The organism is Rossellomorea orangium (genome assembly GCF_019334305.1).
Lineage (GTDB): Bacteria > Bacillota > Bacilli > Bacillales > Bacillaceae_B > Rossellomorea.
The window spans coordinates 115,343-171,567 of record NZ_JAHWGH010000012.1; the positions used below are offsets into that span (position 1 = coordinate 115,343).

Genomic DNA, 56,225 nt, shown 5'->3' on the forward strand with positions numbered 1-56,225 from the left:
ATCAGAAATCATTGGATCAAAAAGTCGTTCAAAATTCTGTCAATCAAGAAATTAAAGAGATTGTCTTTTCCTTGCCAACAAAATACAAGGAAATCATCTATCTCTATTATTATCTCTCATTAACCATTGATGAAATATCGGAGGTTACTGGTGTGAATGCAAATACGGTAAAAACCAGGCTGAGGAGAGGGAAAAAGGTTTTAAAACCTATGATGGAGGAGGCAGAAATCTATGGATCCCATTAACATTAGGAAGGCAATTAAGCTAACCCAAGATTCGCTTCAATTTACAAAACAGGATCGCGAAGAAGTGTTTAAGAAGATACATGAAAGAAATCAAATAAAGGCTACCGGAACTGTAGGGGTAATGAATAAGAAACACTTATTTCCAGCAGTGGCAACTCTTATATTGGTATCGCTATTCCTTCTTGTGTTTATTCCTTCATTGACAGGCGATCACAGAGATAATCAGATGTTAAGTCTTTCTAATGCCGATGAAAAAGAGGAGGATCAGGTGACTTCAATATTGGTGATGGTAGCCAATGAAGACAATCGTACGGACATCAACCTTCTCTTTACTGTTAACAAGAGAGCCCAAAAGGTAAATGTCATTCTGCTTCCTCCCAGCCTTAAGGTTCCCATCTTGAATGCAGATAAAGAAATCTTGACTGAGGATAAACTGACTCATGCTTTTGCTTATGTTGGTCGTCCAGCTGCAGTAAATAATACCGTGGAAAAGGCATTGGACATGCCAATTGATTATTACTTTATGTGGGAAAGGGAAGAAGTTGAAGAATTTCTCAATTCGATGGAAGACATTCAGATAAACGTAAAAGAGAATATAGAAATGGAGTCAGCTAAAGGAAGCAAATATACTTACTCTAAGGGAATGGAAAATGTCAGCGGTGAAGAAATGGCTAGAATCTTATCAATCGACGGTGAACACCAACTACCACCTTATTTTATGAATAGACTTTTTTCACACATGCTGAATTATTTAAATTCAAGTGATTTCAAATCTTTCAGCCAACAAGGAATAAGCAATGTTTCACCTGAAGAAATGAAGAGAGTATTCAATGAAATGGATTCTTTGGATATTAACAACATTCCTCTGGAAGGATTTTTGCATCCTATTATAACTGATGGATTATTCTATGTTGAATTGGATGAAACCTTTAAAGCGCGGTTATCAAAACAATTGTTCGAGTTTAAGTAAAGTGCAGGATGATGGGTAAATGCACAGAATTTTGAACGTTCTTGGGATAAAGCGGTGGCACCCTTTTACATGGTGATGCCTTTATGAGCAGGGATTTAAATAGAACTCAGAGAGGTTGAATATATAAGAATGAAATAGTTGAAAGGAAAATGTATAGAAGGAAAAGAAAAAAGAGAAAAATCATATTATTATTCTTTTTTATATTTTTTCTTGTTTTTTTACTAGGTGCTTCTTATGTATATTTTCAGTATCAAGCTGGACTTGAAAAGTCAGCCAACGATTCAGTTATTCTTGATCAGAAGGTTGAATTTAATGGAGCAGATCCTAATAAGGGAATAACGAATGTTTTGTTACTTGGAACGGATGCAAGGGGAAAGGAAATATCAAGAACTGACACCATAATGGTTGCTCAATATAATTCGGATAACAATGAAGTGAAAATTTTATCTATTATGAGAGACTCCTATGTTAATATACCTGGTCATGGCTCACAGAAAATCAATGCTGCATATGCAATTGGAGGACCAGAACTATTGAGAAAAACATTAAAAGAAAATTTTGATATTGATATTCAATATTACTCCTTAGTAGACTTTAAAGGTTTTTCCAGTATTATCGATGAAGTATTTCCAGATGGTGTCGAAGTGGACATTGAAAAAGAAATGGTCAAAGGGATTAATCCTCCACTCCATCCTGGAATGCAAAAACTTGATGGAGATCAGTTGCTTAGTTATGTCAGATTCCGTAAAGATAGTGAAAGTGATTTCGGTAGAGTACGTAGACAGCAAGAAGTTCTTAAGTTACTAACAGATGAGATGACTGATTTAAATGGAGTTATGAAAATCCCAAAAACATTAGGAATAATTAAGCCTTTTATTAGAACGAATATTAAGACACCTCAAGTACTATCCATAGCTACTTCAGTATTAGGAGATAATAAAAGCATTGAATCAATGAGAATACCATTAGATCATACATATACCGACGAGTATTATGATGGTGTCGGATTAGTACTTGACTTAGATGTTAGTGAAAATAAGAAGGCTATCAAAGATTTTTTATCTGAGTAATAATGGGGCTGGGATATCTTTAAGGATTTTAGTAGTAAAATAGTAGAGATTTCACTTAACTTTAATAAAATTTCATCAAATAATAAAACTTCCCTGACGCTAGCTGTCAGGGAAGTTTTATTATAATAGCAATATCAATGGTGATTGGAGTGGTCTTGGATGCAAACACAAAAAGCTTATTTATATGTATTTGATACAATGTCAGACTGGGAATATGGATATGTAATGGCTGAACTAAACTCAGGAAGATATTTCAAAAAAGATGCAGCGCCTATAAAAGTCATGACAGTAGGGGCTACTAAAGAAATGATTACGACGATGGGAGGACTGAGCATAAAACCGGATATGTCCCTTGATGAATGTACTCTTGAGAGGGAAGATCTTTTTATCTTACCAGGGGGGACTACTTGGAGCGAAGACATTCATCAACCGATCTTGGAAAGAGTTGGCCAAGCTTTAGAGCATGGCACGATCGTGGCTGCTATTTGTGGTGCAGTTGAGGCCCTTGCGAATATGGGATACTTAGATACTCGAAAGCATACAAGTAATAACTTTGAATATACGAAAATGGTATGTCCTCACTATAAAGGAGAAGCGTTCTATGAGTCGGGACCAGCGATAGCAGATGGTAATTTAATTACGGCATCAGGGATAGCTCCTCTGGAATTTGCAAGGGAGGTACTGAAAAAAATGGACGTGTTTACACCAGATACATTAGATTCATGGTATCACCTGAATAAGACCCATCAACCCCAATACTTCTTCCAGTTAATGAATTCAATAAATAAATGATGGGACTGAAATGCTCGATTTCTCTATTTTAAATTTGTAGAGAAGTTGGGCTTTTTTATGTGGAACTTTATATATCCGAATTTCCCAATTGGGAAGGTGAATGCAGAAGAGGAGGTAGGTGTGGATAAAGGATTCGGTCACCTTATAGATCGTCACTCTCTTATTTCATAAAAACAGAATATAGTTAAGGATCGGTTCTCCAAACTATTGAAGGGATTTTCAGCTCTTTGTTGAACTATGTAAAGAAATGAATTGTAGCGGATATGATGATGAATTTGGCTATTTAAGAGAATTGTGACTAAACTTAAATGTGGAGGAGATTGTCATGGATGATGCGTCAAATAACACGAGGATAGATACTGCTTCAAGAATGATTACAGTATCACCACAAACCATCTATCGTTCTTTCTTGAATTCGGAGGACCTCGTTTCCTGGCTTCCGCCAAAAGGGATGTCAGGTGAAATTGAAATGTTTGATCCTCGTGAAGGCGGAAGTTATAAATTAACGCTGATGTATGAAACAGAGCATTCAAATCCTGGTAAAACGACCGAAGAAACGGATGTTGTCCAAGGGACGTTTATGGAGTTAGTTCCAGATAAAAGAATTGTGATATCCGTAAAATTCATTTCCAATGACCCTGCGTTCTCGGGGGAGATGATACAGAAATGGCTCCTGGAACCCAATTCGGGAGGTACAAAAGTGACCATCATTTGTGAAAATGTCCCTGAAGGAATTAAGAAGGAAGATCATGACATCGGTTTAAGATCTACATTAGAAAATCTCGCTTTGTATACCGAATGATGTTTCCTTTACATTAAAAGATTTCCTCACTCTCAAACCATTCAAACTCAATCTGAGATGAAGCAGGTGAGCGGCTACATAGAAAGAACATGGCGTTCGTTCCTGGTTCTATAATTAGTCGACCGTCAACTCTAAACCCCAGCTCTGTTCTTAGGGGACTTAGCGCTCTTGTACCGACAATCTTACCTCCTGAAAATGAGCCTGAAACACTAGGGTTATAGAAAATTTGCCCCACAGGTTTATGCTTGGAGGCCAGTTTTAGAACACTTACGTCTGATGATAGAGTTGGGGTTCCGGGAGGGTCAGCATTCACAACAAAGTCTGCCGTCACTAGTTTAGTTGAAAAGTTTGTCAAAGCAAAAAAAGAGACATATAAATTCACATTAGAATGGAGCGGATTCACAAGCTGTGCCCAAGCATGTTTACTAGCACTTGTACTTAATACCCCGGAAGTACCAGCAAACAGCTTTCCTTTCGTACTTTGATAGGCTGGGTTTATTATGTCCACTGTTGGTTTTATTTCCATGGAAAGTTTTCCTCCTGATAAGTCTATTTTTAAAATATATATACTTTAGGATAGTCATTATGATTTTAGACCAAGTAAAAGTTTAGAATGATTGAAAATAAAACGTGATTTGTCACTCTGCACAGACTTTTGAGGGACGGACCTTCTGCTTTAAAAAAGCAGAGGTCCGTCCCTCTCTTTAGGTACAGACGCCTAAAAATGTAAGTGGACAAGAGAGAAATGAGGGGTGTGAAAAGCTTAACAAAGTATATTGTGTCTTTACGATTTAAAACATACAATTCACACTGTCTTAACATGTGGCCTTTACTATTGATGAAGCAAAACAAAAAGCGACATGGAAGTTCTTGACCTGCCGTCACCTGAGGTTCAAGCGGAATGGCATGTGAAAACGGTATACTTCTCCATTAACCCGGCAGCCTATGATCAAAATATCGTGAAAGATGAGTGGGGAAAGTTCAGGCAGCAAAGGAAACGGACCCTTCAATAGAAGTAGCCAACAAAAAGCAAGGGAACTAGTATAACCTGTTTGGAATACGTATACTAATAGTACAACGATGGAAGCCCTTGAAGGTAATGCTTCAAGGGCGTTTCTATTCTAACAACGAGAAGAAAAGAGGAAAGAGAATGGAATTATTTGCTCATCGTGGAGTGAGTGGAGAGGCTCCAGAGAACACGCTCGCTGCATTTAAAGCAGCCGCAGAGTCGGGTGCACATGGTATCGAATTGGATGTCCAACTCACAAAAGACGGTCAGATCGTTGTCATTCATGACGAAACCATCGACCGTACCACCAATGGAACAGGCTACGTGAAGGATTTGACATGGGAACAGCTCAGAACCTATGATGCCGGGAGTTGGTTTCACCCCTCTTTTAAAGGAGAGTCCATCCCTTCACTAGAAGAGGTCCTCGATGTGGTGACCGCTCACCATGACTCGATGATCATCAATATTGAATTGAAAAACGATCTAATCGACTATCCGCAGTTGGAAGAAAAGGTCCTGGAGCTGCTCAAAGAAAAAGGGATGAAAGAACAGACGATTATTTCTTCATTCAATTCTGCGAGTTTGAAAAAGGTTAGAGAGCTTGATCCTGATATTGAGACAGGTTTCCTTTTTGAAGGGATTCCAGCGAATATTCTGGATCGGATTAAGCCCTTGCAGGTTAATGCACTTCACTGTGATCTGTCATTTGCTCAATCTCCAACTGGGCGAAACGTGATGGACATGGGGATGCCTCTGCGCGTATTTACGATTAATACAGTGGAAGAATTCCAGTTAGTGAAAAAAGCGGGTGTTGAGGTTGTGATGTCTGATTATCCGGGGTTATTTTTGGATTATCTATAGAAGCAAAGTGAGAACTGTCTAAATGGTTTCATTTAAGGTGCTCGTGCAAAAGAATAGTGTCACTCTTATTGACACCCAAACTGACTGGCAGCAATAAAAATTAAAGAGATTCGTCGATTGACGAGTCTCTTTGTTTTGTAATACTAATTATTAGCGGCATACCCTTCTTCCATTAAAGCCCCCTATAACGGAACAAGGGGAGCTATCCATTAACCTGGAATTACTCCCCTTATTTATGAGAAAACTTATACGTTAATACTTAAAAGACAAAACAAGAAAAGATTAAAATCCTCCAAATCCACTACTTTGAGATTTCACACGTTCCAATTCCTGCAACTGTTCATCTTTGCTCCCCTGAAGGGTCCTTCTTCCTAAAGCTCCAAATAAACCGATGGCTACAACAACAAAAAGTCCAATTCCTAAATAAATTCCCATTGTTCATCCTCCCATTATTCAAATGATGTTGCTGTTTCAATTAACTCTTCCTTCGTAATTTCATCACCATTTGCCATTAAGTGATACGTCAGGTCTCCATCTTTCCAATGAAGACTCAATGAACCATTTTCAGTTTTTCCAAAAGTACCTTCATTATTACCAATCTCCACTTGCTGCTCATTATCAGTGCCTGAAAAGTGAACTTCGCCACTATTGGTTTTCAAATCCATCAATTGACCATCCACTCCGTCGAATTGGAAAGTCTGCATTACCTCTCTTTGCTCTCCTGGAGTAGGTGTAAAAGTTGCTTCTTTCACTTCGAAAGGCATTTTCGTAGGCAGTTCTGATTGAAATGCCTCCTCTTTAAGGTCTTCTTTTAAATTGGAGTTATCAAAGTCTTCGAGACTGCTGGAAGTCCCACTGTTCCCACAAGCTCCTAAGAACAATATGACGAATAACACGAATAATCTTTTCATAAACTCCCTCCTAACTAATTATATATACGATGGAGCAGTAGGAAAAGTTTCAATTTTCAGTAAAATCATCATTCAATTAACCTGCCCATTGTTTGAAGAAGGGCAATAGCTGAGGTCACAGCCTGATTTTTAGTTGTTGCCCCCGTTACTTAAAGAAGGCTAAAGGATTTTCATTTGAGACATTCCTCATCAAAATGGAGGAAATTAGGTAACAGACAAGAGGATAGTAAACTAAAGGTAGGGTATCAGGGAAAATAAATGGCTTAACTCCAATATATTTTATTAAGGGTAAACTAATTAAAAAGGCTAATAGCATTAGATGAGTTTTACGAAACACTACTGCGACCAAAGCTATGCAACTTGGTATATAAAGAAAAATAACGTACTTCAATCTTAATATCCATATCCAATCGTCAATAGTATCTCCAGTTGATTTTGGTATATAGTCTTTCCATATATATAGCCCCATTAAAGAACCGACTATCCCTATGATAAATGCAAACAAATACCTATTCTCTTTCAATGAGACAACCCCCTTCTTAGTAAAACTGTATTCACTACTAAGAAGAGAAATAACAATTATTTAAGTATCCCACTTATTCAAGTATCCTGCCCATTAATGAAAAAGGCGATAGCCTTAATAGGATCATCTGGTCTTTAGTTAGGTCCCTTAAAAAGTTGCTCATTAATGACGCTGATTGAATAGATGTTTTCTTCCAATAAGTTAGTAAGTATTTGTTTTAATACATGCGGTTCTCGTAATTCCTCATTTTCAAATGCTAAAAGGTCTTTCATTTTTATCCATTTACTATCAGTTATTTCTTCATCTTCGAGAGATAATGTACCTCCAGTAACCTCACCAATAAAATGAAACAAAATGACTTGATGATTCGTATTACTGATAAAATTATATACTCCAGTCGTGCCAATCAGTTTTACATCTAACCCCGTTTCCTCTTTTACTTCCCTCTGAGCTGAATAAAGAATGTCTTCACCATACTCTATATGACCACTCGGAAAGTTCCACTTAAGGACCGCAGTGGGTTTATTCTCTTTTATCATTAACACTTTATCATTACTAAGGATTGATACACTTGCTATTAATACAATTCCATCCTGAGACATCCATTTCTCCTCAATTCTATTAGAAAATTACATTTAATGGCCACATCCCTTTTTTTACCAAATGTTTCTTATCAAGCGAAAAATCATTTTTGGTATAAACAATAAGATGTTGAAAACCACTTCAGATATAGACTCTATTAGGGTATCTTTAAAAAATTCTTTTCTATTTTGTTTTTTATTTTTCATCTTCTAGCTCCCAAGTAATGAATTAAATGATCATTTCAAATATTTTTTGATAACCAAAAGGTAAAATAGCAGCAATCATCATACCTACTCCAATAAATGAAACAGTTAATATGGAAAATTTCAAAGTCGAAATTTCCTTTCTTGTATAAGCGATCGTTAAGACTCTAATCATCGAAAAAACAGTAATGAAAATCAGTACCGCCGAAAAAATACTTGTTAGAATGACCGGCAGCTTAAAATAGCCCCTTAATTTTTCTTCTTTTCAATCATTGATAATATCAAATAAATGACACTTCCACATGCGAACATCAAAAGAAAAGTGTTTGTGATAAGGTTAAAGTCAAGCTCATGAATGACTTGTTCTACTTCTCCGTTACCACTGACCGTAATATATTTCCATCCATCATATTCGAGCGTAAAGAAAGAGAGAATCAAGCCTACTATAATTCCACCGACAATTGAAATCCAGCCTTTTTTCATTGCTTCACCCCTTAACGTAAGTATAAAGGAACAAAGGGGGAAATATTAGTAAATTCTGTAATATTCGTTGATATCTATTCACATCTGGATAAAATCCCCCCCTCGAACACGTCCATTCCATCCATTAAAAAGAGAACAAAACAAATGAAACTATTGCAACCGGTTACAAAAATGTGTTATCTTGTGTGTAACCGGTTACACACTAACTAACCAAAACGAACAGGAAGTGACGCACGTGGCAACAATCAAGGATGTGGCGAGTGAAGCGGGGGTGTCGGTGGCGACGGTCTCCCGGGTGCTGAATGATAACGGCTATGTAGGAGCCGAGACGAGGAAGAAGGTAATGACGGCGATTGAGAAGCTGAATTACAGTCCGAACGAGGTGGCACGCTCCCTTTATAAACGGGAGTCGAGACTTATCGGACTGCTGCTTCCGGATATCACCAACCCGTACTTCCCGCAGCTGGCGAGAGGGGTCGAGGATGAAGTGAGCGAGGCGGGGTTCAGGCTCCTCCTCGGAAACAGTGACGAGAACATTCAGAAGGAACTGGATTATATCCAGACCTTCGTTCAGAACAATGTCGTTGGCATGATTTCTGCGACCAATCATGTGGAGCATGACCAGCTGTATAGTGAATTGAATCTCCCACTCGTCCTCCTTGACCGGACCACGGACAACTATCCGGCTGTCTATGCGGATGGTCGCAAAGGGGGGCGCCTGGCGGCAAAGACCTTATTTGAAAAAGGGGCGAAGCGGATCACCGTCATGAAGGGACCGGCACAAGTGAAGCCGGCACAGGACCGATTCCGGGGAGCCGTCGAGTACTTAAGCGGGACAGACGTCGACTTCACGGTGATGTCCACGACCTCGTTCTCCTTTGAAGACGCAAAGGGCTGGGCAGAGGAACTGTTCGCGACCTATCCTGATACGGACGGGGTCATCGCAAGCAATGATATCGTCGGGATCGCGATTCTCCATGAGGCCTTGAGGCTCGGGAAGAAGATACCTGAAGACGTACAGATCATCGGCTACGATGACATCCCTCAGAGCAGCCTTTCCTATCCGGCGCTCTCCACGATCAGGCAGCCGGCTTACGAAATGGGCAGGCAGGCCGCGGCACTTCTGATTAAACTGATAAAAAAAGAAAAAGACATCGATACAAGTGTTCAGCTTCCGGTTGAACTCATACAGCGAAACACAACACGAAAGGGATGAAGGAAGATGAAAAAAGCGAAGATTGCCGTAATCGGCAGTTCATCCATGGATCTAGTGGTCACATCAGCGAAGCGGCCCGGTGCAGGGGAAACGGTACTCGGCGACAGCTTTGACACGGTACCCGGTGGAAAAGGCGCCAACCAGGCCGTAGCAGCAGCAAGGCTTGGGGCGGACGTGTACATGATTGGATGCGTAGGCGAAGATCCTTACGGCCAAGAGATTTTGGAAAACTTTAAGAGTAATGGTGTTCATACCGACTATGTGGAACCGGTTACAGGTCAGAAATCCGGAACCGCTCATATCATCCTCGCTGAAGGGGACAACAGCATCGTCGTCGTTAAAGGGGCAAATGATCTTGTGACACCTGAGTACGTGGAAAAAGCAGCCGATTTTCTCAAAACATGCGATCTCATCATGATCCAGCAGGAAATCCCAGAGGAAACCGTTGAGTACGTAACAGACCTGTGCAACAAGATTGAAGTACCACTGCTGCTTAACCCGGCACCGGCACGAAAGATTTCACAGAATGTCATCGTTGGCGCGAGCTACCTGACACCGAATGAACATGAAGCAGATGTGCTCTTTAATGGAATGAAACCGTCAGAAGCACTGAAACAATATCCTGACAAAGTCATCATTACCGAAGGAGCAGCGGGAGTTCGCTATCATAATGGAACAAAGGAAGTCCTCGTTCCTTCCTTCAAAGTAGAAGTCGTTGATACGACTGGGGCAGGCGATACGTTCAATGCCGCATTCGGAACGGCTGTTGCTGAAGGACAGTCAATGGAAGAAAGCCTTCGATTCGCAAACCGCGCCGCATCCCTTTCCGTGACCGGATTCGGGGCACAGGGCGGAATGCCGACAAGAGACGAAGTGGAAAGGAAGCTGGCAGAATGAAACGACATGGCATCTTGAACAGTCACATTGCAAAAATATTAGCCGATCTCGGCCACACGGATACGATCGTCGTGGCCGATGCCGGTCTCCCGATTCCGTCAGACGTCGTGAAAATCGACCTGGCATTGAAACCGGGAGAGCCGTCCTTCCTTGACGTGGTCGAACTGTTAAAGGAAGAAATGGTTGTCGAAACCGTCACGCTTGCAGAAGAAGTAGAAACGAATGCGGGGGTTCATGAACAGATGACCTCATGGTTCGACGGGATCCAGTATGTATCCCATGAAGATTTCAAAAAAGAAACCCATAAGGCGAAGGCCGTCATCCGTACGGGGGAAGTCACACCGTATGCGAATTGTATCCTTCACGCGGGAGTCATTTTTTAAAACAAAGGGGGTAGTAGCATGCAGATCAGCATGAAGAATATCCATAAAGCATTTGGCACCAACCAGGTTCTAGAAGGAGTGGACATCGAGATTGGGGAAGGCGAAGTCCATGCCCTGATGGGAGAAAACGGTGCCGGAAAGTCGACTCTGATGAACATCCTGACGGGTCTTCACAAGAAGGATCAGGGTACGATCACCATCGACGGGAAGGACATGACGTTTGATAATCCGAAGCAGGCCGAGGAATTCGGTGTTGCCTTCATCCATCAGGAGTTGAACGTCTGGCCGGAGATGACCGTCCTTGAGAATCTTTTCATCAATAAGGAACCGGTTACACAATTCGGTCTCATTAATACGAGAAAAATGAAAGCGGTTGCGGATGAGCAGTTTAAGAAACTGAACATTTCCATCCCTCTCACCAAAGAAGCAGGACAGTGCTCGGTCGGGCAGCAGCAGATGATTGAAATCGCCAAAGCCCTCATGACGGATGCGAAAGTCATCATCATGGACGAGCCGACAGCGGCCTTGACGGACCGGGAAATCGAGACGCTCTTCACCGTCATCCGTTCTCTAAAAAAAGCCGGCGTGTCGATCGTGTACATCTCCCACCGGATGGAAGAGATCTTCACGATTTGTGACACGATCACAGTCATGCGGGACGGACGCACGGTGGATACGACCCCGATCCCCGAGACGAACTTCGATGAGGTCGTTAAGAAAATGGTCGGACGTGAATTGACCGATCGTTTTCCAAAACGCCAACCAAAACCAGGCGAAACGATGCTTGAAGTGAGGAACCTGACGAAAAAGGGACTGTTTGAAAAGGTAAGCTTCGAAGTACGTTCGGGAGAAATCGTTGGTGTATCAGGATTGATGGGGGCAGGACGAACGGAAATTATGCGAACCATTTTCGGACTCGACGGACGATATGAAGGCGAAATCCTCGTGAACGGGAAACCGGTCACGATTAAAACACCCGATCAAGCGGTGAAGCTCGGTCTTGGATTCATCACCGAGGATCGGAAGGATGAAGGACTCGTCCTCGACTTTTCCCTGAAGGATAATATCGCCCTTCCAAGCCTCTACAGCTTCACGAAGAAAGGTTTGATCAATGATAAAAGCGAACAGGACTTTGTGGAAATGCTCATCAAACGGCTGACGATCAAGACGGAATCAGCCCGGACTCACGCAAAGAACCTTTCGGGTGGGAACCAGCAGAAGGTGGTCATCGCTAAATGGATCGGCATCGGTCCGAAAGTGCTCATCCTCGACGAACCGACAAGGGGAGTCGATGTTGGAGCAAAACGGGAAATCTATCAACTGATGAACGAGCTCACCGACCGGGGCGTCGCGATCGTGATGGTATCATCCGAGCTGCCAGAAGTACTCGGGATGAGCGACCGCATCCTCGTCGTCCATGAAGGGACCATCGCAGGAGAGCTATCAAAAGAAGACGCTACACAGGAAAAAATCATGACATTGGCGACAGGAGGTCACGCACATGAATAACGCACTCAAAACGAATCACGTCGGCAATCTGATGCAAAAGCTCGGTCCACTTCTCGGACTGTTTGTGCTGATTGCGACCGTATCCATCATCAACCCTAGTTTTCTAGAACCCTTGAACTTATTGAATCTATTACGACAGGTCGCGATCAACGCCCTGATTGCCTACGGGATGACCTTCGTCATTTTGACCGGAGGAATTGATTTATCCGTCGGCTCGATCCTCGCCTTATCCAGTGCCCTCATGGCCGGGATGATGGTATCGGGTATCGACCCAATTCTTGCGATCCTGATTGGCTGTATCCTCGGAGCCGTGATGGGAATGGTCAACGGACTACTCATCACAAAAGGAAAAATGGCACCATTCATCGCAACACTCGCAACGATGACCATGTTCCGCGGGTTGACGCTTGTATACACAGACGGTAACCCAATTACGGGACTTGGCGACAGCTATGCATTCCAACTGTTCGGAAGAGGATACTTCCTTGGAATCCCGGTACCTGCAGTCACAATGATCCTGACGTTCGCGATCCTGTGGGTCATCCTTCACAAAACACCGTTCGGCCGAAAAACGTATGCCATCGGTGGGAATGAAAAAGCAGCCCTGATCTCAGGGATCAAAGTACCGCGCATCAAAGTGATGATCTACTCCCTGGCCGGCTTACTGGCAGCACTCGCAGGAGCGATCCTGACGTCACGCCTGAATTCAGCTCAGCCGACAGCCGGTACATCCTATGAACTTGATGCTATCGCCGCCGTCGTCCTAGGCGGGACAAGCCTTTCAGGCGGACGCGGACTGATCGTCGGAACACTGATCGGTGCACTCATCATCGGAACATTAAACAACGGTCTGAACCTGCTCGGCGTCTCATCCTTCTTCCAAATGGTCGTAAAGGGTGTCGTCATCATCATCGCCGTTCTCATCGACCGAAAGAAAGCAGCATAGGAGGGATACTATGAAAAAAGCATGGTTACTACTAATCAGTCTATCACTCCTATTCCTAGGCGCCTGCTCCTTGCAGCCGCCGGAATGGGCGAAACCAAATAAAAGCTCAAACCCTGAAGACATCAAAATCGGACTATCCGTTTCAACCCTGAATAACCCATTCTTCGTCTCCATGAAAAATGGGGTAGAAGACGAAGCCAAGAAACAAGGCATGGAAGTCGTCGTCGTCGATGCACAAAACGATGCGGCAAAACAGATCAATGACGTAGAAGACCTCATCCAGCAGGGCGTCAACGTCTTACTCATCAACCCGACGGATTCAGCGGCCATCTCCACTGCCGTCCAATCCGCCAACAGCCTGGGAATCCCCGTCGTCACCCTTGACCGCTCAGCGGAAAAAGGAGACGTCGCCACACTCGTCAGCTCCGATAACGAAAAGGGTGGCGAGATGGCAGGAGAATACCTTGTCAAACAGCTCGGTGAAGGAGCAAAGGTTGCAGAACTCGAAGGTGTACCTGGAGCATCCGCCACCCGTGAGCGTGGAGCAGGATTCCACAACATCGCGGATGAAAAGCTCGATGTCGTGGCCAAGCAGACAGCAAACTTCGATCGTACAGAAGGTTTGAATACGATGGAGAACCTGATCCAGGGGAATCCAGATATCAAAGCAGTCTTCGCTCATAATGACGAAATGGCATTGGGAGCACTGCAGGCAATTCAGAGTTCAGGTCGTGACGTTCTAGTCGTTGGATTTGATGGAAATGAAGATGCGATGACTAGCATTCGAAATGGTAACCTGTCTGCGACTGTTGCTCAGCAGCCTGAGAAGATTGGTTCGTTGGCCGTTCAGGCTGGGGCTGATGTGTTGTCAGGGAAGAAGGTAGACAAGAAAATTCCAGTTCCGTTGAAGTTGGTGACGGAGGAGAATATAGAAGACTCTTCAGAATAACTTGTGGTGGTAAACCTCATTCGTGCATTTGGGCGAATGAGGTTTTTTTCTTTGTTGATAAAACTAGTGGAGAAAAGAATTTAGCTTTTCTTGTTTGCGTTTGCCTCAAAGGAGTTGCGGATATGAACCTGTTTATCAAATGATTAATCCAAGGGTAAAAATTATCTTTAAGATTTTTAAGATAACAAACTTGCTCTTCATTTTCTCCTCCACTTCTAGCGTTTAGCCTTGCTCTACTTAATAACAACATATTTTAATAAGAAAGTTGATCTAAGGGGTATCCTTTCCCAGCCAATCTCACTATATAAGGGTTGAATACATATTGAAACAGGAGTGAATCAAATGGATAGATGGAGAAATTTAAACCAATGGATGTTCGATTTGGATACATTTAATCACCTGTATATTTGGATTCTGTTGAATGCCATGTATGAGGGCCTAGTTCAGTTAGGGTGTATGGTGATTGATGGAAGGCCGTATATTCGGTCGATTGGGAAGTTTCGAGAGGACCTGCTTTATAAAGTGAGATTGTGGCCATTTTGTAAGTGGTTGGAATCTGGGAAGTATAAGTATGGGAGAATCTATACGTTTAAGCCGATGAATGATCTGGCTTGCGGGGATTATTTCTATTGGATCGGTATGTCTGTAAGAAAGAGTGGTGATGATTCTGGGATTGACCGGCTTGGTAATAAAGCTGATTCCGGAATGTCTTCGTGCGGCGAAAAGCATGTGAATCAGGTACGGAAATAACCTGCAAACAGACTTAAGATCTTAGAGAAAGAATAGATTTTAGAGAACAACAACATCAACACCACCGCCATTAGAGACGCTAAGGATGTAGATAGGGGAAGGCGCAGATTTGATATTTCATTGGCATGATAAGTGTAATCATGATGTTTGAGTAGTTTAATCGGAGGACCTCTGGTTCGAGCACTTAGAAGGGAGTATTTTCTACTAGGTGTAGAGGAGAATCGAGACCAATATCATCATTTGGGGGCAGACCTTAGATACCGATAGCATTCAATGTACCCAGGACATGATCTTAATATTTCTCAACATTTGATCGAGCCCGTCTTCCTCTCACTACCTGTAAGCCCGGCAACTTGAACAAGGTTTTATTTCTTGAAATTTACTAATTTACTAATAAAAACTATTTTTATGGTAAAATATAACTAAAATGTTCTGAGGGTGTTATATCATGAAAAAACCATTTTATATGACTCAAATTGCTTTATCAAAAAAAGTAGGGTGGTCAGAGGCCAATGGTAGATGGTGGATAAAATATTTTTCAGAGTTTATTCCAGTGAAGAAAGATGGCAGAAAGAAGTTTTTTAGTGATGAGTCATTTGATGTTTTATCTAAAATAAAATTCTTAAGCGAAAAGGGTCTTACAAAGAACGAAATTTTGGAGGTATTTAAAAAGAGTGGCATTCCAAAAACAGAACAAGAAACCACTGATTTAATAACAAACAATATATCTGTTAAGTATCATGACAAGGAAATTGCTAATTCTCTTCCTGCTCATAAGGAACTTTTAATTCCCTTATTAAATGTTCTTAGGGATAAAAAACCTTATACCACGACCATGATAAACGACGGGGTTATTGATCAACTTGGATTATCAGAGGAGCAATTAAACATCACCTATTCCGATGGTAAAGAGTTTATTTTTGCTCATAGAATGAGGTCAGCAAGATACTCACTCAAGAAAGAAGATTATATTGAAGAGGTAAGTAAATATACATATCAAATCACAGAAGAAGGTTTAGAACTTCTCCATGATAATTCTAAAGAAAAAGAAGATGAAATTGAGGAGCTTGAAAAAGTTGTTGACCCTTTTGAAACCATTCAGGATAAAGTCGAAGAAATTGAGTCTGATTTAATTAAAGATTTAATCGAACACCTTAAACAAGCCCATTGGCGTAGGTTAGAAACGATTGTCGTAGAGCTATTAACTTCTATGGGATATGGTGATGGAGAAGTTACTAAAAGGACTAATGATGGTGGTTTAGACGGCATTATCAAAGAAGACAAATTAGGCCTGGACAATATTTATGTTCAAGCAAAACGGTGGGAAAATACAGTAGGAAGTCCAGAAGTGATGGGATTCTCAGGGGCATTAGACGCTAAAGGTGCTAAAAAAGGAATTTTTATCACAACATCTAACTTTTCAAAGGCAGCAGAAGAATATGTTGAAAGATTGGTAGATGTTAAAAAAATTGTTCTGATTGATGGTAAGAAATTAGCTAAGTTGATGATAGAAAATAATATTGGGGTTAGTAACAAGAAAAAGTTTGTTGTGAAAGAAGTTGATTTTTCTTATTTTGAAGGAGAATAGAACTTTAATACCTAACCATTTAATATTGGTGTCTGACCCTCTGTATGGTGAAGCATTAATGTACTGGGGGTCAGACCCCAATTTTTAAGGGAATGTAAGATATTTTACAATTCTTGTAGTATTATCTTTATGAAATGATATAAAGGGAGTAATTTAATATGGGAAAAGAACTGAACTCTAAAAAATGGAATGACAAAATCAAAATTCAAAATATACTGTATGATTTTCAAATTGATGCATTAAATTTAGCAACTAGATATTTAAATAGTCCCACTACTGATCATGCATTAATTAAAATGCCTACTGGCACTGGGAAAACTGTATTAATTGGACTATTAAGTCATTTTTACAGTGGGGTAAAGAATATTTTAATAATAACTCCATCTCGAGCTGTTAAAAAACACCTTTTGTTTGAAATAGAAAAGAATATTATAGAAAAATTTAATCTAACTAATCTAAATATAAAAGGTGTAAAAGAATTACTACCAAGCAAATTTGAAAGTTCCTTACAAAATGATCCGAGTGTATATATATCTACTGTGAAGGGTTTATCAGATATAAAATCTAACAAAAAAGATTATCAAAAACTCAAGGGAAAGATTGACTTAATTATTTTTGACGAAGGCCATAGGGAACCAGCAGAAGAGTGGCAATTAGCAATAAGGAATTTAGAAAAAAAAGTTATACTCTTTACTGCTACTCCAATCAGGAATGATAACAAGAAATTTAAATTTAATAAAGACTTTGTATTCAACTTCCCTTTTGAGTTAGCGGTTGAAAATAATTACGTTAGAAATGTAAAGTTTAACTTACTTGAAAGTAAGGATGTTAAATCATTTATGGAAGAAATAATCACTAAATTTGAAAAATTTGAAGATGAATATAAAATAATTTTAAGGTTCAATAATACAGAAGAAATTGGACAAGCTCTTCAAGTTTTAAGAAATAGTGGTAAAAGAGCTATTGCTATACATGACACTTTCAATAGTGCAGATACTTATAGTGATATGGTCAAAAATGTGCCTAGTGATATTAAGTCGAAAGCAGTAAGTTATTGGTTGCATCAAAATAAAATGTTAGAAGGACTTGATGATAATAAATTTGTAGCCGTTGCTATTTATGGAACTTTTACAGACGTAAGATCATTAGTACAACAAGTCGGTAGAATTATTAGGCATAGCAACTTTGGCAAAGATTCTATATATCAAGAATTTGGAGAAGTTTACTATAAAAATTCAGAGCAGGATCAGGAAAAGTTGTGGGAGGAATATATTTTTTACGAAAAAAAACTTTTTTTAAACAAAGATTTAATCTTCTTTAATTTTGAGGATTATATGCAAAAAATTATTAATGGACATCCTGACATTTTACATAATGAGAAGCGGTTTCTAAAAAAAATTCAACACCGAAGCAAGAAAGAGGATATTCTTTATAAATACAAACTTCCATTAAGGACAAATATTTATTTTTATAATCAAAACTATGATTTTGATGAAATAGTTAAGAAAGTAGAAGAATTTTTTGCTTTGGAGGATTATTATATAATTAGCAAGGTTATAGAGGAAAAAGAATCCTTTTTCTTTGCATTTTATACTTCATACAAAAACTCACCTTACTTGGTTAACGAGTCATTTCTTGAAGTTAAAACAGGAATATTACTGTTAAAGGTGATTAACGATATATTATTTGTGTTTGATTCGAACAATATTATACCAAACTTTATTAAAGATAATTTTAATACATTGGAATCCACACAATTACAAAAATTATTTAATGAAAAGAGTAAATTTTCGCAAATCTCTATTACGAATGGTAGCATTTCAAAAAATGAAGTAAATAGAAGTGTATTTTTTGCAGATAATTTAAAAAACACTGCACCTCAAGTTACTGATAAATATAGGTTCGCTACTACCGCTAATGGCACAATAATAAATATGGAAGATAAGGTTAGTAAGAGGTATATAGGCTTTAGAAACTCAAAAGTGTCTGATTCCTCATATGAGTATTCACTATCAAACTATTTAAAATGGTTGAACTTTTTAGAGGAGAAATTAACTAAAAAACCATCAAATACTGAAAATATATTTAGTAGATATGCACCAATTACTAAAAAACCTAAGGATATTAAGCCAATATGGATACAATTTAATATCAAAAATTTATTAAATGATAGCAAGCCAATAGAACTTATTAAAAGTGCATATGGAGTCAATACTGAAGGTGGTAAGTGGGTAGTAACACTTGAATTTTATGATGGTTTTGAAAAGAAACTACAGGTGCTTTTTGATCCTCAAAAAAATAGATACTATTTCGCGCAACTAGATAAAATGAAGATTTCTATTGATAAAGAAGGAAATAGTATTACAGATTATTTGAATAGGAAACAGGCATTTCAAGTAGTAACTAATTCACCTGGATATATTTATTCGCATAATTTTTTCTTTAAAGTTGGGATTGATAAAGAAAAAAAAGAGCTTCTACCTATATTAAAAGAGTTTAAGTTACAAGAGGACATTCTTCTTACTGAAAAAGGACCTCTTGTAAGCAGAGAAGAAATTAGGGATGATTGGGATGAAAACTCCCTTTTTCATTTAATTTCAAATCAAGGAAGCATTCTCGATTCAACCGATGACCAGTCAAAGGTTATACAAAAAGAGTTAGAGGATTTAGACTATATAATTTGTAGTGACTTAGGAAATGAAATTGCAGATTTTATCGGAATAAAAGATTCAGAAAACAAACGTAAGGTTTATTTTATCCATTGCAAAGCTACAAAAGAGAAAAAGAAATTATCCGCCTCATCTTTTCAAGAAATATGTGGTCAGATAATAAAAAATTTAGATTATGTTCATCCATTAAGCATAGAAAATCCAGGAATAGAAAATTGGAATTCTGAATGGATAGGGGCTAAATATAAAGTAAAAAAGTTAAGAATGATTAAAAATAAAGAAAAAAAAACACCAGAAGAATTATGGGAGTTGATAAAAGATATAAAAAAAGATCAGGAAGGTGAAGTTTACGTATGGGCTTTGATTGGCAACATGTTCTCTCTTTCAAAATATAGATCAATTACAAATCACCATACAAATAAGCAATACATCCCTTTTCATTATATTTTAAATAATACATGGGCAGCAGTACAGAGTGCAGGCGCAAAATTTAAAGTATTATTTAATAGGATCGATTGACAAATATGGACTATTAATTTATATGGAGTTGAAATATAAGAAAACTAAGAGAATCTGAATTTGGTAGTATTTAAGTCTAGTTTGCATTTAAATATCACTGGTCGTTATCTCTAATTAGAGAACATTTGATTGAATTAATTAAGAAATTCTATAAATATTATATTTAAGGAAAACCGCTTATTATTTAAATTATGAGCGGTTTTCCTTTTAGTAATACATTACTCTTGTAATTGATTCACGTCTAATTGTGTAGAATTTAACCATTTTTTGTTAAAATATATGTGGATACATTATGCTAAATATACTTATATTTCCTTTAATATTATATGAAAGAAAACTATTCAGGTTGGTGATAAAATGAGTGGAACTTCGAGTCCAATTGCAACAGGAGCTGGTGGTACTACATTTGAACATAAAGTTCAAACCGAATTTGTGTGTTTAATGATTAGTGGTGGGAAAATTAGTATTAATAGATTTGAAGATGGTTACATTATTGACAATATTTCTTTTCAAACAAGGTATAAAAATATTCAAACTGATGATATGGTATTAGCTTTTAAACCAGTTCATGGTAATTGTAGCAAGATATATGCCCAAATGAAATTTAGAATAATGTTAACAAATAATGAGCTATTCAGGGATGTAATTAAGGGGTTTTGGACTGATTTTAATAGTAGCGAATTTAATAAAATTACTGATGTATTTGCAATTGTTATGGGCTTACCTACTAATATGACCACATATACTCATACAATAAATTTTCTTGATAGAGCAAGGGTGAGCTTAGATAGTAATGATTTTCAATCTAGAGTAAATGCCAATAATAATATGCAGAACATATATGTTTTATTTAAAGAAGCTGTTGAAAGTGCGAATGGAACAAATGTAACTAATCACGAATTATGGGTTTTCATAAAGTGTGTCTATGTGATTAGCTATGACTACAATAATGATACTAGCCATGCACAAAGGAACATTATACAGTTTCTTGAAACAACTAAAAGAAGAGTACGAGGTCTAGAAAGCGGTACAGATGTTTGGAATAAATTATTTGCATTAGTTGTTGATGGGAATTTTAAAGCAGGGGTTGTCACAAGTGATACTGTTTTCAATAAATATCCATCTTTAGCTAATTGGTTTGATCATAATGCTATTCAAATTAACCCTATAAAAATGGAGTTAGATAAATATAAACCAGGTATGAGTGAAGCTATTTCTTCTAGTGTAGGAATTAAAAAGGAAATAAAAACTTTGTTATTGGAATCAATGGATGAGGTTTATGAGAGATTATTAAATATTGAAATTGATTTAATGAAAGAATTTTTAAAGAAATATCAGCATCCTCGTGAGAATACAAATAATTTAATATCCGAAGGAATAGGAGAATTGTTTGAAATATTAACGTATGTAAATTGTAAAATAAAAAATTGGTCATTCAAGTTACTTGATCAAGCAAATTTAAAGTTAATTCTGCAAGATAAAAGTGGATGGTTACAATTAATTTATTCAACTAGAAAAAGCACCATTCCTATCATACTTATGGATTTAGGTACAAAATTATATGATCAAACACCTGCAAATAATTATTTTAAGTATAGATGGATTATTGAGAATGCAAATATGGACTTAGATCAAGAAAACCTTTGTGAAATTTGTGGAAATGGACAAGATTTTCCTTTCACAAAAGTAATAACCGACTTTGGAAAGACGACTAAAATTGGTTATTTTGAAAATATAAAAAATGATCAAAATAATTATAAAGAGCTTGGCAATATAAAGATTTGTTGTGCAAAATGCATTAGAAAATTAAGAGAAAAAAATAATATTAATGAGTTACAAGATATGTTAATGGAGGTTTTAGTAGGTGATTAATTTGATTAAAGATTTTTTAGTTGAAGAACTTAGGGCAATTGAATTGGAAAATGATTGGATAAACATAGATGTAGTTTATGCTTCTACTCAAGGAATCTATGGATTTGTAGAATTAGAAAATGAGGTAGAGTTAACAGCAAGGTGGGAGGAGTGTTCATATGAGCTTGCCACAAGAGTTCAAGCTAAATTGCCTAATAGTATTGATAATTTAAGATGGGATATATATTTAATTTTTTTGGTCAATGATATTACATCACCTCTTCAAAGAAAGTTAATTGAAAATGACCGTAGATTTTTTAGGAAAATTGTTATACCGAATAATGAAGTGAATCTTAATAGGTTACCTTTTATGTTTGATTTTATTAAGCAATTTCAAAGTAAAAGGTTAGTAATACACCAAGAAAAAATGTTTTTAAATAGTTTAAAAAGCGTTCTACCTGAAAGTGCAACTCGTCTGCTAGGTGAATCCTTTTTTCAAAATGGAGAAGAAATAGATTCAGATGGTATCTATCAATTAATAAAAAAAGCAGAGGGTGTATTCAAATGAAATTAAAGAGACTTATTATAGAAAGCTTTAGAGGATTTAATGAGAAGAAAGAATTTGTGTTTGAAAACTCACAGTTAGTTCTATTATATGGACCTAATGGCCATGGTAAGACCTCTTTTTTTGATTCATTTGAATGGGTGTTAACTGGGAAAATTAATAGATATGATGATTCCTCAGATGAGAGAAATAGGTCGAAATTTGTTGGGAATACCTTTTCTTCTATACCTCCTTTTGTTCAAGTTGTCTTAGCGGAAAAAGAGAAAGAATACGTTATTACAAGGATAGGGATAATTGATGATTCTAAAACCGATTATGGAAAAAGTACATTAAGGGTAGAAATAAAAGGAGAAGTTTGTTTTAGAGAAGATTATGCTGCAAAATACCTTAGCAAGTTATTAATAAATAATGAATGGATAGATAAAATTAATCAAGAGAATTTGAACAATATATTTAATTTAACACATTACTCTAGTCAAGAAAAATTAAACCATTTTTTAAGAGGAGCAAAAGAGGGTGATCGTTACGATGCACTTTCAACTATTCTTGGTACAGAGCAATATAATCATTATAAAGAAAAATTTAAACTAGTACATAAAAGGCTAAATAGTGATGTTGAAGAAATTAGAGAAAACCTTAGGGAAGCTCAAATAAAAGAAGATGGGCTAAAAAATGATATTGATGATCTTAAGAAAAATGCAAACAAGTATGATTATGATCTTCATAAAGCTAAAAGACTATTGGTGGAATATAATAAGTTATTTAATAAAGAATTGAATCTGAATTCTAATGCTGAGACTTTACTTAAAATGATTCATAAAGACAATAGTAATCTTTTCAAAGAAAAAAATTTAATAGAAAAAAGATTTCAAAAAGTAAGTGAATTATATAGGGATTTAGATAAATATAATCTAATTTTTGATAATCTAGCTGCTAATAAAGCTAAAGTAAATACTCTTGAGCGAATACAAGATTTAGATGAAAAGCTAATAGATTTTAACTGGATGGAGGCCAATTTTTTAGACTTTCAAGAAGGTAAGAAAGATTTAATAAATAAAGAGAGATCAAAGTATGAGGCACAAAAAGAGATTGAAAAATTAAGTTTGTACATAAGTAAACTAGAAACATTCTATATGAATGCAGTAAATAATCTTGAACAATCAATAGAGCAATCAGAGTTTAAAGAATTAAAAAACTTTATAAATATAAATGTAAATAATCTTAACTTAAAAGAAAAGCTTATCAATCAACTGGATCAGGTTGCTAAAAGCCTTAATGATTTAGAGGTAAAAGAACATGAATTAGGGATATTAAAAAAAATAAAAGAGGAAGATCAGAATTTTTTAACTAATCTTGAAAAAGTAGATGAAAAATATAGTTCACTTTTAAGAAAAGTGCTTAGTTTTGTTGAAACAGCTGATAGTGTAGATAGCTGTCCAGTTTGTGGTAATGAAAATGTTACTTCGGAATATTTAGTTAACTTCGCGAAACGAGCTCAAAAAGATGTAAACCTTAATATTCCAATAGCTTTAGAAAGATACAATACTTCTCAGAGAAACTATACTAGAGGTGAAGAAGAATATAAAAATAATAAGAAAATTTATATGGAGAATGTAAGCAAGTTTAAATTAGAAATTGAAAGAGTAGCAGATAATATTCTTAAGCAAAAAGAAAAATTATCTAATTTATATATAGAACTTAATAGATTAAGTAAAACACTATCAATTATTGAAGATAATAATAGTCAATTTAGTAATCATATGGCTAAGTATAAATTAGAAATTGCAACACTAAATGATATTACGGATTCCATTGAAAAGATTAAGGATGAAAAAACAAAATTATTAAGAAACAATAAAGTCCAAGAAAATAAGGATATTAAGATTATTAAAAGAAATATAGAATCTAATAACATTTTTCTGGAAAATTTCAATTCTCGAATGTCTCATGTAGATTCTAAAATAAATAATTTTGATGATCCACATTATGTCAGTGAACTTGTAATTGAAAAGTTTAATGAGTATGAAAAACAAAAGGCATTCTTAAATAGTAAAACAAATATTTTAGAACTTCTTATTAAAGAAATGGAAAACTTAAAAACATCAACAATCCTTTCAAAAAAAGAAAAAACTTTAGAGAGTAGTAAAATCACAATTAAAAGTTTACAACAACAAATTAATGGTCTAAATGATAAAATTTCAATTCTAGAAGGAGTAATTAAAAGTGTTCCTTTAGCAATTGAAGATCTTAATGAACAATCCATAGAAGAGTTATTTGTATTAGTTCAACAAATATATTCTAAGTTAAATTCACATCCTATATTTAATAAATTAAACTTCAAAACTGAGAAAAGGTACGGGAATTTTAAATTATTGCTAAGTGTTTTATCTGATGATGATATGGGAGCAAATCCTTCATTTATTTATAGTGCTGCTCAAGTAAATACTATTGCTTTATCTTTATTTTTGTCCATGGCAATTATGCAAGAATGGAGTAACCTAAATATTATTGCTTTAGATGATCCAATTCAAAGTATGGATAGTTTAAATTCATTAGCATTCATTGATCTCCTAAGAAGAATTACAGACCAAAAAACATATAATAAACAATTATTCATTTCTACTCACGACTCATCTTTCTATGAATTAATGCTTAAAAAGTTTCAGCAATTTGACTTAGCTATTATCAAATTTAATGGGTATAGTAAGTTCGGACCGACCTTTGGTGATTTAGTAAATGGTAAAAACTCTAATGGTGACCCAATTGAAATTAGAAAAAGTATTAAGGTTGAAAATTTCAATGAGTTGGTATTAAAGTTATAGAATAGTATTTTTCTTGAAATGCATTTTCTCAAGTTATCTAGTGATTGCATAATGATCCACAACACTATCAATAAATGAAGCCCTATGGTAATTACCATAGGGCTTCATTTTTCTAGTTATTTCCACCAGGTGTTTGGGTTTGATTTGGAATGATTAAAATATAGCACACTCTAGTTTGATATATTTTGATATAAATAACCACATGGTTTAATAATTTTATTCTTAGTAGTTCTAACATTCTTTTTACCATTATTTTATAAAGATTGAAGAGTCGAGAATTTGGTTAATAGGTCATAAATAACGGAGAAAAGATACTTCAATGTCTTTTTTTGACGTAACAAAATAGTTACTAACTTACTTGTTTCAAAAGTGAAAGCGAAGTCCATAAGTTTGCTTTTAAGAAGAGAGGAGCTTATATTCAGGTTGTCTTTCTGTACTTAACTAAGATTCTGAATAGCCTCATGCTCTTTTATCCGTCTTCGCACCTTAGTAACCACATAAACAACACAAGTAACAATAAAACAACTAAACCCTGGTGAAAACGAATCAGGAATCACCAAATAAAACACCATCCCAATCACTAAAACGATCAACGCCTCCCGATTAAAATTCGACTCCCCACTCGCAAGCCTCACCAGCGCACTCTCAGAAATCCTACCTCTCCGAATAACCAAATAATCAGTCACAACAATCGCCGATATCGGAATGATCAGGATCCCCAGATAAGAAATATACTCCTCAGCATTATAAACCAGCTGAGGAAACGAACTTAATATGATCCCAGCAACACTGAACAACAGTGCACTTTGAATACGCGACAGGGAAGGCAGTGCATTTAGCAGACTGTATCCCCCTGTATATGCATTACTAAGATTAATCGAAATCATTGATACCATTGCACAAGCCGTGATCACCAAGAGAAGCAGACTGGAGTCGGTCAGTTGTCCCGCTGCCACAAATGGATTCAGATCCTTGAACAGGCTGGCACTCAATCCTCCAAGGAGTGCGGTCATCATGAATCCGACGACGTTTCCACTGTACAGTCCCCAGAATCCGTGGCGGTCGCTTTTGCTGTAGCGGGTGATGTCGGAGGATGCGCTGACGCCTGAGATGTATTGGACGAAGACGAGGCTTGAGTAGAATAGGAACGTTCCGATGGAGAAGGGTTCCTGGCCTTGTGTGAGTGTTGGGAGGGAATCGGCTCCTTCTGTTAGGAATAGGTAGAGTATGATTCCCTGGCCGATCACGAGGATCGGGATGAATAGTTTGGTCGCTTTTTTGACGGCTTCGAAGCCGATGAGGGCTAGAAGGGTCATGATGATGGCGAGTCCGATGGCGACCGGTATGAATGGGATGGTGTACGGTGTTACTTTTTCCACCATGGAGATGATGACGAAGGTTCCTCCGATGGTTTGGACGCTGAACCAGTAGAGGGACGTCAGGGACCGGATGGGGGATGCGATGAGCATCGACAGCCGGGTTCCGATGATGGACCTCAGGACGTATTGGGCGGGCAGGCCGTAGCGGGAGCCTGGTAGTGACAGGAATGAGACGAATAGGAAGGCGACGCTTGCTCCGAGTACGGTGGCAAGAAATGCTGCCTGAAAGGATAGTCCTCCTTCCAGGACGGCGAGTGCCGGAATGAGGAAGTTTCCTGCGTTCACGGAGAAGGCGAGCTGTATGATGAAGTATTCGATCCATGTGGTTGATTTTAATTCAGGTGGGACCTTTTCGAGTCCGAGCCGTTCGATCATGGGTTGTTTCATATAATGGTCTCCTTTGGGTATACTAGGATGCATGGTTTCTATTTTAAAGAATTTTTGAAAAAAAGCGAAGAAATAATCATTTATTTTTTTAAAGAAAAATAGAGATATTTCCTTATTTATTTGTTAGAATGTAAGTGCTTACAGGGTGAGTAATTGCCCTTCGCTATTATATATGAATAGTGTTATATTTAGGAAGTGAATGCTCCAAGGAGCAATAGTGCATTTAGGAGGTTGGCTTAGTATGCGTATTGGTGTACCAACGGAAATTAAAAACAACGAGAATCGTGTGGCCATGACGCCGGCTGGTGTTGTGAACCTTGTTCAATTCGGACATGAGGTTTACATTGAAGCTGGAGCGGGAATGGGTTCAGGATTTACAGATGAAGATTACAAAGCAGCAGGTGGACACATCGTTGATTCTGCAGCGGAAGCATGGTCCATGGATATGGTCATGAAGGTAAAAGAGCCACTTCCAAGTGAGTACTCTTATTTCCGCGAGGGGCTTATCTTATTTACATATTTACATCTTGCTCCAGAGCCGGAATTAACGAAAGCGTTAATTGATAATAAAGTGATCGGAATCGCGTACGAAACGGTTGAACTGAATCGTGCCCTTCCGTTACTGACTCCGATGAGTGAAGTAGCTGGACGTATGGCGACTCAAATCGGTGCCCAGTTCTTAGAGAAGATCCACGGTGGTAAAGGTGTATTACTTTCAGGTGTCCCTGGGGTTCGCCGCAGTAAAGTAACGATCATCGGTGGAGGAGTGGCCGGTACGAACGCAGCGAAAATGGCTGTCGGTCTTGGTGCCAACGTCACGATCCTTGATCTTAACCCGGATCGCCTTCGTCAGCTTGATGATATCTTCGGTAGCGACGTAACAACACTTATGTCTAACCCGTTAAATATCGAACAAGCTGTCAAAGAAGCAGATCTCGTCATCGGAGCTGTTCTGATTCCAGGAGCGAAAGCACCTAAATTAGTAACAGAAGACATGATCAAAGCAATGACACCTGGTTCAGTTGTCGTCGATATCGCCATCGACCAAGGCGGAATCTTTGAAACAACAGACCGCATCACAACGCATGACGATCCAACATACGTGAAGCACGGTGTTGTACACTATGCCGTTGCCAACATGCCTGGTGCCGTACCTCGTACGTCTACCATCGCATTAACAAACGTAACCGTACCTTACGCGGTTCAAATCGCAAACAAAGGCTACAAAAAAGCGTGCTTAGACAACGAAGCTTTATTAAAAGGTATCAACACATTGAACGGATATGTTACTTACCAGGCTGTTGCTGAGGCGCATGATGTAGATTATTCAGATACTAGAACTCAATTAGAGCAACAATAACAACAGGAAGCCGACTGCATGGGAATGTTAGTCGGCTTTTTTATGTAATTATAGGAGAGATATTGAGTCCTCGATCTTATCTCTTACGTTGATGGAGGGCAATACTTCGTATGGGAAATAAGAGCACACAGAAAAAGCCACATACTGAAATGTGGCTTTTTCTGTATTTTTTACTCTATTCTAGATTAGCGTGTTTTCCATACATTTTACCAGAATCCAATCCTTTTTTCTCCATAAAGCGCAGGATGATGGCATCATAAAATAACAACATCGTTTGCTCAAATAGGGAGCCCATTGGTTGGATCGTTTTGTAATTACCTTCGGACTGGTCTTTCGTTACTCCTGGTAATGTAACGGTCAGATCAGCTAATTCTCCAATGGTTGAATCAGGAGAGATGGTTATCGCTGCGACGGTACCTCCCAAGCTTTTAGCTTTTTCAGCAATCGCCACTAACGTTTTGGTTTCTCCTGAACCTGATCCAATGATTAATAGATCACCCTTTTCTAAGTTAGCTGTTACGGTTTCCCCAACGACATAGGCATCAATCCTCATGTGCATCATTCGCATCACAAAAGATTTACCCATCAATCCAGATCTGCCGGCACCAGCCACAAAGATTTTCTTGGATTCCAGAATCTGGTTTACTAATTTCTCTGCCTCTTCATCAGAGATTAAGTGCACCGTTTGACTTAATTCTTCGACGACTTTGGCTAAATATTGAGTAGACTTCATCGTTTCATTACCCTTGTTGAATTAATTCCTGCATTTCACGTGCAGTCGCTCGTTTATCTTCTTTGCCTGTGATCCCGCCACCTACAATGATGAGGTCAGGCTGTTCTTTAATAACTTCCGGTAGTGTTTCCAATTTGATTCCACCGGCAATGGCCGTTTTGGCATTTTTCACAACGCTTTTGATCGTGTGTAGATCTTCAAAGGAATTTTTTCCTACAGCTTGCAAATCATAACCTGTGTGTACACAAATGTAATCGGCACCAAGTTCGTCCAATTCTTTCGCACGGGCGGCAACGTCTTTCACGGCAATCATATCAACAAGGATGTGTTTCCCTTGTTTTCGGGCTTCTTCTACTGCGCCTTTGATTGACTCGTCTTCTGCCGTTCCAAGAATCGTAATGATGTCAGCACCCGCAGCAGAGGCTTGACTGACTTCATATCCAGCGGCATCCATAATCTTTAAGTCCGCTAATACGGTTAAGTTAGGGAACGCTACTTTTACTTCTTTCACTGCTTTAAGCCCTTCATTAATGACAACAGGTGTACCAATTTCTACAACATCAATATACTCTTCTACCTCTTTAACTAATTCAATGGCTCCCGGAATATCGACAAGATCTAATGCTAATTGTAATTTCATTTATATTCGCTCCTTATAATAAATTTAAATTGGTTATGCTAAATGAATGTATTTACTCACTAGCATGCTGTTTAGTATACTCAGTATATAAAAAAATTTGAAGTACGCACTTTCATCGCATATAGTGATAAAAAGTATACTATTGGATGAAATAAAGGAGAGTTTGACGTAAATGCCAAATTTAGGAGAGAAAAATTTTAACTGTGAGAAAGAATTAACGCTCGCAGTGATCGGTGGTAAATGGAAGATGTTGATTTTGTGGCATCTAGGCAAAGAAGGAACGAAACGATTTGGTGAATTAAAATCTCTTATGCCGGGTATCACGCAAAGAATGCTTGTCAACCAATTACGGGAACTCGAAGATCATTTAATCGTGCACCGGGAAGTGTATCCTGTGGTCCCGCCTAAAGTCGAATACTCACTCACCGAGCATGGGGAAAGACTGTTGCCAATCTTAGAGGCTATGTATGAATGGGGCAAAGATTATATCGAGAATGTACTGGAAAAGGAAACAGATGATCAATCAGCTGTAAAATAGAAAATCTCACTTACCAAGGGTTACCTTGGTTTTTTTATTACTGTTTAATACGAGCGAGTAGAGACCACAACTTAATTGCCCCTACTCGCTTATTTTTATAAAATTGGGGTATAACATAAAGTAGCATACGAGAGTAAGAAGATAAGAATAGATAAGTTTATATGGAGGAGATGCAAAATGAAGATTTCATATCACGGACATTCAGTAGTGAAAATCGAAACAAACGGTAAAACGATTCTGATCGATCCATTCATCAACGGGAATGAACTGACAGATCTGAAAGTGGACGACGAGAAACCAGATGTGATCATCCTGACACACGGTCACAATGATCACGTAGGTGATACAGTAGAACTGGCAAAGAAAAACGATTCACTTGTTATCGCCAACCACGAACTAGCGACCTACCTAAGCTGGCAACTAGTGAAAACCCATCCGATGCACGTTGGGGGAGCTTACGAATTTGACTTCGGTAAAGTGAAGCTGACTCAGGCATTCCATGGTTCGGGTCTCATTACAGACGGAAATGAAATCATCTATATGGGCATGCCAGCAGGCGTTCTCTTAATGATTGAAGGGAAGACGATTTTCCATGCAGGGGATACGGGGTTATTCTCTGATATGAAACTGATCGGGGAGCGTCATCCGATTGACCTTGCTTTCCTACCGATTGGTGATAATTTCACGATGGGACCTGAGGATGCGGCGACGGCAGCAAGCTTCTTGAAAGCGAAGAAAGTCGTGCCGATTCATTATGATACATTCCCGCCGATTAAGCAGGATCCGCATAAATTTGTTGAGATGCTTGAGGATTCTGAGGGGCAGGTTATGAAGGCTGGAGATGTGATTGAATATTAAAAGTTAGGGCGGTGTAATGTAAGTAGTTTAGATAATATGGAGAAAACTTAAATTGCAGCCCCATTAACATACTTTTTCGTAACCTAAATTATATAAAAGCTTGGGAGATCATTATGCTCCCCTTTAGGTTGACAGATTAAAAAAATATAATCTGTTAGCTTGAAGGGGAGTATTTTTATGCTTAGAGGTTATTTAGGCAGAAGCCAAATACCTAATGAAAGAGATTATTTCTCATTACAAAAGTGAGTGATGCGTCTGTAATGAATTCGGTGAATTTATTTGACAAACATGTAATAGAAAGTCTTAATGAATCTAGCGGATGCTGAAATCCTTACCGACAATGAGGGCCACTCATTGATAAAGGAGAATTATGACCATGAGTCCAACAATTGAAGAGCTTTATAAAAAATATGCACGCCTCACCATTCCTAATCAATACAACATACAAGAAGCTGAAACGATCTTAACAAAGGAATATTCTGCAGTTTCTTACCCATTAAAAGAAGTCGCTTTCCTCCTATCACCAGAAGAGGAGAAAAGACTGGATACTTGTTTTAAGATTGAGGATCCTGGAGTATTGTTCATGCTATTCACTGAACAAGAAAAAAAGGACCTTAAAGAATGGAAAGAAATAAATAAACAAAATCCACTGAACTTGGAAATCGTCACTAAGAGTGAAGTCGAATATACCAGAATTCAAGAAGGTAATTATGTCATGGTATTCTTCGGCACCGATCAAGAGGGGAAAATTCAAGAAGTGAAATTACTCGGCCATAGTCAAAAAATGTTTGATTTATTGACCGTTTGTATGGGAGTAGATCATAAACTGTGTACCCTGGAAAATAGAGATTTCCAAGAATACTTGATGGCTCTTTCTAACCTTGGTTACATAGATTAGTATCTATATTTGTTACCTAAAGATCACGCATGTTCCAAACAATTTCTTCTCCATTTTCTTTCCAGGTACTATGGTGGCGTATGAAACCAATCTTTTCAAGAACTCGAAAGGAAGCAGTATTCCAAGACCCAACAGTAGCCCACAGTCGTTTCCGCCCAGTTGCGACCGCAGCTTCTATAATGGCTGATGCAGCTTCAGTTGCATAGCCATTTCCGTGGACAGATTTGAACAGTTCATAAGCAATTTCAGGCTCTTCTATAGTAGAACGACCAATAATTAATCCGCAGTACCCAATAATATCTCCTTCAACTTTGCGTCGGATTGTAAGTGCACCTATGCCACTTTCAAGTGCTTTATTGCGTAAACTGATCACATGTTTGCGAGCATCTTCAAGAGTGGGCTTTTCAACTCCGCGTTCCCCAACTAGTTCCCTATACCAAGATGCATCTGATTCCTCCCATATACTCAAGTAAAGCCGTTCCGTTATTATTTCGAAATCCATTACCGAGAATCTGCTTGCCATCTGATAACCTCCTTTTCGATTCTTCATGACACGAAAAACTCAACTAAACTGCCCGTTTGTTCAATAAGGATTATTCTTCACATGGGTTTTCAAAATGTATGCCCTCATCAGGGAAGTCCCCTTCTGGCGGAGTCCAAACATTTTGGCAAATCTTCTCTTCATCTTCCACTGAATAAGTATAATACCAACCCTTCTCGTTTTTAAATTCTACTATGAGGTGATAAGGGCTATATTGTCTTCCTTCTTGCTGGGTCACCTGCCATTCCTGTTGAGGGAATTTTTCTTCTAAGTATTCATTAAGTTGTTCGGTTTTTTTCGAAACTTGATAGTCAATCCAAAAAGGGCGAACAGCAAAAAATATAAGTAATAGTGCAGTTAATGAAATTGAAACAATTAGACAGAGTTTCCTTATATAACTTGGGGTCAATAATGAAAGAACAAAAATAACAATTACAAAAATGACCGAAAATGTAATTTCTGTTGTTGTTATTGGATGCAATATAAATCCACCTCCACTCAATTAAATTGCCCGTTAATTGAAGAACTGAATATTCATAATCATTAAGTTGATTTTACCACATAATGTTATAAATCCTTGATACATCAACTAATCTACTTAGGTGCAAATACATCTCCTTTTTCGTATGTTTGCACAACATCCTCCACCTACCCGCATATACATGATACAAGCCTAGAAAGGAGGTACCACACTTGAAACAACGATACATTCTCTGCCTACTCATCACCGGGGCCCTCATCTACTACGGAGCCCCCCGCATGTCCATATTCGCAGAAGGCCTACAAGGAACCTTCGCCATCAGCTGGCTCATCCTGGCCACCTGCGTCATAGCTGGCAACCTGGCCGCAATCCTTTACACACCTAAAGGAACAGGCAAAGGTGGCGGCAAGAAATTAAAATCCAAGCCTGTGCGCAAATTGAAATCACGGTCATTTGGATAAGCTCTTTAAGCTTTTTGTCTGTGAAAGGAACAAACCGCCAATGTTGATTGAAGCGAAAGGGGCTCGACTCCTGCGGGAAAGAACGAAAAGCGGAGGCGGCTTGCTCAGGCCCGACAAGCATAAGATGAATGGGCCGGGAAGGCGTTTTTTGCCTTCTTGGACCATTTAGCTTATGACCTCGAGGGCCTAGCCGCCGGAGCTGGACATGTTGACTACACAGAAGCCCGAGGAGGCTCACCGCCAGCCCCGCGGAAAGCGAGCTCCTGCAGCGAAAATCAACCATCACTCTCTCATCAAAAGGAGTAATTCACACACACCAATCAGGGCTTTCACCCCCGAAAGCCCTGATTAAATTGAAACACCGCGCTTTTCACATTATAATAAACATATAAAGTAGGACGTTACAAAGAAGGGTGAAAAGCTTGGCTACAAAACACGAACAAATACTGGAGTACATAGATACCCTGCCTGTCGGAGAAAAAATCTCCGTCCGCCAGATCGCGAAAGCACTGACCGTCAGCGAAGGAACGGCATACCGGGCGATCAAAGATGCCGAAACGAAAGGCTACGTCAGCACCATCGAACGCGTCGGAACGATCCGCATCGAACAGAAGAAGAAAGAAAATATCGAGAAGCTCACCTACGCAGAAGTGGTCAATATCATCGATGGACAAGTACTCGGTGGACGATCCGGCCTGCATAAGATGCTCAACAAGTTTGTCATTGGAGCCATGAAGCTTGAAGCCATGATGAGATACACGGAAGCGGGGAACCTTTTGATCATCGGGAACCGGACCCAGGCACAGGAACATGCCTTGCGTGCAGGTGCCGCCGTCCTGATCACAGGGGGATTCGATGCAGACGAAGACGTCAAGAAGCTCGCGGATGAACTCGAACTCCCGATCATCTCCACCTCTTATGACACCTTTACCGTAGCCACCATGATCAACCGGGCCATTTACGATCAGCTCATCAAGAAAGAGATTGTATTAGTGGAAGACATTTTAACCAAAGTGGACGATACGATTTACTTGCACCTCGACGATACGTTGGAAGAATGGTACGAAAAGAATCAGTACACATTCCACAGCCGTTTCCCAGTCGTGGACCGGAACTTGAAAGTATATGGTATGGTGACGTCAAAAGACGTTATGGGACAGGAAAAGTATGCGGGCATCGATAAGATCATGACAAAGCAGCCGATCACCGTCAGCCCGAACACAAGCGTCGCATCCGCCGCCCATATTATGATCTGGGAAGGGATCGAGTTACTTCCTGTCGTCAATGAACAAAACAAGCTGCAGGGGATCATCAGCCGTCAGGACGTACTGAAAGCTTTGCAAATGATCCAGCGTCAGCCGCAGGTCGGGGAAACGATCGATGACCTCATCTCAAATGCAGTCGAAGTAGTCGGCGAGAAAAAAGAAAACAAAGAAATCTACCAATTTGCCGTCACACCGCAAATGACCACAGGAATCGGGACGCTCTCCTATGGTGTCTTCACCACCCTAATGACAGAAGCCGCCAACCGTGCACTGAAACCGTACAAAAAAGGCGACCTCGTCATCGAAAACATGACCATCTACTTCATCAAACCGGTCCAGATGGAAACCATCCTAGAAATCCATCCAAAGGTACTCGACGTCGGAAGAAAATTTGGTAAAGTGGATGTAGAAGTGTATAACGAAGGCGTGCTCATGGGTAAATCACTGATGATTTGTCAGTTGATCGACCGGCATTAATCGGTAAAACAAAAAGACTAGATGGGCATCTAGTCTTTTACAGTACTTTATTGGTTATCCAGTTCCTTCGCTTCCCTCTGTGCATAAGGAAGCACATGCTTATACATCTTATATCCGGCCCAGCAGCTTCCAAGTCCCAACAGGATGAAAAGCGTGCCGATGACATACGTCAGTGTGCCGGGGAATAAAAACAGCTGATTGATCCCGAACAGGGCAACGAACAGCCCAAGGGCAATGCTTGCTTTCGCCGATAACCATTTCTTTTCCATCGGTCGTCTCGTTCTCACTTGTCTTATTTTATAAAAGACATAGAACGTGAACGTAACGACAATCAGTAATGCGAGAAAATACATAGTTTTTTGTCCTCCATCGTTGACTACTCTCGCTACTATTTTACAGATAACGGGGCAGAATGCCAAATATAAATTCCACTACAAAGGAGATTCCCATGAAAGAACAAATCCTGAACCTCATCAAACAATATGAAACCATCATTGTACATAGACATGTCCGCCCTGATCCTGACGCATACGGCTCTCAGGGAGGGCTTGTGGAAATCCTGAAAGCCTCATTCCCTGAAAAGAATATCTATGCGGTCGGAAAAGAAGAGGAAACCCTTCATTACTTAAATCGTCTTGACGATATCGAAGACTCGGTCTTTGAAGGTGCCTTGATCATCGTCTGTGATACGGCCAACGAAGAACGAATCTGCGACCGCCGCTACAAACTCGGCGACCTGCTTGTGAAAATCGATCATCATCCAAACGAGGATGCTTACGGGGATCACCTCTGGATCGATACAACGGCAAGCTCCGTTAGTGAAATGATCTATGAATTTTACCAGTTCGGGAAAGACAAAGGATTGACCCTGCCTGACTCAGGAGCAAGACTCCTATTTGCCGGGATTGTCGGCGATACGGGGAGATTCCTGTATCCAAGTACGACTCAGAAGACGTTTGACATCGCCGGTGAATTGATCCGCTATGATTTCGACCGGAACGAATTATTCAATCGCATGTATGAAGTCGATTCAAGCGTGACGAAGCTGAACGGATATGTGCTTCAGAATTTTGAAATGGACGAAGATGGCTGCGGCATGATGGTCATGACCAAGGATATTCTCGAGGAGCACGATGTTGTCCCATCAGAAGCTTCCTTACTTGTCAGTACGTTAGGGAACGTGAAAGGCATGAAAGCGTGGGTCTTCTTTATTGAAGAACATGACCAAATCAGGGTTCGCCTGCGTTCAAAAGGACCTGTGATTAACACGATTGCCAAGAAGTACAATGGCGGTGGCCATCCACTGGCAGCAGGCGCTTCGATTTATTCTTGGGAAGAGAAAGAAGCAGTCATGAAGGATTTACGGGAAGTGTGCAGAAATCACCAATAATATTGAAGAAGAGCCGGCGTTTGCCGGCTCTTTTATTCATTCAGATAAGAAACGGCCATTTGAAATGCCTTGATCCGTCTCTCAATGTAGGTCCGCTGTCCGCTTCCAGGCTTGGTTTTCTCAAGGAACCCAGGGAGCATCAACAGTAAACCCTCCAATACTTGCTTCGCCTCTACCAACTCGTCATGGCTCACATCCAACTCTTTACCTTCCCAGCGTGCAGCAAGCAATCCTTCACCAATCCTGGCTGCTTTCAACCGTTTTTCAAGGAGTCTAGACTGTGCCGACCCTGATTTCATCGAAGCCAGGGCATTTTCCGATTTACGGATGACCGACTGAAACGCTTCAATTGACTGCTGCTTTTCTTCATTTGTTATATTATCCATGTAGGCATCACCTCATTTCTCTATATGTAGTGTAACAGAAGACTTTGATATAATGTTTCACAACAAACCAAAATAGGAGTGTGACCAATGGAACCAAACGTCTTTGAAGAAATGGCCAAACGATATGATACAGAAGAGCGGAAGGAACTGGCCAACATTGTCGCTGAAGAAGTAAGAAAAGAACTGCAGGACAGTGCCTCTAAAACGCTCATCGATTATGGGAGCGGAACGGGACTTGTAAGTTTAGAACTGACAGATAAGGTCAAATCCGTTCTGCTAATTGATTCATCCAAGCAGATGGTCGAAGTCGCCAAAGCCAAAATCACTCAAAGAGGAATCGGAAACGCCAATGTCCTCTATTCCGATTTTACCCAGGGAACTCCAGAGTTGAAGTCTGACATTGTGCTCATGTCACTTGTCCTTCTACATATTCCTAATACTCAACAAATCTTACAAGAGTTATACAATATTCTCAATGAAGGCGGCAAGCTCATCATTGTCGACTTTGATAAGAATGAGAAAATCAGCCATCCGAAGGTGCATAACGGCTTTGATCATGAGGAACTAAAGGAACGCTTGTCGGAGGCGGGATTTACCTCAACGGAGATCAGGACATTTTATCATGGTGAGGGTATCTTTATGAAGAAAGATGCCTCGATGTTTATAGCTAGTAGTATCAAAGGGGAGAATGCAAATAGATGCTAAAGATAAAATGCAGGCTGAAGCTCTTCTAAACAACCTCTACCAACATTCGCAGCTGGACGGTGTTCAATTTGGAATCTCACCAGGCTTGCTGATGCTCTCTTTCTTTCATTATCAAAACACCGATGTGGAAGATCCTCAACTCTTCTTGAACATCGAATCGAAGTGGTGCTTATTGGACCCGGGTGTGAAGCAGTATCCCTTAAGTGAAGATGAGATCGTAGATATATCGGAAGAAGGGAAACTTCTACAGATCATCCGAATGAGAAGACAAACTGTGACAAAGGTAGAACTGGTTGGTGAGGAGGCTCCCCACCTGCTCATCCGATTTAAAAATGGGTCTTCCATCTTTATAAACGGCCACGATGATGAATTTGAATGCTGGCATGCAGGAATTGATGGAGAAAGTGAACTTGTCAGTGCCCTGCCTGGTCAAGAATTAGCAATCTGGACGATTGAAGAAGAGCCCTCCTAGATCAAGAGAAGCCGAGTATGGAGATTCTATACTCGGTTTTTTTCATACTCACCAACAATCGTATTCATGAATGTGAAGACTCCTTAATATGATACGTAGTAAATACGTTCTGGGGAGGTCACATGGAGAGCTCGATCACAAGAAACGTCAGAGTATTTATCGCAAGTCCGTTCTTCAGCGAGGAACAAGTCGACCGGGTACAAAGGCTCGAACAATCCCTCATGCGGAATCCATATGTATCGGAAATCTTCTCCGCACGATTTCATCAATTCGAACACCTTGAATTTGGATCGAAAGAGTGGAGGCGCAAAGTCTTCCGAAATGATCTGAGACATTTAAGGCGTTCCGATGTCCTGGTGGGCATCCGTGATTTCGAAGGCAAGTATGTGGACAGCGGAACGGCATTTGAAATCGGGTACGCGTACTCCATGCAAACGCCGATCCTGTTGATTAATGAAAAAAATGCCGTCATGAATTTAATGATGGCCAACTGTTTACACGCCTATTTTACGAGAGTGGAAGATATGGCGACATATGATTTTCACCGGATGCCGAAAGCTCCTTATGAGGGGCCGGTGATATGATGGATGAGCAAGTTGCTTGTATGAGTTATCGCCCATTTCTCAATGAAATGAGGCGATTTTTTATGTGTTTGATTTTCCGTTAATGGCCAGAATGTTGAAGAAGTTGTTTCGCACTAGTAGGGGGAACAGTACCGAAATAACGGTGAAATACATTGTTATGGTACAATTGTTTGCAATAAGACTTATATATCTTTCCAGAACTGACAGTGCTTTAATAAGGAGTTGTGTCAAATGAATAAAAATAAAAGCACAGAAATAAATCACTCATCAAAAGCAGAAAACATCCTATCCCAGATCAATAGTAAAACCAAGCTAGGCGACTTGCGAAAATTCGCGAAGGATATTAAAAAAGATCACGAACTAGCTATGGAACTATGGTCAACAGAAGAGTTTTTGGCCAGATTATTGGCCATCTTAATTATGGACAAAAAACTTCTTTCCCAAGATGTACTGAATAAGCTTGATAAGGATATGCAGACTCACCAATATGATGAGCGAAATAACTTAATGGATTGGTTAATGGCAAATCAGCTTACTAAAGACAAGAAGAACATTGCATTGATGGAGTCGTGGGGAAATAGTCCTTCTGCTCTTCAAAGGCGAGCTTTCTGGTATTATCAAGGGCGATTGAGATGGACTGGACAAACACCGCCTGATAACACTGCAGACTTACTAACTGCCATTGAAGCTGCTATTACGGAGGAAGAACCGGAAGTTCAATGGGCTATGAATTTCACCGCAGGCTGGATAGGCGTATATGATAAAAAGTATCGTGCACGTTGTATGAAACTTGGTGAGAAAACAGGTCTTTACAAAGATGAAAAGGTATCAAAAGGATGTACTCCCAATTATTTGCCGGAGTTCATTACGATTGAAGTGAACAAACGAATGAATAAATAGCTACAGCTGAAAACTTCACAAGGTATTAATGTGAAAGTAAAAGAATGCAAAGCCTCAATACGGACAGGATCTGAAGGTAAGCTTCCAGATCCTTTTTGCATGGAGTTTTGATGAGAAATAAATTCTCTAATTCTACCTTGAAAAGTCTGAACTAAATCAAATGATAATGAAGATCAGCTAATTATTCTGACTATTGCCCTTCTTCAATTATTGGGTAATAAACTGATTAATCCTTTTAACCATGAAGAAGCATTTATAATTCCTCATAATTTTTTCTTGTAGTTAAATGGTGAGCAATCAAATATATAACAATATAAATAGGGATAGAATAGAAAAATTCCCATTTTTCAGTATTGTAGATATCAGTCATGACTAATAATGGCTCTCCTACAAATGCGGTTAACAATCCGAAGATAACAGACTTCTTAAATGGTGAGTAATACGGCTTAATTTGTATTAAGAACATTATGACGACGGGCATTAATGCTAAATCATAGGGAATGTAAGCGGGGATAAAAGGTAATACTTCATAGCGATATGACCATAACCCCAGTTGAACCCCTATAGCATCCAGGGCTACTGATAATGTCATAACGAATAAGCCTGCTGTCATTAACCTGTAGCGACTCTCTTTCTTGTGATACTTAATCCAAAATAACCAAGTGAGTATGGTTGTTATTAATCCAAACCACCACCTCCATGTGAAAACAACCTCATTTAACCATAGATCAATTACTTGTTGAACTATTTCTTGTGTTTCCTTTGCATGTTGATCCATTCTTTCAATTGTAGTCACGTGTCCTCACCTACCTCCAGGAAGAAATCTATATCATTATTATGGGGAAAATATGCATTTATTATGTAGAAGGGAAATAACCCGATTTTGTCCTCCACTTCTTTTGAAGATTTTCAATTTATAATTAGTCAAAAAATCTAAACAAAAAAAAGTCTCCATCGAAAAGGAAATAGAAATGACCTACTAATATATTAAACTCCAAATTATTACACCTCTTGTTCAGCTAAAGGGACCGAAATAAGGATGAGCTTCCTTTTTGTTTGAAATATTTCTTGAGTAAGTTGCTCAATATTGAAATAATTGGTATTAAGTTCATGTTTATGGAATTGCGCATGCACTACTATTAAAGAGGATGTGTCACGATGGCAGTCGTAGGTATTTTAGGAATGACTCACGATGAAGAAATGCAAAAAAAAATATAATTTCCCGTTATCACGATTGGAAGAACTAATAAAAGAATTTAAACCTGACGTCATATGTGGAGAAGTACACCCTTCAAGCTGGGAGCTCTATCTACAAACAGGTGAACCTTTTGGCATTCTAGGGGAGACACAAAATGAATATCCTCAATTGATATTCCCCTTATGTCGTGAAAAGGGTATTGAGTTTGTTCCAGTGAATTGGTTTGAAGAGGATGTATTTGCAGAAGGTCCTTTTGATAAGTATGACCCACAAACAAAGGCTAAGTTAGAGAAAGAATTACAGAGTTGGAATGATCAAAAGCTATCAGCATGGAATGAAGGAGGTAACTCATTCGAGTATGATGCGATCACGAATGAAATGTATGACTGGTTACATTCAGTTAACCCTAACGTTCAGAATATTGTATGGAATACCCGACACTACATTATGGTGGCACGGGTGAAAAATGCTGCTAAGAAGTATCCTGATAAGCGAATTCTTTGCATCCATGGAGCTGATCATAATTACTGGTATTATCAATCGTTGAAGGCGGAAGAAGGAATTGAGTTGGTTTATCCATTAAAATAGATCATCCTACCTAAGCGAGGTGTTCCATCATGTTTTTTATTCAGATGTCCGGTTTCCCGGGCTCAGGAAAGTCCACACTATCCAGACAAATAGCGAAGCGAACGGGAGCAGTACTCATTGATCACGATATTGTGAAATCCGCTTTATTAGAATCCATTGAAGACGAAATGGATAACAGGTTAGCTGGGAAGATTTCGTACAATATCGATTGGTCTTTAATAGAGTTTCATTTATCCCAAGGTCACGATGTCATTTTTGATAGTCCTTGCTTATATGATGAACTGGTTAATAAGGGCACGGAATTATCTACTAAATATCAAGCTACATACAAATACGTTGAATGTTATATCGATGATGTAAAGGAAGTGAATTTCCGATTAAAGAATCGAGAACGGATGACCAGTCAAATTAAGGAAGTCACTTCAGAGGAAGCATTTAGATATACAATTCATAACAGTAAGAAACCAGCCAATTTCAAATGCTTGTTGGTCGATACTAGTAAACCTCTAGAAAGTTATGTTGAGGATGTTTTGGAGTATGTAATGGAGTGAGTTTCCTACTTCAATAAACTGGGGCAATATCCGATATTTTAAAAGGACCTTAAAACGAGAAATTCTTGAAGGAGTAGGCAGCGACGTTACGGGTCTTCGCTATGTTAATAGTTCCTCCTTTGTGACGGAATCAGGCATCCATGTCATTGATATCGTTTTTCTGTGTCACCACAAAGCGGGTGAGCCTTACGCAAAGAGTAAGGAAGAAGTCGATGATGTCATGTGGGTGACGACTTCAGAAATTCTTGCTCATACGGAACTGCCGGTATATTTAAAGGAAAATATTAAGCTTGCGGATAAACTGCTACAAGGTCATAACCTTTGAATGTTTGTAAGAGAGGGTGAAGACAAATGATCCTAGAACTAGAAAAATCTGAATTTTATAAATGTAAGGGTTTCATTCATGATGAAGGTCTCTTAGAAACAGTAGCTGTAATCGATGGAGATCATCCTGGTCGTGTCTTTGTTGATGACTTGATGGCTCCCACCTCTGGCTTCATCTGGTTGGGGAGTCAGAATGGTTTTATTTTTATGGGGGATGCAGATAACGAGGAGTTCAATGTAAAGTTAAACTATTTTTTTCATCCAGTCATTAAACCAGATGCCCATAAAGTTGGCTTGACCGCATTTGAAGCGATTGGAAATCATCTGAAATGGAATAAGACTCTAAAGAAAGTGTATGGGGAGAATATCATTGGATATAACCAAAAGGTATATGAATTAAAAGAGTCAGATTATAGAAAGCAAAATGAACCTGAATTAGACCAGGGATATGAAGTAATGAAAATCACCAGGGATATATTGGAGGACAACGGTGTTTTAGGTAATATCAATTTTCTGCGTTCGAAGATTTTGGAGTTTTGGCCTTCATTTGAAAGGTTTTTAGATAAGGGTATTGGGTATGCAGCCATTTATGAAAATGAGGTAGTGAGCGTTTGTTTTTCTGGCGTAGTAGCCGGAAATGTTCATGGTGTAGACATTGAGACAGTAAAGCATCACCAAGGAAAGAAACTTGGACAAAGAGTGGCTCATTCGTTTGTACGGGAATGTTTAGAGAAACATCTTACGCCATATTGGGATTGTATGGAGATCAATCAACCTTCTGTTTCAATTGCAGAAAATATAGGGTTCGAGAATACATTAAATTATGTTTGGTATAGCATTCCTTTTGATAAAGAAGATCAGAGTGTTTAAGGAGAAAATACATGACAACAACATATGTAAATTGGGGAGACGCAACAGTAAAATTAACTTGGAAACCTGATAAACAACTCCCAGCTAGAGAACGGATTACTAGCGTTCATGGCTATTGTTTTAAAGATGGTCAACTGTTATTAGTCAATTTAAATCATAGAGGGTGGGATTTCCCGGGCGGCCATATTGAAGAGGAGGAAACTCCTGAAGAATGTGTAAAGCGTGAAGCTTATGAAGAAGGGTATGTTTCAGGGAGTTGTTCTCTATTAGGTTATATCATCGTGGACCACAGTGAGAATCCAAATTGGAATGAAGATAGTCCATACCCCAAAGTAGGCTATCAGGTTTTCTATTGTATGGACATTGACCGATTACATGACTTTCAAGCAAAGTATGAGTCAGGTGAAAGAATTCTGATAGATCCAAATGATGTAACGGAATATTATCATGGTTGGAATGAAGTTTATCAAGAGATACTTGATGATGCTTTAGGCAGATTGTAGTTTTCTAACTAGGGGACGGTCTGAATGAAACAAACTTTAGTTCTGTATGGATCATGGCTTGTGTTAAAGAATATGAATGATGAGACTGCAATCAAGGGAGGTGTCATTTATGCTAAAGAAATCACACAACATCTCAGATCTAATGGAAAGAATTCATATTGTTAAAGGAGCAAACTTTGTAACGATTGAAAATACAAAAACTCTAACAAATCTGGAACTGCTTGAACTGATCCCATATATGATGGACCAGTCATTTATAAAAAAGTGTGGAAATGTAAATATTCTTGTTGATCGTCAATGCAGCAAAGAGGTCGTTTCCCTTTTGAAAGAATATGAGTTTACCTTACATGATGAAAACGTGACTGTTCACAAAGTTCTTGAGGAATCATCTAACCTGGGAGAAGGCTTCGCATTGAAAGACTTACACGACATTCCCCTGACAGAATTTAAAAATGTCTGGGAAGCTTCTATGAAGGAATCATTAAATGCTCCCTCTTCCTTACACATCGATGACCAGATGCGAAGCGTTGAAGTGGAGCTAGGACCGAATTATCAGAGTTCTTGTATGATCGCTTATGAAAATGGTGCTCCAATCGGAGTCACGATGCCTCATATAGAGCCCGGAACGGTAGACGAGGGAAGGATTTTTTATTTCGGGATCCTTCCAAGTGAAAGAGGAAAAGGGAAGAGCAAACTTCTCCACCAACAAACGCTAGAAATCTTAAAGAAGGAGTTTAATGCTTCTTATTACATTGGATCTACGGGTCACAATAACCTTCCGATGCTTAAAACATTTCAGAGTAACGGATGTACGTTGGTAGAACGGAATAAAGTATTCAAAAGGAAGAAGCGTGTTTCGAAATGCACTTAAGATGGAGGATTTATTAGATGGATTGGTGTTAGAAAAAAGGAGAAAAGTCAATGAACTTTCATGGAAAAACGTGCTTAGCTGAAGTTAAAGAAATGATTTTAAGAATCCAAACAGAAGTAAACACAATATTAAACGAAGACCCTATTGGCTTATATGTTCACGGTTCCTTAGCAATGGGTGGATTTAATCCAGACAAAAGCGATATGGATCTATTGGTCGTCACGAAAAAGGCGATTGCAATTGAAATGAAAAGGAAATTAGCTGCATTCTTTTTGAAGTGTTCCAATTCCCCTTACCCAATCGAAATCAGTTTCATGAATCAGGAACAATTAAAAGACTGGCAGCACCCTTGTCCATTCGATTTTCATTATAGTGAGTTCTGGAGAGAGCGCTATGAACATGATTTGGTTATGGGTACATACGAATTCATAAACGGAAATAGTAACACTGATCCGGACTTAGCAGCTCACATAACGATTTTATATAATAGAGGGATTTGTATGGCAGGCAAACCTATTGCTGAAGTCTTCCCTTTCGTGCCACGTTCAGATTATCTATCGTCCATACTGGGTGACTTTCAGGATTGTTTAGATAGGATTGAAGAGGACCCGATTTATTGTACGCTAAATATGATTAGAGTGTTTTGGTATCTAGAAGAGGGAGTTATTTCTTCAAAGGAAGAAGCCGGCCGCTGGGGGTTATCAACATTGCCGAAAGAATTTAGTAGCACTGTTCATAAAGTCATAGATTGTTATACAAGTGAAAAAACTGATCATGAATTTGAGAAGGATGAACTTTTATTGTTTAGGAATTATGTTGCTGCTAATGTGCAGAAGCTATTGAGCTAGCCGGCGAGATCCAGAGAATTGATATACGAAATATGAAGGAAATAGAATAATGATTTTCTAATGAAAAGGAGGGATGTGCAATGGGCGTCAGAAATTTTCTGATCGAAGGCGTTTCCTGCACCGGCAAAACAACGGTCTGCAATGAATTGCAGCGGCGCGGTTATCAAGCCATTCATGGTGACCGCGAATTGGCCTATCAAGGCGATCCTGAAACGGGAGACCCAACGGCTACTGCCTCTCACGAGAATCACATATGGGATGTAGAGAAAGTAAAGGCGTTGGTCGATAACAAGGATGAGCCAGTCACATTTTTCTGCGGTGGTTCTCGTAACTTTTCAACATTTATTGATTTATTTGATGGAGTGTTTGTTCTCGAGGTCGATCGTGAAACATTAAACCGACGGCTGGATGAGCGACCGGAAAATGAATTTGGTGGGAAGAAGTCGGAACGGGAGCTGATAGCGCACTTGCATCAAACGAAAGAAGACATTCCCGAAAATGGAATAATTATAGACGCAACTGAACCGATTGGGCATGTTTTTGATGCGGTCATCAGAGAGGTTGAAGGGGTATAATCTGCACTTGGTATGAAGGAACCCGTATTCAATAGGATTCTAAAATCATAGATAAGGAGAAACATACATGTTTTATAGAAGAAAGTACTATACCGTTAAAAATGAATTTGTAAAGATTTTTAATCAACACTTCAACAACACCAATCTGCCGAATCAATTAAAACACGGGTCTCGTTTAGTGGGGCGTTGGATGAAGGATCGTGGGGATGGAACCTCTGAAATATTTGCTATTTGGGAATACGACAGTTATGAAGATTATGTGGAAATTGAAAATAAGATACGAAGTGATGCGGCTCATGTTAAACGGATCCAAGAGTGGTATGAAGAAAACGGCGGAAGAGAATTGATTGGTAAGGAGTATATATTAGAGGTGAGGAATGAGGCAATAGAATCGACTGTGAATGATAAGGGAAAGAGGGTTTGATGCTGGAGGTAGTATTAATAGCTGAAAATCGCGCATGTGGTTGGATAGGATCACCAATCAAATAGTAGAGTACAAGGTGCAATCGAATCTAGAAAGCACCTTTTTTTATTGGGATATTTAATCAAAAAGGAAGCAGAAGAACCGTCCCTCTGCTTCTTTTAAAATCACAAACATTTTCACTACTCATATACTAGTTAGTAGAGGTGGTATTTTAAGGAGGAATACAATGAGAATGAATAGAAAGAAGCACTTCCTACGTAAGGCAAAGTTTATTGCTTACGTAACGAACTTTGGGGATGATACGATTTCAATGATCGATACCCAAAAGGATAAAGTCACAGATGCGATTCCAGTAAGTGATCAACCAGATGGGATTACAATTTCCCCTGTAGTTAAACATGCATATGTGTCCAATACTACTAATAACTCTGTTTCTGTTATAGATCTTTTAAGTCATAAAGTGGTCAATGAAGTCCCTGTTGGTGAAGGGCCGGTTGGGATAGCTGCGACACCTGATGGAAGAAAAGTGTACGTAGCGAATTTCGGCGGCACAACTGTCTCCATCATTGATGTCTGTAAGAAAACTGTGAAACATATAGAAGTAGGAGATAACCCATTTGATGTGGCATTTAGTCCAGATGGAAGAAGGGCCTATGTTGCTGTAACCATAAGTAACATTGTTACCGTAATCGATACAAAAAAAGAATCAGTGATAGACAGGATTCCCATTACAAATGGAGAATTTCCTCGAGACCTTGCGATTACCCCGAATGGAAAAAAGCTATACGTGGCCAATCGTGGGAGAGGGGAGCCTAGTACAGTATCTGTCATTGACCTTAAGAGAAACGTAGTAACAAATACGATCAATGTAGGGATAAGACCGAATGGCGTAGCGGTTACACCAGATGGGAAGAAGGTATATATCACGAATATCAGCAGTGATAATGTAACCGTAGTGAATGCATGTGATGATTCAATTATGACGACGATTGATGTTGGCGATGGTCCAACGGATGTTTGTATTACCCCCGATGGGAGAAAGGCTTATGTTACTAACTTTAATGCGGGGACAGTTTCAGTTATTTGTATTAGAACGGATAGTGTTCTTACTACGATACCTACAGGAAAGCAATCAAGCGATTGTGCTATTACTACTTCATGTTTTCCTTTTTAAGGAGGGGAGCCATGGGGACAGGTCCATTGGCTCTTTTAAAGGAGACGTGGGCCTGCCAAATTGGTCCTTTTGCTACTCACAGATAAAGAAAATTCGACACTTTGGCATGATTATCGGAATGCTCGCACGATTGTATCTGAAACTCGCACGATTATGACGGAAGTGGCATGATTTTTCTAAATCCCGCACGATAATCGTAAATCCCGCATGAATCTTCTATCTATCTCTTTTCATGCTATCCACAATAGGGTCAGACCGTTGAAGAAGGATATTATTATCGGATGTCGTATTTATTTCATAAGAGATCATCACTTAGGAGGATGTAAAATACCAGTGTCTAAAGATAATGTAGAATACTTCATTCGAAATGTGAAACTAGAGGATGCGGAAGTACTTTTGGATATAGAGAGCTCTGTTATTTCTGAAGGTAAATATTTCATCGTTGTATCAGAGGAGCTAGAAAAAAAGCCTGTGCAGGAGGAAAAAGAACGAATACAACGGAAATTGGATAACGAAAAAGAAACTCTTATCGTAGCGGAAGTGGATGGTGTAGTTGTCGGATCGATAGAATTTCGTTCCCAAACTAGGAAGAGATTATCCCATACTGGCTCAGTTTCAATGTCGATAAGCAAAGATTACAGAGGCATGGGGATAGGGAAGGCACTTTTAACGGCATTATTAGACTGGGCCGAGGAGAACCCACTCATTGAAAAGGTAAGTTTAGGGGTCCTTTCAACAAATCAAAGAGCCATTTCCCTGTACAAGCAGATGGGATTTTTGGAAGAAGGTCGTTTGATAAAAGAATACAAGTTAAATGATGGGGAATATATTGATGATATTCTTATGTGCAAATTTGTGTAATAGCCTAATTTGGCGTTAGTTATTTCTAAAGTATAAGATTGAGTCCGTAATAGGGTCGACAAATTTAATGAAAAAGGTAAGCACTTTGGTCCGGAGAGTTAATGTGCTTTTTTTGAGAGAGTGGGGAAAGGATATGGATCCTATTTTAATAGATGTTCCGTAAATAGAAACAGATAGACTCATCCTTCGAGCACCACATCAAGCTGGTGATGGGAATGGAAAAGTAAAGGGGGAAGCTTTGTGCCAAAAGGATTACTTCATCATATTGAACTTTATGTATCTAATTTAAATAGGTCAATTGATTTTTGGAGCTGGTTTCTTGAGGAATTAGGGTATCATCTTTTCCAAGAATGGGAAAGTGGGCAAAGTTGGAAAATGGGAGATACGTATATTGTATTTGTGCAAACAGAAGAACGGTTTCTTGACATTCCATATCATAGATGCAGAGTAGGTTTAAATCATTTAGCCTTTCACGCAGATTCACGAGAACACGTCGATAGTGTGACTATGAAATTAAAAGATAAGGGAATAAACGTTCTTTATACAAACCAGCATCCATTTGCAGGGGGAGACGATTATTATGCAGTTTACTTCGAGGACCCGGACAGAATAAAAGTTGAACTTGTTGCACCATAATTAGAGCCGTGGGGACAGGTCCATTGGCTTATTAAAGGATACGTGGGCCTGTCCAATCGGTCTTTTTGTTCCTTATAAATAAAGGATATTCGACACCTTGGCATGATTATCGGGATTCGCGCATGATTGTATCTGAAACTCGCACGATAATTGTTAATCCCGCATGAATCTGCTATATCTCTCTTTGTTTGCTGTCCACAATAGGGTCAAACCGTTGAAGAAGGTTATGATAAGCAGATTAATGCAATCAGTTATCATATTAAGGTTTAAAGTAAGAGCGTTTCTCTAAAATGAGAAGCGCTCTATATTTTTTTTATCGAAATTCAATTAAAAACAATAACAATATATTAAAAAACAACATTCATTTATTGTTAAACAATAAATAATGTGGTACAGTGATTTTATTATAGAATCAGTGAGGTGCTCTAAATGAATGGTAAACAAGGTTCAACTTTTTACTTGAAGTTCATTGCTTTTCTTATCGGAATTGGGTTACTTGCGGTGTGTATCTATTGGTTGCCTGAAGCAGCCAGAAGAGATGGGATAGAGCGTCCAGGTGATTATTCGCTATATCCCCTTTTGGCATGTGCATATGGCATATGTTTATCGATTTTTGTAGTGTTGTATCAAGTATTTAAGCTCTTAACCTATATCGAAAAGAACAATGCATTCTCCGAGTTATCATTTCAATCTTTGAAGATCATAAAAAAATGTGCGTTTACGGTTATTCTCTTCATTTTAATCGCAATTGTTTATTTGAGGGTGCTTGCTCACTTCACAGGTGATGACGCAGCAGGTCCGATATCACTGGGTCTAATGGGTATTGTAGCAACAAGCGCCGTCGCAGCTTTTGTGAACGTTCTTCAAAAGCCTCTAAAAAGTGTTTTGGATGGGCAATCAAGAATCGATTAATATGAAACTAAAATACTTTCTTTGCAGTCTAATTATATACAGAGCTGAATTTAATATTTAGGGAGGGGATATTAAATGAGAAAGTACCTTGGTTGGGTGTCCATTGGTATTATAGGGATTACTTTAATATTATTTGTTTTTATGAGAGGGAGAGTTAGCGGGTATGTAGGAACCAACGTCTTAATTATTGGAGCAATATTAGCTTTGGTAACTGCCCTATTGAGTAAAAAAGGGAAATCCAAGACAGTTTCAATTTCAGCATTAGGAATACTTGCAGGTGGATTTATAATACTAGTTTTAGGATTTATGATGAACGGAGGTCTATAAGTTCCTTTAAGTAAAGGGGGTAATACTAGAAGAACAATTTAGAAAAAATTTTATCCAATTAGACAACATGAGGAAATGAACATGCTGCAATTAAAAAGATCTAAAATTATGAGTCACTGAAAGGAAGAGAGGATGTTGAGTAAAGTCATTTCGAAAGGCCCTTTCATTTTAGTTCTATATTTATCTTTTGCATTCATTAGGACGACTTGGGATTTAGTAAAGAATCCCGATTTACTCCATTACATATACTTCTTCTTATCACTCGGCGCTGCCATCTCAGCAGCCTTATTCTTGGTGGTTATTAATAAGGAAAAGAACCTTAACAAAGATAGAAGTTAGTTCACTATACAAGAGGGACATCGTCCTATGATCGGGGGCAATATGATGGTTATTGTCATTTGATGAGGAGGAAGGAGCTAGAATGGGGTCCTTTTGCTGCTTCAAACGAAAAGGAAGCAGGAGAACCGTCCCCGTGCTCCCTGTTGACTTATGCGAGAAAGTCAAGAACCCGCTTTATCACAAGCTTCGTCGCCTCAGCATCATAAGAAGGTATGCTGCTGTCGGTGAAGAGATGTTCATTACCCTCATATAGAAAAAGTTCGGCGTGATTGGCCGACTCCACCAGTTCACGAGCCGCGTCGATGTCACCGTCTTCAACGAAGAAGGGATCAGCATTCATGGCATGAATTTGCACAGGTAAGTCAGCTGGCCATGGAGTTCCGAACTCGGAGGTCGGGAGGCAGGCATGGAAAAACAGTGCGCCTTTTGAGCCTTCACGTGTTTGAGCGAGCTGCTGTGCTGCCGGGACACCAAGTGAAAAGCCAGCATAGACGACATCTTGCGAAAGATCACCGGCTGCCCGAATGCAACGCGACGTCACTTCTTCAAATCCGATTTCTTTAACAAATCCCAGGCCTTCTTCCAATGAGGAAAATGTGCGGCCATCAAATAAATCCGGCACGTGCACAATATGCCCTGCATCCCTCAGTTGATCTGCAATTGCTTCTATTCCCTTCGTTTTGCCTAAAACATGGTGGAACATCAAGACCTCTGCCATCGTTTTCTCCTCCAAAATTTGAATTTCATACTACGCTTAAAGTATAACGTTCGACAAAAATCTTGTTTGACCTGCTAAAAGTTCGTTTCCTAGGTCATATAGGAAACACCACTGGATTTTTTGACGCAATTGAAAAACATTGAGTTTTATTTAATGATTTGAAATAATTGGTATTACATTAGTCAGGACTGGTAAATAGCAGATATTGAACTTTGGTTGAATCTAATTGTGAAAGAGGTCAAAAAACATGAAAATCACCAGAATGGATCATATCAGTATCAACGTAAACGATCTCTCAAAGACTAAAGAGTTTTTTGTGGATTTAGGACTTGAGGTGAAAGCCGAATGGGAGATGGATGGTGAGCTGCTGGACAAGGTCGTTGGTATGAAAGATGTGAAAACGTCATGCGTAGGAATGGGATTGCCGGACGGTCAGACATGGATAGAGCTCGTCAAATATATAACACCGTCCGATGAAAACGGTATTCAGCAAACGCATCCCAACACGTTGGGTATCCGCCATATTTGCTTTGCTGTTGAGGATCTTGACACCATGGTTGCCCATTTGAAAGAGAAGGGTACAGAAACCTTTAGTGAGGTTCAGCAATATGAAGATACATACAGATTATGCTACGTTCGTGGTCCTGAGGGGATTATATTAGAGCTGGCGGAGGAGATTAGATGAAAAATGGGGTTGGGGAATGAGAGAGAGTAGGGGACAATCAATGAGAATAAGTGCAGAGGCACTGGTTGAAACAGAAGATGAAAAAGACATTTATCTTATTGAGAACGGAAGAGAAAAAAAGGTTGGTGTTACTACGGAGAAGATAAAGTTTGTTCGTATCGATGGACGTGAAGCCATTGAGAGAGAGCAAACATTAAATTCCGATGTTTTAGGTGACAGAAAAGGCATTACCATAATGGAAAAGGCAACGTGTAAACCCATTTCATTCACCGATTACTCAAATGGTAGTCATCTCGTGAAAGCCGAATATGACGAGGCAGGAGTACATATCTCGATGGGGAATAGTAAAAAAACAATCAAACTACATGGAGACTGCGTTGACACATTTTCCGTGGAGCTTATATTGCGTGTGTTGCCGTTGAAGTCCGGTTACTCCCTGCAATTGAATGGTTTCAATGCAACGCTCGAGTCAGAAGTCGATATTCATATTCAAGTAGTCGAGTCAGAGCGTGTTAAAAGAGGACTTGACGATTTTGTTGATGCCTGGAAGGTGAAAACGTATTTTGGAGAGACCCTTCAATACTATTGGATTGATCCTGCCAACAAGGAGCTGCTGAAACAGTCTTCTCAAATTGGAGATGGACTTGTCCTAGAATTTCGTAGAGGATGAACAACAGAGGTGATGAAAATGAAAAGAAAGCTCCAGCCAACATCTGACACTATAAAAGAATGGGTTAATACCTATGTACCGGATAAAGACCTCTTTTTTCTCCCGGAGACCAATCTTACTAGTTTTAAAGAATATATAGACAATGCCCTGGTCATTCCCCACGAAGAGTTCAAAAACCATTCATCTTATAAGCAGGTTCAATTTGCGAACAGCTATGAGTATTGGAATCTATCAAAGGACGTTGCCTATGTACTGGTGACACAACCAGGCTAGGTGAATCATCTACCAGCGGAAAAGAAGATCGAGCTACTTCATATTCAAGTGGAAGTGGGAAGGGGATTGATTCATCCCATTTCTGACTTCTCCGGAGACATTTCATCTCTTCGTGACAACGTTGTCAAAGTGAATGGAGAGGGGTATGTTGTCCTTCATAAAGCGATGTGGGAAGAACTTTCTTATCGTTGCAAGGAAGACCTCATAATAGAAATTGCTCAAGAATGGGAGGAGTGGAATTGCTATGATGTTCCGGCTCAAACCCCTCAACACTTACGAAGGTATGCCAACACCTTTCCATCCAGAGCGGGAAGCAATTGTTTGTCAGCAACTCTCTTCGCCATCACCCAGCAGGAATGGATCGCACATGAATGGGTCCACCCTCAAACGTTTCTTCAACGTTTAGCACTTGAAGATTATCATGTCATCCCCTCTCAAGGGTTGCGAGCAGGTGATGTGGTGACGTGGGAAAATGCAGACGGGATCATTCAACACGCCTCTTACTGCATTGACGGTCAGTTCTTCTTTAACAAGCGTGGGCAGACCTTTTTTAATGCATGGAGTATTGTGCATCTTGATGATCTGAAAGAGGATTGGGGTCATTTAAGCATGAAGTCCTATCGGAAAAAATAGAGTATGTGCTGTAATGTCAGGCGTTTTTTTATTCCATTTACGATTACTTAAGTTATGAAATATCAGAGGAATTAGGGTGCAAAGGAAGGGATTGAAACAGGAATATATGAATGGATTTAAAAAGATCGTCAACCTCCTTAATAGATTTAAGCAAGTGTTTTACTCCTATGACGATGAAGGTTTCTCGACTGCTGAGAAAGAATACATTGATAATATTAAGAATGCTAATCCCTATGGAATTTTTGTCCTCATCTTTGGCGGGGTTTCATTCGCATTTGGACCACAATACGTCATTTTCCCTATCGTCACGTTGACAGTGGCTCTACTGACAATCTGGACCTTTGATAAAGAAACAGAAGACAACCCTTGGACATTTCTCCTGGGGACGGTTCTATCTCTCACTGGATTGTATATGCATATGGTGGGAGCGGTTCACATTCTCATTCTATAAGGGAGGTAAAGTGTAAGGTGGAAATCATCAATAGCATTCAAGAGGTATTATCAATGGGGCTTGCATTTGTCGTCTATCTTGCCATACCTGCATTTATTATCTTTAGAGCTATTCGAAGAAAGAAACTCCCCAGTAATCAATACACTCCTCTAGACGATATCCTGGACGGTAAAGTGAGAGATCCTGAAGAAGAGAATGATAGCAAAAGGACGGACTAAGGGACTGGAAATTTGGAATTTTATAGGGGATTTAAAGGAGAAGGGGATACTGAAAGCGAACTACTTGGTAGACCAGTATAAAGGAGAGAAGGATTTGAGTAAATCATTCATTGAACAAGTACATTATATTAGAATTCCAGTTAAGAATGTAGAACAGTCAGCACAATGGTATCGAGATATATTAGGTCTCCAATTATTAAACGTAACCGAGGAACTTGCCGCTTTAAAAATAAATGAAGGACCGTTCTTACTGATCCTCATCCCTACAGAAGATGCAACCTTTGCCCATTTTACAGTGAATCAGAAAGAGGAATTCAGTATTGGCTTTACAAGTCCCAAGCTGGCTGAATTTCATCAACACTTAAAGGATCACGAGGTGAAGGTCGATGAGATTAAAGAAGATGAGGGTCATGCCTTTTTCCATTTTTATGATCCAGATGGTAATAAACTGCAAGCGCACTGGTAGGATCAAGCCAATTTCCGAACATAAAGGAAATTGGCTTTTTTTAATGGGATTTCTAAAATATGGTTGACTATTCAGTTGAACTGTATTAAATTGTTAGTAAGCTGAACTATATAGTTGAACTGAATAAAAGGGTGAGAACATGAAACATAAATTATTACCATTGTCTGAAACGATGCACTATATTTTACTGGCACTGCGTGAGCCGCTCCACGGATACGCCGCCATGCAGAAGATCGAAGAAATGAGCAAAGGCACCGTGGTGTTAGCAGCCGGCACATTATACGGTGCGATAGAGAACTTGAATAAACATGGGTGGATTGAACCTGTTGGAAATTCTGGCCGGAGGAAAATCTATCAGATTACATCTGAAGGAAATGCCATCTTGAACCTGGAGCAGGAAAGGCTCTTGCATATCGTATCCTTGTATGAAGGAAGTGAAGCGAATGAAGAAGTTTAAATGGTTTATCAGTATAGAAAAAGAAGAACACTGGCTGAACGAGCAATTGCAAAAAGGCTATCGGTGCACAAACATCAGTGGACTGGGAGTGTACACTTTCGAAAAGACAGACAAGAATTTTGTGATGAGACTGGACTATCAGGATTATCTATCCAAGAAAAAGCTGGAGGAATATAAGGGGATCTATGAGGATTTCGGCTGGAGGTACCTGAAAGGATACTGGATGAGTGGCATACGGTATTGGCAAAAAGAGAGTGATAACCAAGATGAAATTTTCTCTGACCGAGAATCAAAGAGTCACTATTATAAACGAATCATGGGCTATTCCTTTTGGTTTGGCATGATTTTTCTCATCTACTCGTTTAGGTACTACAGAGATCCGGGATTATATCATGACGGTCTTTGGAGTATGGAGAATGATTTATTTTGGAAAGCATTTCTCTTTGAAACGCCGTTTGTTCTGCTGAAATTGTTCCCTGCTTTTATGTTTGTATTATTGGCTGGGGTATATTATAAGGCTTATCGGAAGTATTCGGTGTTGAAAGAGCAATAGTGCGAAAGGGGCTTATCCATGGAGGATAAGCCCTTTTTGTCTGAAAGTTTCCCTTGAGTATGATGGATTAATTTGGAATAATTGGAATTAGAGCCATTGAAGGCCATGATGTTGTGAGGAATGAGGGGCATGGTGAAAAGCAAATTTCAGTTGTATATGGGCTTTTTTGTGGCATTCATTTCGTTCATGCAAGCATATAACCAGTGGGAGGAAAGTAGGGGTTTAGCTTATTTCTTCCTCCTGAGCGGAGTGAGTGTTTTCATACTACACCTAATTGATCTGTACAGGACGACATTTCAATGAGTCAAAACCCACGAAAAGGCAAGCACTAGTCGGGTAAATCAATCGGGTCGTGATTTCTAAATCCTTTATCAGTATGGAGGGAAAACCGATGAATGCTGACAAACAAGATAAAAATCAGCGCCAGCGAATGCTACAAAGCATGTACAGACAGAAGAAGCATCAAAAGGTAAGAAGATATAAAGACAGCAAATTATGGACGGTGTTGATGGTTGTAGCTGTTGTGCTTG

The 56,225-nt window shown here is 39.1% G+C and carries 69 protein-coding genes (2 of these 69 running past the window's edge); 54 read left to right on the top strand and 15 right to left on the bottom strand.

Annotated elements, in window-relative coordinates; all coding sequences use genetic code 11:
- The 5 genes from KYJ26_RS07025 to KYJ26_RS07045 form a co-directional block, all read left to right on the top strand.
- Positions 1-245, top strand: the final stretch of a protein-coding gene (locus tag KYJ26_RS07025) for a sigma-70 family RNA polymerase sigma factor (RefSeq protein ID WP_219166574.1). It extends 286 nt beyond the left edge of the window; 245 of the gene's 531 nt are visible here — the last part of the coding sequence; its start codon lies beyond the left edge, outside the window; its stop codon occupies positions 243-245.
- A complete protein-coding gene (locus tag KYJ26_RS07030; RefSeq protein WP_219166575.1) occupies positions 232-1,215 on the top strand; it encodes an LCP family protein in 984 nt (327 codons plus the stop codon). Before KYJ26_RS07025 ends, KYJ26_RS07030 begins: the two co-directional genes overlap by 14 nt.
- Positions 1,216-1,364: 149 nt before the next feature.
- Positions 1,365-2,285 (top strand): LCP family protein, encoded by a 921-nt coding sequence (locus KYJ26_RS07035; protein WP_219166576.1) that lies wholly within the window; start codon positions 1,365-1,367, stop codon positions 2,283-2,285.
- A 159-nt stretch (positions 2,286-2,444) separates the two neighbouring features.
- Positions 2,445-3,077, top strand: a complete 633-nt coding sequence (locus KYJ26_RS07040) for a type 1 glutamine amidotransferase family protein (protein ID WP_219166577.1) — start codon at positions 2,445-2,447, stop codon at positions 3,075-3,077.
- 325 nt (positions 3,078-3,402) lie between these two features.
- On the top strand, positions 3,403-3,879 hold the full coding sequence (locus tag KYJ26_RS07045) for an SRPBCC domain-containing protein (protein WP_219166578.1): 477 nt from the start codon (positions 3,403-3,405) through the stop codon (positions 3,877-3,879).
- A 13-nt stretch (positions 3,880-3,892) separates the two neighbouring features.
- Here the strand turns inward: KYJ26_RS07045 and KYJ26_RS07050 are convergent, their stop codons facing one another.
- Positions 3,893-4,405 carry a DUF6143 family protein gene (locus tag KYJ26_RS07050; protein WP_219166579.1) on the bottom strand — a complete coding sequence of 171 codons (513 nt, stop codon included), beginning with the start codon at positions 4,403-4,405 and terminating at the stop codon, positions 3,893-3,895.
- A gap of 334 nt (positions 4,406-4,739) precedes the next feature.
- On the opposite strand from KYJ26_RS07050, the gene KYJ26_RS07055 reads away from it, so the two are divergent.
- Together KYJ26_RS07055 and KYJ26_RS07060 are read left to right on the top strand one after the other, a co-directional pair.
- Positions 4,740-4,892: a hypothetical protein gene (locus KYJ26_RS07055; RefSeq protein ID WP_219166580.1), complete on the top strand. Its 153-nt coding sequence runs from the start codon at positions 4,740-4,742 to the stop codon at positions 4,890-4,892.
- A 137-nt stretch (positions 4,893-5,029) separates the two neighbouring features.
- The gene (locus KYJ26_RS07060) at positions 5,030-5,749 is read left to right on the top strand and encodes a glycerophosphodiester phosphodiesterase (RefSeq protein ID WP_219166581.1); all 720 of its coding nucleotides are present in this window, start codon (positions 5,030-5,032) and stop codon (positions 5,747-5,749) included.
- Positions 5,750-6,031: 282 nt separating this feature from the next.
- Here the strand turns inward: KYJ26_RS07060 and KYJ26_RS07065 are convergent, their stop codons facing one another.
- The 5 genes from KYJ26_RS07065 to KYJ26_RS07085 form a co-directional block, all read right to left on the bottom strand.
- Positions 6,032-6,184, bottom strand: coding sequence for a hypothetical protein (locus KYJ26_RS07065; protein WP_219166582.1), 153 nt, complete (start codon positions 6,182-6,184; stop codon positions 6,032-6,034).
- A 14-nt stretch (positions 6,185-6,198) separates the two neighbouring features.
- Positions 6,199-6,660, bottom strand: coding sequence for a DUF4367 domain-containing protein (locus KYJ26_RS07070; protein WP_219166583.1), 462 nt, complete (start codon positions 6,658-6,660; stop codon positions 6,199-6,201).
- A 145-nt stretch (positions 6,661-6,805) separates the two neighbouring features.
- Positions 6,806-7,183, bottom strand: a complete 378-nt coding sequence (locus KYJ26_RS07075) for a hypothetical protein (RefSeq protein WP_219166584.1) — start codon at positions 7,181-7,183, stop codon at positions 6,806-6,808.
- Positions 7,184-7,317: 134 nt separating this feature from the next.
- Complete coding sequence (locus KYJ26_RS07080; RefSeq protein WP_219166585.1) at positions 7,318-7,785, bottom strand: NUDIX hydrolase; 468 nt, start codon at positions 7,783-7,785, stop codon at positions 7,318-7,320.
- Between the two features lie 432 nt (positions 7,786-8,217).
- Positions 8,218-8,451 carry a hypothetical protein gene (locus tag KYJ26_RS07085; protein ID WP_219166586.1) on the bottom strand — a complete coding sequence of 78 codons (234 nt, stop codon included), beginning with the start codon at positions 8,449-8,451 and terminating at the stop codon, positions 8,218-8,220.
- 235 nt (positions 8,452-8,686) lie between these two features.
- Between KYJ26_RS07085 and KYJ26_RS07090 the strand changes: the two genes are divergently transcribed.
- The 12 genes from KYJ26_RS07090 (at position 8,687) to KYJ26_RS07145 (ending at position 25,115) form a co-directional block, all read left to right on the top strand.
- The gene (locus tag KYJ26_RS07090; RefSeq protein WP_219166587.1) at positions 8,687-9,667 is read left to right on the top strand and encodes a LacI family DNA-binding transcriptional regulator; all 981 of its coding nucleotides are present in this window, start codon (positions 8,687-8,689) and stop codon (positions 9,665-9,667) included.
- A 6-nt stretch (positions 9,668-9,673) separates the two neighbouring features.
- Complete coding sequence (rbsK, locus tag KYJ26_RS07095; RefSeq protein ID WP_219166588.1) at positions 9,674-10,564, top strand: ribokinase; 891 nt, start codon at positions 9,674-9,676, stop codon at positions 10,562-10,564.
- A complete protein-coding gene (gene rbsD / locus KYJ26_RS07100) occupies positions 10,561-10,947 on the top strand; it encodes a D-ribose pyranase (protein ID WP_219166589.1) in 387 nt (128 codons plus the stop codon). Before rbsK ends, rbsD begins: the two co-directional genes overlap by 4 nt.
- An 18-nt stretch (positions 10,948-10,965) precedes the next feature.
- Positions 10,966-12,456: a sugar ABC transporter ATP-binding protein gene (locus KYJ26_RS07105; protein WP_219166590.1), complete on the top strand. Its 1,491-nt coding sequence runs from the start codon at positions 10,966-10,968 to the stop codon at positions 12,454-12,456.
- The gene (rbsC, locus tag KYJ26_RS07110) at positions 12,449-13,402 is read left to right on the top strand and encodes a ribose ABC transporter permease RbsC (protein ID WP_034756545.1); all 954 of its coding nucleotides are present in this window, start codon (positions 12,449-12,451) and stop codon (positions 13,400-13,402) included. Before KYJ26_RS07105 ends, rbsC begins: the two co-directional genes overlap by 8 nt.
- A 10-nt stretch (positions 13,403-13,412) precedes the next feature.
- On the top strand, positions 13,413-14,351 hold the full coding sequence (gene rbsB / locus KYJ26_RS07115) for a ribose ABC transporter substrate-binding protein RbsB (protein ID WP_219166591.1): 939 nt from the start codon (positions 13,413-13,415) through the stop codon (positions 14,349-14,351).
- A gap of 342 nt (positions 14,352-14,693) precedes the next feature.
- Positions 14,694-15,101, top strand: a complete 408-nt coding sequence (locus KYJ26_RS07120) for a hypothetical protein (protein WP_219166592.1) — start codon at positions 14,694-14,696, stop codon at positions 15,099-15,101.
- Positions 15,102-15,549: 448 nt separating this feature from the next.
- Positions 15,550-16,689: a restriction endonuclease gene (locus KYJ26_RS07125; RefSeq protein ID WP_219166593.1), complete on the top strand. Its 1,140-nt coding sequence runs from the start codon at positions 15,550-15,552 to the stop codon at positions 16,687-16,689.
- 158 nt (positions 16,690-16,847) lie between these two features.
- Positions 16,848-19,877, top strand: coding sequence for a DEAD/DEAH box helicase (locus tag KYJ26_RS07130; protein WP_219166594.1), 3,030 nt, complete (start codon positions 16,848-16,850; stop codon positions 19,875-19,877).
- A 357-nt stretch (positions 19,878-20,234) separates the two neighbouring features.
- On the top strand, positions 20,235-21,749 hold the full coding sequence (locus KYJ26_RS07135) for an ABC-three component system protein (RefSeq protein WP_219166595.1): 1,515 nt from the start codon (positions 20,235-20,237) through the stop codon (positions 21,747-21,749).
- A complete protein-coding gene (locus KYJ26_RS07140; RefSeq protein ID WP_219166596.1) occupies positions 21,742-22,296 on the top strand; it encodes an ABC-three component system middle component 1 in 555 nt (184 codons plus the stop codon). Before KYJ26_RS07135 ends, KYJ26_RS07140 begins: the two co-directional genes overlap by 8 nt.
- Positions 22,293-25,115, top strand: coding sequence for an AAA family ATPase (locus KYJ26_RS07145; protein WP_219166597.1), 2,823 nt, complete (start codon positions 22,293-22,295; stop codon positions 25,113-25,115). The genes KYJ26_RS07140 and KYJ26_RS07145 overlap by 4 nt, the downstream gene beginning before the upstream one ends.
- A gap of 437 nt (positions 25,116-25,552) precedes the next feature.
- Here the strand turns inward: KYJ26_RS07145 and KYJ26_RS07150 are convergent, their stop codons facing one another.
- A complete protein-coding gene (locus tag KYJ26_RS07150; protein ID WP_219166598.1) occupies positions 25,553-26,881 on the bottom strand; it encodes a purine-cytosine permease family protein in 1,329 nt (442 codons plus the stop codon).
- A gap of 241 nt (positions 26,882-27,122) precedes the next feature.
- Here KYJ26_RS07150 and ald point away from each other — a divergent pair, with 241 nt between their 5' ends.
- A complete protein-coding gene (gene ald / locus KYJ26_RS07155; RefSeq protein ID WP_113969681.1) occupies positions 27,123-28,241 on the top strand; it encodes an alanine dehydrogenase in 1,119 nt (372 codons plus the stop codon).
- A gap of 175 nt (positions 28,242-28,416) precedes the next feature.
- On the opposite strand, the gene hxlB is transcribed toward ald, so the two are convergent.
- Positions 28,417-28,974, bottom strand: coding sequence for a 6-phospho-3-hexuloisomerase (gene hxlB / locus KYJ26_RS07160; RefSeq protein WP_219166599.1), 558 nt, complete (start codon positions 28,972-28,974; stop codon positions 28,417-28,419).
- 7 nt (positions 28,975-28,981) lie between these two features.
- Entirely contained in the window at positions 28,982-29,614 is a 633-nt protein-coding gene (gene hxlA, locus KYJ26_RS07165; protein WP_219166600.1) for a 3-hexulose-6-phosphate synthase, read from the bottom strand.
- Positions 29,615-29,786: 172 nt separating this feature from the next.
- Here hxlA and KYJ26_RS07170 point away from each other — a divergent pair, with 172 nt between their 5' ends.
- The 3 genes from KYJ26_RS07170 to KYJ26_RS07180 all read left to right on the top strand — a co-directional run bounded on the left by KYJ26_RS07170 (position 29,787) and on the right by KYJ26_RS07180 (position 31,908).
- On the top strand, positions 29,787-30,152 hold the full coding sequence (locus KYJ26_RS07170; RefSeq protein ID WP_219166601.1) for a winged helix-turn-helix transcriptional regulator: 366 nt from the start codon (positions 29,787-29,789) through the stop codon (positions 30,150-30,152).
- Positions 30,153-30,329: 177 nt separating this feature from the next.
- Positions 30,330-31,010 (top strand): metal-dependent hydrolase, encoded by a 681-nt coding sequence (locus tag KYJ26_RS07175; RefSeq protein WP_219166602.1) that lies wholly within the window; start codon positions 30,330-30,332, stop codon positions 31,008-31,010.
- 376 nt (positions 31,011-31,386) lie between these two features.
- The gene (locus KYJ26_RS07180) at positions 31,387-31,908 is read left to right on the top strand and encodes a hypothetical protein (protein ID WP_219166603.1); all 522 of its coding nucleotides are present in this window, start codon (positions 31,387-31,389) and stop codon (positions 31,906-31,908) included.
- A gap of 16 nt (positions 31,909-31,924) precedes the next feature.
- Here the strand turns inward: KYJ26_RS07180 and KYJ26_RS07185 are convergent, their stop codons facing one another.
- Positions 31,925-32,431 carry a GNAT family N-acetyltransferase gene (locus KYJ26_RS07185; RefSeq protein ID WP_219166604.1) on the bottom strand — a complete coding sequence of 169 codons (507 nt, stop codon included), beginning with the start codon at positions 32,429-32,431 and terminating at the stop codon, positions 31,925-31,927.
- A 70-nt stretch (positions 32,432-32,501) separates the two neighbouring features.
- Positions 32,502-32,930 (bottom strand): hypothetical protein, encoded by a 429-nt coding sequence (locus tag KYJ26_RS07190; protein ID WP_219166605.1) that lies wholly within the window; start codon positions 32,928-32,930, stop codon positions 32,502-32,504.
- Positions 32,931-33,142: 212 nt separating this feature from the next.
- Here KYJ26_RS07190 and KYJ26_RS07195 point away from each other — a divergent pair, with 212 nt between their 5' ends.
- Positions 33,143-33,391, top strand: coding sequence for a hypothetical protein (locus KYJ26_RS07195; RefSeq protein WP_219166606.1), 249 nt, complete (start codon positions 33,143-33,145; stop codon positions 33,389-33,391).
- A gap of 422 nt (positions 33,392-33,813) precedes the next feature.
- Positions 33,814-35,133, top strand: coding sequence for a DRTGG domain-containing protein (locus tag KYJ26_RS07200; protein ID WP_219166607.1), 1,320 nt, complete (start codon positions 33,814-33,816; stop codon positions 35,131-35,133).
- A 47-nt stretch (positions 35,134-35,180) separates the two neighbouring features.
- Here the strand turns inward: KYJ26_RS07200 and KYJ26_RS07205 are convergent, their stop codons facing one another.
- On the bottom strand, positions 35,181-35,486 hold the full coding sequence (locus KYJ26_RS07205) for a YtpI family protein (protein WP_219166608.1): 306 nt from the start codon (positions 35,484-35,486) through the stop codon (positions 35,181-35,183).
- A gap of 95 nt (positions 35,487-35,581) precedes the next feature.
- Between KYJ26_RS07205 and KYJ26_RS07210 the strand changes: the two genes are divergently transcribed.
- The gene (locus KYJ26_RS07210) at positions 35,582-36,523 is read left to right on the top strand and encodes a DHH family phosphoesterase (RefSeq protein ID WP_219166609.1); all 942 of its coding nucleotides are present in this window, start codon (positions 35,582-35,584) and stop codon (positions 36,521-36,523) included.
- 32 nt (positions 36,524-36,555) lie between these two features.
- Here the strand turns inward: KYJ26_RS07210 and KYJ26_RS07215 are convergent, their stop codons facing one another.
- Positions 36,556-36,909: a hypothetical protein gene (locus KYJ26_RS07215; protein ID WP_219166610.1), complete on the bottom strand. Its 354-nt coding sequence runs from the start codon at positions 36,907-36,909 to the stop codon at positions 36,556-36,558.
- Between the two features lie 87 nt (positions 36,910-36,996).
- On the opposite strand from KYJ26_RS07215, the gene KYJ26_RS07220 reads away from it, so the two are divergent.
- The 4 genes from KYJ26_RS07220 (at position 36,997) to KYJ26_RS07235 (ending at position 39,570) form a co-directional block, all read left to right on the top strand.
- Positions 36,997-37,614, top strand: a complete 618-nt coding sequence (locus KYJ26_RS07220) for a class I SAM-dependent methyltransferase (protein WP_219166611.1) — start codon at positions 36,997-36,999, stop codon at positions 37,612-37,614.
- Positions 37,598-38,086 carry a hypothetical protein gene (locus KYJ26_RS07225; protein ID WP_219166612.1) on the top strand — a complete coding sequence of 163 codons (489 nt, stop codon included), beginning with the start codon at positions 37,598-37,600 and terminating at the stop codon, positions 38,084-38,086. The genes KYJ26_RS07220 and KYJ26_RS07225 overlap by 17 nt, the downstream gene beginning before the upstream one ends.
- A 122-nt stretch (positions 38,087-38,208) precedes the next feature.
- Entirely contained in the window at positions 38,209-38,670 is a 462-nt protein-coding gene (locus KYJ26_RS07230; protein ID WP_219166613.1) for a nucleoside 2-deoxyribosyltransferase, read from the top strand.
- Between the two features lie 231 nt (positions 38,671-38,901).
- A complete protein-coding gene (locus KYJ26_RS07235) occupies positions 38,902-39,570 on the top strand; it encodes a DNA alkylation repair protein (protein WP_219166614.1) in 669 nt (222 codons plus the stop codon).
- Positions 39,571-39,823: 253 nt separating this feature from the next.
- Here KYJ26_RS07235 and KYJ26_RS07240 read toward each other — a convergent pair whose 3' ends face one another.
- Entirely contained in the window at positions 39,824-40,366 is a 543-nt protein-coding gene (locus tag KYJ26_RS07240) for a CBO0543 family protein (protein ID WP_219166615.1), read from the bottom strand.
- 396 nt (positions 40,367-40,762) lie between these two features.
- On the opposite strand from KYJ26_RS07240, the gene KYJ26_RS07250 reads away from it, so the two are divergent.
- The 14 genes from KYJ26_RS07250 (at position 40,763) to KYJ26_RS07315 (ending at position 50,232) form a co-directional block, all read left to right on the top strand.
- Positions 40,763-41,356, top strand: coding sequence for a hypothetical protein (locus tag KYJ26_RS07250; RefSeq protein ID WP_257474917.1), 594 nt, complete (start codon positions 40,763-40,765; stop codon positions 41,354-41,356).
- 29 nt (positions 41,357-41,385) lie between these two features.
- Positions 41,386-41,907, top strand: coding sequence for a P-loop nucleotide/nucleoside kinase family protein (locus KYJ26_RS07255; RefSeq protein ID WP_219166616.1), 522 nt, complete (start codon positions 41,386-41,388; stop codon positions 41,905-41,907).
- Between the two features lie 121 nt (positions 41,908-42,028).
- A complete protein-coding gene (locus KYJ26_RS07260) occupies positions 42,029-42,232 on the top strand; it encodes an NUDIX hydrolase (protein WP_257474918.1) in 204 nt (67 codons plus the stop codon).
- Between the two features lie 26 nt (positions 42,233-42,258).
- Positions 42,259-43,101, top strand: a complete 843-nt coding sequence (locus KYJ26_RS07265) for a GNAT family N-acetyltransferase (protein ID WP_219166617.1) — start codon at positions 42,259-42,261, stop codon at positions 43,099-43,101.
- 11 nt (positions 43,102-43,112) lie between these two features.
- Positions 43,113-43,604 carry an NUDIX hydrolase gene (locus tag KYJ26_RS07270; RefSeq protein ID WP_219166618.1) on the top strand — a complete coding sequence of 164 codons (492 nt, stop codon included), beginning with the start codon at positions 43,113-43,115 and terminating at the stop codon, positions 43,602-43,604.
- Between the two features lie 109 nt (positions 43,605-43,713).
- The gene (locus tag KYJ26_RS07275; RefSeq protein ID WP_219166619.1) at positions 43,714-44,475 is read left to right on the top strand and encodes a GNAT family N-acetyltransferase; all 762 of its coding nucleotides are present in this window, start codon (positions 43,714-43,716) and stop codon (positions 44,473-44,475) included.
- A 50-nt stretch (positions 44,476-44,525) separates the two neighbouring features.
- The gene (locus tag KYJ26_RS07280) at positions 44,526-45,323 is read left to right on the top strand and encodes an aminoglycoside adenylyltransferase domain-containing protein (protein WP_219166620.1); all 798 of its coding nucleotides are present in this window, start codon (positions 44,526-44,528) and stop codon (positions 45,321-45,323) included.
- Between the two features lie 80 nt (positions 45,324-45,403).
- Positions 45,404-45,898 carry an AAA family ATPase gene (locus KYJ26_RS07285; protein WP_219166621.1) on the top strand — a complete coding sequence of 165 codons (495 nt, stop codon included), beginning with the start codon at positions 45,404-45,406 and terminating at the stop codon, positions 45,896-45,898.
- Positions 45,899-45,965: 67 nt separating this feature from the next.
- Positions 45,966-46,322 carry an NIPSNAP family protein gene (locus KYJ26_RS07290; RefSeq protein ID WP_219166622.1) on the top strand — a complete coding sequence of 119 codons (357 nt, stop codon included), beginning with the start codon at positions 45,966-45,968 and terminating at the stop codon, positions 46,320-46,322.
- Between the two features lie 226 nt (positions 46,323-46,548).
- A complete protein-coding gene (locus tag KYJ26_RS07295) occupies positions 46,549-47,496 on the top strand; it encodes a YVTN family beta-propeller repeat protein (RefSeq protein ID WP_219166623.1) in 948 nt (315 codons plus the stop codon).
- A 327-nt stretch (positions 47,497-47,823) separates the two neighbouring features.
- On the top strand, positions 47,824-48,357 hold the full coding sequence (locus KYJ26_RS07300; protein WP_219166906.1) for a GNAT family N-acetyltransferase: 534 nt from the start codon (positions 47,824-47,826) through the stop codon (positions 48,355-48,357).
- Positions 48,358-48,597: 240 nt separating this feature from the next.
- Entirely contained in the window at positions 48,598-48,993 is a 396-nt protein-coding gene (locus KYJ26_RS07305; RefSeq protein WP_219166624.1) for a VOC family protein, read from the top strand.
- Between the two features lie 429 nt (positions 48,994-49,422).
- Positions 49,423-49,905, top strand: coding sequence for a DUF2975 domain-containing protein (locus KYJ26_RS07310; protein ID WP_219166625.1), 483 nt, complete (start codon positions 49,423-49,425; stop codon positions 49,903-49,905).
- A 75-nt stretch (positions 49,906-49,980) separates the two neighbouring features.
- The gene (locus tag KYJ26_RS07315) at positions 49,981-50,232 is read left to right on the top strand and encodes a hypothetical protein (RefSeq protein ID WP_219166626.1); all 252 of its coding nucleotides are present in this window, start codon (positions 49,981-49,983) and stop codon (positions 50,230-50,232) included.
- Between the two features lie 487 nt (positions 50,233-50,719).
- Here KYJ26_RS07315 and KYJ26_RS07320 read toward each other — a convergent pair whose 3' ends face one another.
- Positions 50,720-51,289, bottom strand: a complete 570-nt coding sequence (locus KYJ26_RS07320) for a dienelactone hydrolase family protein (protein ID WP_219166627.1) — start codon at positions 51,287-51,289, stop codon at positions 50,720-50,722.
- A 247-nt stretch (positions 51,290-51,536) separates the two neighbouring features.
- On the opposite strand from KYJ26_RS07320, the gene KYJ26_RS07325 reads away from it, so the two are divergent.
- From KYJ26_RS07325 to KYJ26_RS07370, 10 genes are all read left to right on the top strand, one after another.
- On the top strand, positions 51,537-51,974 hold the full coding sequence (locus KYJ26_RS07325; RefSeq protein ID WP_219166628.1) for a VOC family protein: 438 nt from the start codon (positions 51,537-51,539) through the stop codon (positions 51,972-51,974).
- A gap of 40 nt (positions 51,975-52,014) precedes the next feature.
- Positions 52,015-52,644 carry a DUF3108 domain-containing protein gene (locus tag KYJ26_RS07330; RefSeq protein ID WP_219166629.1) on the top strand — a complete coding sequence of 210 codons (630 nt, stop codon included), beginning with the start codon at positions 52,015-52,017 and terminating at the stop codon, positions 52,642-52,644.
- An 18-nt stretch (positions 52,645-52,662) separates the two neighbouring features.
- Positions 52,663-52,917 carry a hypothetical protein gene (locus KYJ26_RS07335; protein ID WP_219166630.1) on the top strand — a complete coding sequence of 85 codons (255 nt, stop codon included), beginning with the start codon at positions 52,663-52,665 and terminating at the stop codon, positions 52,915-52,917.
- Positions 52,918-53,550, top strand: coding sequence for a hypothetical protein (locus tag KYJ26_RS07340; protein WP_219166631.1), 633 nt, complete (start codon positions 52,918-52,920; stop codon positions 53,548-53,550).
- 91 nt (positions 53,551-53,641) lie between these two features.
- A complete protein-coding gene (locus KYJ26_RS07345) occupies positions 53,642-54,001 on the top strand; it encodes a cell division protein FtsK (protein ID WP_257474920.1) in 360 nt (119 codons plus the stop codon).
- Between the two features lie 17 nt (positions 54,002-54,018).
- Positions 54,019-54,219, top strand: coding sequence for a hypothetical protein (locus KYJ26_RS07350; protein ID WP_219166632.1), 201 nt, complete (start codon positions 54,019-54,021; stop codon positions 54,217-54,219).
- Positions 54,220-54,313: 94 nt separating this feature from the next.
- On the top strand, positions 54,314-54,685 hold the full coding sequence (locus KYJ26_RS07355) for a VOC family protein (RefSeq protein WP_219166633.1): 372 nt from the start codon (positions 54,314-54,316) through the stop codon (positions 54,683-54,685).
- A 139-nt stretch (positions 54,686-54,824) separates the two neighbouring features.
- Positions 54,825-55,142 carry a PadR family transcriptional regulator gene (locus KYJ26_RS07360; RefSeq protein WP_219166634.1) on the top strand — a complete coding sequence of 106 codons (318 nt, stop codon included), beginning with the start codon at positions 54,825-54,827 and terminating at the stop codon, positions 55,140-55,142.
- The gene (locus tag KYJ26_RS07365; RefSeq protein WP_219166635.1) at positions 55,129-55,695 is read left to right on the top strand and encodes a DUF2812 domain-containing protein; all 567 of its coding nucleotides are present in this window, start codon (positions 55,129-55,131) and stop codon (positions 55,693-55,695) included. The genes KYJ26_RS07360 and KYJ26_RS07365 overlap by 14 nt, the downstream gene beginning before the upstream one ends.
- Positions 55,696-56,086: 391 nt before the next feature.
- Positions 56,087-56,225: the 5' portion of a hypothetical protein gene (locus KYJ26_RS07370; protein WP_219166636.1), read on the top strand. It continues 116 nt past the right edge of the window; the window shows 139 of its 255 coding nt (coding positions 1-139); the start codon lies at positions 56,087-56,089; its stop codon lies beyond the right edge, outside the window.

Coding starts and splice junctions, on each gene's coding strand:
- KYJ26_RS07270 (WP_219166618.1), top strand. CDS start 43,113: ATGACAACAACATATGTAAATTGGGGAGACGCAACAGTAAAATTAACT.
- KYJ26_RS07130 (WP_219166594.1), top strand. CDS start 16,848: ATGGGAAAAGAACTGAACTCTAAAAAATGGAATGACAAAATCAAAATT.
- KYJ26_RS07175 (WP_219166602.1), top strand. CDS start 30,330: ATGAAGATTTCATATCACGGACATTCAGTAGTGAAAATCGAAACAAAC.
- KYJ26_RS07180 (WP_219166603.1), top strand. CDS start 31,387: ATGAGTCCAACAATTGAAGAGCTTTATAAAAAATATGCACGCCTCACC.
- KYJ26_RS07235 (WP_219166614.1), top strand. CDS start 38,902: ATGAATAAAAATAAAAGCACAGAAATAAATCACTCATCAAAAGCAGAA.
- KYJ26_RS07325 (WP_219166628.1), top strand. CDS start 51,537: ATGAAAATCACCAGAATGGATCATATCAGTATCAACGTAAACGATCTC.
- KYJ26_RS07085 (WP_219166586.1), bottom strand. CDS start 8,451: ATGAAAAAAGGCTGGATTTCAATTGTCGGTGGAATTATAGTAGGCTTG.
- KYJ26_RS07225 (WP_219166612.1), top strand. CDS start 37,598: ATGCAAATAGATGCTAAAGATAAAATGCAGGCTGAAGCTCTTCTAAAC.
- KYJ26_RS07055 (WP_219166580.1), top strand. CDS start 4,740: ATGGAAGTTCTTGACCTGCCGTCACCTGAGGTTCAAGCGGAATGGCAT.
- KYJ26_RS07335 (WP_219166630.1), top strand. CDS start 52,663: ATGAAAAGAAAGCTCCAGCCAACATCTGACACTATAAAAGAATGGGTT.
- KYJ26_RS07360 (WP_219166634.1), top strand. CDS start 54,825: ATGAAACATAAATTATTACCATTGTCTGAAACGATGCACTATATTTTA.
- KYJ26_RS07105 (WP_219166590.1), top strand. CDS start 10,966: ATGCAGATCAGCATGAAGAATATCCATAAAGCATTTGGCACCAACCAG.
- KYJ26_RS07255 (WP_219166616.1), top strand. CDS start 41,386: ATGTTTTTTATTCAGATGTCCGGTTTCCCGGGCTCAGGAAAGTCCACA.
- KYJ26_RS07230 (WP_219166613.1), top strand. CDS start 38,209: ATGGAGAGCTCGATCACAAGAAACGTCAGAGTATTTATCGCAAGTCCG.
- KYJ26_RS07265 (WP_219166617.1), top strand. CDS start 42,259: ATGATCCTAGAACTAGAAAAATCTGAATTTTATAAATGTAAGGGTTTC.
- KYJ26_RS07060 (WP_219166581.1), top strand. CDS start 5,030: ATGGAATTATTTGCTCATCGTGGAGTGAGTGGAGAGGCTCCAGAGAAC.
- ald (WP_113969681.1), top strand. CDS start 27,123: ATGCGTATTGGTGTACCAACGGAAATTAAAAACAACGAGAATCGTGTG.
- KYJ26_RS07365 (WP_219166635.1), top strand. CDS start 55,129: ATGAAGAAGTTTAAATGGTTTATCAGTATAGAAAAAGAAGAACACTGG.
- KYJ26_RS07065 (WP_219166582.1), bottom strand. CDS start 6,184: ATGGGAATTTATTTAGGAATTGGACTTTTTGTTGTTGTAGCCATCGGT.
- KYJ26_RS07280 (WP_219166620.1), top strand. CDS start 44,526: ATGAACTTTCATGGAAAAACGTGCTTAGCTGAAGTTAAAGAAATGATT.
- rbsB (WP_219166591.1), top strand. CDS start 13,413: ATGAAAAAAGCATGGTTACTACTAATCAGTCTATCACTCCTATTCCTA.
- KYJ26_RS07310 (WP_219166625.1), top strand. CDS start 49,423: ATGAATGGTAAACAAGGTTCAACTTTTTACTTGAAGTTCATTGCTTTT.
- KYJ26_RS07205 (WP_219166608.1), bottom strand. CDS start 35,486: ATGTATTTTCTCGCATTACTGATTGTCGTTACGTTCACGTTCTATGTC.
- KYJ26_RS07045 (WP_219166578.1), top strand. CDS start 3,403: ATGGATGATGCGTCAAATAACACGAGGATAGATACTGCTTCAAGAATG.
- KYJ26_RS07150 (WP_219166598.1), bottom strand. CDS start 26,881: ATGAAACAACCCATGATCGAACGGCTCGGACTCGAAAAGGTCCCACCT.
- KYJ26_RS07135 (WP_219166595.1), top strand. CDS start 20,235: ATGAGTGGAACTTCGAGTCCAATTGCAACAGGAGCTGGTGGTACTACA.
- hxlB (WP_219166599.1), bottom strand. CDS start 28,974: ATGAAGTCTACTCAATATTTAGCCAAAGTCGTCGAAGAATTAAGTCAA.
- rbsK (WP_219166588.1), top strand. CDS start 9,674: ATGAAAAAAGCGAAGATTGCCGTAATCGGCAGTTCATCCATGGATCTA.
- KYJ26_RS07125 (WP_219166593.1), top strand. CDS start 15,550: ATGAAAAAACCATTTTATATGACTCAAATTGCTTTATCAAAAAAAGTA.
- rbsC (WP_034756545.1), top strand. CDS start 12,449: ATGAATAACGCACTCAAAACGAATCACGTCGGCAATCTGATGCAAAAG.
- KYJ26_RS07215 (WP_219166610.1), bottom strand. CDS start 36,909: ATGGATAATATAACAAATGAAGAAAAGCAGCAGTCAATTGAAGCGTTT.
- KYJ26_RS07070 (WP_219166583.1), bottom strand. CDS start 6,660: ATGAAAAGATTATTCGTGTTATTCGTCATATTGTTCTTAGGAGCTTGT.
- KYJ26_RS07170 (WP_219166601.1), top strand. CDS start 29,787: ATGCCAAATTTAGGAGAGAAAAATTTTAACTGTGAGAAAGAATTAACG.
- KYJ26_RS07290 (WP_219166622.1), top strand. CDS start 45,966: ATGTTTTATAGAAGAAAGTACTATACCGTTAAAAATGAATTTGTAAAG.
- KYJ26_RS07030 (WP_219166575.1), top strand. CDS start 232: ATGGATCCCATTAACATTAGGAAGGCAATTAAGCTAACCCAAGATTCG.
- hxlA (WP_219166600.1), bottom strand. CDS start 29,614: ATGAAATTACAATTAGCATTAGATCTTGTCGATATTCCGGGAGCCATT.
- KYJ26_RS07315 (WP_219166626.1), top strand. CDS start 49,981: ATGAGAAAGTACCTTGGTTGGGTGTCCATTGGTATTATAGGGATTACT.
- KYJ26_RS07035 (WP_219166576.1), top strand. CDS start 1,365: ATGTATAGAAGGAAAAGAAAAAAGAGAAAAATCATATTATTATTCTTT.
- KYJ26_RS07295 (WP_219166623.1), top strand. CDS start 46,549: ATGAGAATGAATAGAAAGAAGCACTTCCTACGTAAGGCAAAGTTTATT.
- KYJ26_RS07285 (WP_219166621.1), top strand. CDS start 45,404: ATGGGCGTCAGAAATTTTCTGATCGAAGGCGTTTCCTGCACCGGCAAA.
- KYJ26_RS07145 (WP_219166597.1), top strand. CDS start 22,293: ATGAAATTAAAGAGACTTATTATAGAAAGCTTTAGAGGATTTAATGAG.
- KYJ26_RS07220 (WP_219166611.1), top strand. CDS start 36,997: ATGGAACCAAACGTCTTTGAAGAAATGGCCAAACGATATGATACAGAA.
- KYJ26_RS07250 (WP_257474917.1), top strand. CDS start 40,763: ATGAAGAAATGCAAAAAAAAATATAATTTCCCGTTATCACGATTGGAA.
- KYJ26_RS07185 (WP_219166604.1), bottom strand. CDS start 32,431: ATGGCAAGCAGATTCTCGGTAATGGATTTCGAAATAATAACGGAACGG.
- KYJ26_RS07210 (WP_219166609.1), top strand. CDS start 35,582: ATGAAAGAACAAATCCTGAACCTCATCAAACAATATGAAACCATCATT.
- KYJ26_RS07120 (WP_219166592.1), top strand. CDS start 14,694: ATGGATAGATGGAGAAATTTAAACCAATGGATGTTCGATTTGGATACA.
- rbsD (WP_219166589.1), top strand. CDS start 10,561: ATGAAACGACATGGCATCTTGAACAGTCACATTGCAAAAATATTAGCC.
- KYJ26_RS07080 (WP_219166585.1), bottom strand. CDS start 7,785: ATGTCTCAGGATGGAATTGTATTAATAGCAAGTGTATCAATCCTTAGT.
- KYJ26_RS07050 (WP_219166579.1), bottom strand. CDS start 4,405: ATGGAAATAAAACCAACAGTGGACATAATAAACCCAGCCTATCAAAGT.
- KYJ26_RS07275 (WP_219166619.1), top strand. CDS start 43,714: ATGCTAAAGAAATCACACAACATCTCAGATCTAATGGAAAGAATTCAT.
- KYJ26_RS07320 (WP_219166627.1), bottom strand. CDS start 51,289: ATGGCAGAGGTCTTGATGTTCCACCATGTTTTAGGCAAAACGAAGGGA.
- KYJ26_RS07040 (WP_219166577.1), top strand. CDS start 2,445: ATGCAAACACAAAAAGCTTATTTATATGTATTTGATACAATGTCAGAC.
- KYJ26_RS07330 (WP_219166629.1), top strand. CDS start 52,015: ATGAGAATAAGTGCAGAGGCACTGGTTGAAACAGAAGATGAAAAAGAC.